This window comes from Providencia sp. PROV_01, assembly GCF_053098325.1.
Genome location: NZ_JBRFKD010000002.1, coordinates 3,379,383 through 3,437,053, shown reverse-complemented (window position 1 = coordinate 3,437,053; position 57,671 = coordinate 3,379,383). Strand labels below are relative to the sequence as shown.

Here is a 57,671-nt window from a genome sequence, read left to right as displayed (position 1 = left end):
TTTATATTGAAAAGGAGAGTTCATAATAGCAAATGATAATGCGGTGCTTTTCTTAATAATGCTGTACATTTTATTTGATTATTTATTGAGAAATTTTATAGCTGTGTATGTTATTTTTCAGCATAACAACATTTATCCTAATTATTTGACTCAGTAATCTGATCTATTTTAAGGCAATTAGGTCAATGTGGTGATAGAACTTAGCGAATTCCTACAGAATAGACGAAATTAAGGAACAATTAGTTAATTTATTGATTTTTTCTTAAACACTTCCTTATACGTATCCCATGCATATTTTTTATATTTATCAATCAATTACTTTTTATTTTTAGCAAGGTCATCATCGGTGATAATGACAGTTAATTAAAATTAATGTGCCGTTGATCATATTTTGGCAACAAAGCCTGTATCTGTGTTGATAATTCGCGTTGCAAAAAATAGGCTAAATACATCGCAAGAGATATAACTCATTGTGAATATTTAGATTTAAATGGAAAGTTAAATCGTATTTCGGCCGAAAAATAAAATTAAAAAATATTAGAGGAATACAAGAATGGTTAATAAAAATGTCAATACTGGCAGGAAATTGCTCGTCTTAAAAATTGCAATAGCAATGCTTCCTATTGGTTATCAACCAATCATGCATGCGGAGCAATTTATTGAAGATTCAAAACTTACAGGTGGCCTTTACTACTGGCAACGCGATCGTTCACGTAAAGATTTAGACCCAAATAGCGATAAATATAAAAAGTATGCGGATAATCTTAAACACTCAACATTTAATGCCAGTCTTGATTTCTCATCCGGTTATTTTCAGGACATCATCGGGCTAGATTTAGCGGGTTTTACCGCTATTGAGTTATCTAATAGTGGGCCAGCTGCACCCAATGAAATCGGCTTTAGTGATGCGAAATCACGTTGGGATGAAAAATGGACTGGAGATCGTAGTGGTGTGACTTTTTATAAGGCTGCTGCAAAATTGAAATATGGCCCTTTCTGGGGTAGAGGTGGCTATATTCAACCTACTGGTCAAACTATACTCGCATCCCACTGGAGCTATATGCCGGGTACATATCGCGGATTAGAGGTAGGCGGGGTGTTTGATTTTGAGCAAAATGGTGAACTTAGCATGTCCTATATGTGGACTGACCGCTATAAAGCACCTTGGTACCGTAGCATGTATGACTTTCGTGAAGCGGATGGTGAAACTGGGATCAGTTATTTACACTCAATTGGCTTTAAATATGACTTTAAAAACAATTTAGTCTTAGAAGGGGCATATGGGCAAGCTAAAAGCTATATGGATCAATATTTTGCCAAGGTTTCCTATGCAGTTCCTGTTGTTGACCGTGACTTACGTATGTCTTATCAATTTTATGGTGCAAAAGATAAGGTTTCAGGCGGTGGAGTTAACGATGTTTATGACGGTTTAGCTTGGTTGCAAGCGATGACACTAGGCTACACTTACGATGAATTTGATTTTAAATTAGAAGGAACCTATGTAAAAGCCAAAGGTAACCAAGGTTATTTCCTACAGCGTATGACCCCCGGTTGGGCAACATCAAATGGTCGCATGGACATTTGGTGGGATGGCCGTTCGGATTGGAATGCTAATAATGAAAAAGCCGTTATGGCCGGTGTTATGTATGATTTAAAAAATTGGGACTTAGCTGGATGGAAGGTTGGAACCTCATATATTTATGGATGGGATGCTAAACCAAGTACTAATAGCCAATATGCTCAGGATGTACGCTTAAAAGAAAGTGCATGGAACTTTGATATTTTATATACCGTACAATCAGGTCGAGCAAAAGATACGCTATTTAAACTGCATTTTACCAAGTATGATAACCATACAGATATTCCGAGCTATGGCGGTGGTTACGGAAATATCTTCCAAGATGAAAAAGATATTAAATTTATGGTGATGATGCCATTCACGGTATTCTAATTAGTAAAATCCTTTAGTAGCAATGACTGCTATAAAGAAACTAAAGCAGTCATTTGCCCTGATAGCTAAAGGCTTACCATATATTTTTAATATTGAATGGAATATTAAGACAAGAATAAACACTTATATTAAGAGTTAAAAATAAGGTGAATTTATTCACCTTATTTTATTTTTGATTACAAGGATGCGTTATTTACACTTTCATTGAGTATAAGGGTATCTTGTTTTAATTTATCTTTTAATACGGTAACTTTTTCTGATTGATGGGGTGGGTTTTTAACTTGTGCTTGGCCAGATAAAATTCCCCCTTTTTTAATTGATAAACTACTGTAATGGATAGTACCGTGGATTTCCCCATTATTTTCAATACAAATAGTATCAGATAAGCATTCACCTTCAATACGACCATTAACCACCAGTTCTTTGCAGGTGATATTTCCCGTAACTTGGCCGTTTAACATAACTTTAACCGTATTTTCTTTTCCTGTTATATTTCCAATGACTTTCCCATAGATATGCACTTGCTCATTAGACGTAATATTTCCTTCAAAAATAACGTCCCTAGAGATAATCGTATTCGATTTTTCTTCACTAATAGTCGGAGTTGACAGTGTTATTTGTTCTTCTATTTTTGTAGTCACTTCAGGCTCATTACTTATAGAAGGGGACGTCGCTGTAGGCGTGGGCTTGTTTTGTCTTTTGGTGAACATTTTACTTACCTTTTTTTGATTGAAGTATACGATCAAGAACAGTATTGATAATACAAACGAAAATAAGGTGATAGACGAATAGCTAAAAAACCACCCTATTAAAGTAAGAAACCAGAAGAAAAAACTTGTATTGAGAAAAAGATAGTTTTTTTTCATCAGTTAATCTCTTACAAATTACTAAAGTACTCAATTAGTTTAGTCAATAAATGTAATTACGCATTTAAATGATGATTTAACGTTATGACTACATTTGGATCATTAACTCTCTAATTTGGAGTTGAAATTATAGTAAGGTAATTAAATAATTTTAAATAGTATGAAGTGTTTGGAATCATCTATGATGTTATTTATATACCACTTTGATATGTAAAGTATTATTCTAGATAACGGAATATATTTATCTCTGAAATAATATAAGGGTTTTGATTTGAATTGCAACTATTATAGTTTTTATAAAAATCTTGCATTGTTGCTAAAATACAGTGATAAATAATTGTGTTTAAGTTACTTACTAGCAATTATCACTAATCGAGTAAAAAAGGGAATATTAATACTTAAAATAAAAAACCCCGATAAAATTGTATTATCAGGGTTTTGGCATTTTTAACCATGATGTTTCATCAACGATGGTTGAATACTATTACTCTTTTGCTTCGTGTGCGTCAGCATTGTCACGGCAATCACCATCTGCGCAATGACCATATAGATATAAACTATGGTTAGATAGTTTAATGCCATGGCGAGCAGCGATATTCTTTTGGCGGGTTTCAATGGATTCGTCAGTAAACTCAATCACTTTTCCACAATCTAAACAGATTAAATGGTCATGGTGATGCTGCTGAGTTAGTTCGAATACAGATTTACCCCCCTCGAAGTTGTGACGGGTTACGATACCGGCATCATCAAACTGGTTTAACACGCGGTATACAGTTGCTAACCCGATCTCTTCACCCATATCGATCAGCTTTTTATAGAGATCTTCCGCACTGACGTGGTGGCACTCAGGCTCTTGAAGTACTTCCAAAATTTTTAATCTTGGAAGAGTGACTTTGAGTCCAGCATTTTTCAATGCTTTATTGTTGTCTGTCATGCGGGTTTGTCCTGTATCTTAAATCATAAATTTAACAATAATGAGACATTTTTAACATCAATACAGTTGTCTTCTAAACTGATTTACAATTATAGGCATGGAAAATAAAAATAGAAACCATGCATTGTCTCATTATTTTGATAATCTCTTGAGAACCTATCCTATTAGGATACCTTATCGGTTATTTTAGACTACGCCACTGGCTTTGGGGTTCATTTTGTGTAAGACAGTGGTGTAATCTATGGGTAAGGGTTCTTTATGTAGTCTATCAGCCTAAAATTTCAGCTAAAGACATTTCTTCAGAGATTTGTTTTACCCATGCATCAACACGTTCATCAGTTAGCTCAGGTTGACGATCTTCATCAATAGCTAAACCAATAAAATGGTTGTCATCTGCCATGCCTTTGGATACTTCAAAGTGATAACCTTCTGTTGGCCAGTGACCAACAATAACAGCACCACGTGGTTCGATAATATCGCGGATCGTACCCATAGCATCACAGAAATATTCAGCGTAGTCTTCTTGGTCTCCACAACCAAATAAGGCGACAAGTTTACCTTCGAAATCAATCTCTTCGAGAGTAGGGAAGAAATCATCCCAGTCACATTGGGCTTCACCATAATACCAAGTTGGAATACCAAGAAGTAGAATGTCAAAAGCTTCAATATCTTCTTTGCTGCATTTCGCGATATCGTGAACTTCTGCTACATCTTTGCCTAATCTTTCTTGGATCATTTTGGCAATATTTTCTGTGTTACCTGTGTCACTTCCGAAGAAAATGCCTATGACTGCCATAAAGTGATTAACCTCTTGTTTTTCTAAGAGAGCTAGAGGTGAAAATTCGCCTTCTATAGCCCGTTTAGAACGAAAATAGATAGAATATTACGCCTTATTTTGGCGAAAAAATGTTGCTAAGTCTGTCAAATTTGTGTGATTTATCAAGATAACGTTACTTGAGTATTGATGTATCAACATGTTCAAGTTGTGACATCAAAATTTCTTCGATCAATTCACTACGGCTTATATTTTTATCTTCAGCTAACTGATTCAATACCGCGACAGCGTCTTCGTTCAGTTTCAATTCAACTCTGCGCAATCCCTTCACTTTATCTCGTTTCAGTTGGTTGCGTTTGTTGATCCTCAGTTGTTCATCCCGTGATAGCGGGCTTGTTTTAGGTCGCCCAGGCCTTCGTTCCTCAGCGAACAAATCTAGTGTCGTTCGATCCGTTTGTTCTTTTGCCATGTCTATAACTGCTAAAAGGGTGTGCCAGTAATTCAGCGCGCCATGATACCCTAGCTAATCCCCTTGTGCTATAGCTTCATCAATGATGATTGGGTTTAATTGATTGTAAAATGAGCGCTTTTGGTAAAAAAGCACCACTTGCTATAAGCGTGATGCTTTTTTATTCGTATTATTGTGTCTGCTGGTGCCATAAATTGGCGTATAAACCATTTGATTTGAGTAAGTTTTCGTGGGTATCCATCTCGTGTACTTCTCCTTGGCAAATCACACATATCCTATCAGCGTGCATAATCGTATTTAGCCGATGAGCAATGCTAATGACGGTTCTTCCTTGAGTAATTAATGGCATATTCTCCATAATGGCGGCTTCTGACTCGTAATCGAGTGCAGAAGTGGCCTCATCGAGAATTAAGATATCGGGTTCGGTGAGTAATGCACGCGCAAGTGCAATCCTTTGACGTTGACCACCTGAAAGATTGGAGCCTTTTTCTGATAAGGGATAATTAAAATTATCAGTCAATGTCATGATAAATTCATAAGCTCCCGCTAATTTTGCTGCGTGAATCACCTGCTCGTCAGTCGCTTGTGGATGACTCAAACGGATATTATCTGCGATAGAACCAACGAATAAGGTACTTTCTTGTAATACGACGCTCATTTTTCGGCGTAATGATACGGTATCTGCGACAGCTAAATCCATGCCATCAACAATAACTTGCCCATGTTGTGGGACATAAAGCCGCTGTAATAATTTCGTTAAGGTACTTTTTCCTGAACCTGAGGGGCCAGTAATACCAATAAATTCACCTGCATTAACCATTAAGGATAAATTATTGAGAACTTCAGGTGTATCAGGTTGATAGCGAAAACGGATATTTTGAAACTCTATTTTTCCGTGAATATTTGATGTATTTGCAATCCCTTTACGTTCATTTTCTACCGGTTCATCAAGAATATCTCCCACTCGGCGTAATGAAATAATGGTATGTTGGAAATCTTGCCAAACCTGGGCAAACCGCAATACGGGCTGCGTAACATGCGCACTTAGCATATTAAATGCCACTAATTCGCCAGGAGAAATTCCACCATTTAATACCTCTTTGACACCGACCCACAAAAGGATCGCAGTCGTTATTTTGCTCACAAATGTCATTAATTGAGAGGCTACTTCACTGCGCATTGAGACTTTAAAGCTTTGAGTTAGCTGTTTGCTAAATATTTTTTTCCAACGTTGATTAAAGTATTTTTCTGTTGCGGTTGTTTTGATGGTTTCAATCCCAGTAATACTTTCGGTGAGAAAAGTGAGACCATTTTCATCCGCTTGATAAGATTTTTCAGTTTGTTGGCGAATAATGGGGCCGAGTATCATCCATAAAACAAAAAATACCCCCATTGAGCCCAATAAAATCCAAGCCATCAAACTACTGTAGGAAAATAAAACTGCGACAAAAAGGATGACAAAGATAAAATCAATAAACAGCATCAGTGTTGAGCCCGTTAAAAATTGCCTTATATGGGCTAATTCACGGATTCTGGCAATAATTTTCCCTGTTGGCCTTAGCTTAAAATAATTTAACGGTAAGGCCATTAAGTGGCGATAAATTTTCCCTGACAACTCAGCACTGATCTGGCTACTACTATGACTAAAAATTTTATTACGAATAAAACCATATATCGGTTCTGCAACAGCAATGGCAAAAATCGCCAATGCAATGACATGTAAATTTGAGAGACTGCGACCAACTAACACTTTGTCGATTAAATTCTGAAACAACAGCGGGCTAATTAAGGCGAAAAGCTGAATAATGGCAGAGAGAATAAAAATATTTCGTAATTTAACATGTTGTCGCAAAACAGAGGGAATAAACCAGCTAAAGCCAAAGGCCTTTTTTTGCTCTGGCTCTAATTGCTCCTTAATGAGTAATACATCATATTCAGTTTCTTGATGTCCAATAGAGTTATGAATAGGTTTTCGTTCCTCATTAGTAGGGTTAATGAGAATTAATTCATTTTCTTGGCTAATAACTTGCCAAAAACCATCTATATAGATTAAAGCGGGTAAAGGTAGCGTTATTAATTGTGTGTATCGTGCAGTAATAAGCTCGGTTTCATACCCCAATGTATGTGCACACTCTCTAATTTCCCACTCTGTAGGAGATATAGTTTGCATACCAATTGCGTGCCTGAGTTGATCTGATGAAACATTGTTTTGGTAATATTTAGCCACCCAAACTAAGGCATCCAAGCCATGATTATTAAACTGTTCCATCGATTATTTTTCTCTCATCGCGTTTGAGGTGTATTCATTAATAGGGCTAAGCAAGTAGTCAATAATACGGCGTTTATCCGTTTTTATTTCTGCCACAATGGATAAACCGGGAGTCAGTTCAATAGATTCACCATCAACGGATAGTTCTTTTTGGTTAAGACCAATTTGCCCTAAGAACACTAATCCAAGCTTTTCATCGAGAGTACTGTCGCGCGATATGGAAATCACTTCACCTTCAATCGTGCCATAACGTGTGTAAGGGAATGCATCTATTTTCACCTCTGCTCTCAACCCTTCATGGATGAACCCAATGTCTTTGTTCAAGATTTTAATTTCAGCTAATTGAACATTATTGTTAGGAACAACAGCCATTAGTTGCTGTGCGGGTTGCAATACAGCTCCTAAAGTGTGTGTAGCAAGCTGTTGAATAGTGCCATCAACGGGGGCTCGTATAATTTCTAATTGATTTCTTTCTTTATTTTTTAATAGTTCTTGCTCAAGAGAAGCTCGTTTAAAGTCAGCTTGTTTGTATTTCTCATCCCACTCTTGGTTTTTTTGGGCTTTTATCCGGTCTATTTTTTCATTTAAGGCATGGTGCTGGCTTTTCAGAATTGAAAGCTCAGATAATTTGGTCACTTTTTCTTTTTTAGCGATTAATAGCTCTCGCTCTTGTTCTAAAAATTCCTTTTGACTGATTAACTGTTTTTCAGTTAACGAATGGTGTGCATCGAGGCGTTTTTTGATATTGACAATAAGGGAGTTGATGGTAAGTAATTCATCTTTTCGGGCTTGTTGATTGACGGTATTCAATTGAATTTCATTATTAAGTTCATTCATTAATGAATCAAATTCTAATTTTTGTGTTTGATAGCTAGCCCGCGTGTTGTTTTGCTCTAGTTCAGTTAATTGATTAAATAGAGGTAACTGCTCAATAGGCTGTTGTGAAATCAATGCTTGATAAATTACTATTTCGGCCAAATGGAAGTTGTGTTGATAATTTAAACTTAGAATATCTTGGTCAACACCTAACACATTGACGGTAATTAAAGGATCGCCTTGTTTTACTGTTTGCCCATCAGTAACATGAATATGTTCTAAACGGCTTAATTCAAACGCTTGAATTAATTGTGTTCGCCCTGAAACAATAAGTTTACCCTGCGTGGTGGCTTGAATATCCAACTTACCAAAAAACGACCAAGTCACAGCAAGAAAAATACCCACACTAATAGAAATAGCGACGTAAAGTGCCAAGTAAGATGGGGGAGTTTTTAATATCGCCAAGTGTGAAGGCAAAAAGCTGTTATAACGGTTTTTGTCTAATCGATGTTTCATTTTACGTCCATGTCTGATTTCAGAGACTGCTGTAGAGTCCACAAGTGTTTATAAAAATTACCTTGTTCAATAAGTTGCTGATGGCTACCTTGCTCAATGATTTCACCATGTTGCATCACAATAATCCGCTGGTGATGGCGAATGGTTGATAAGCGGTGAGCAATTGTGATGACGGTTCTTCCTTTGGCAATGAATTGCATATTTTCTTGAATAACTGCTTGGGATTCGTCGTCTAAAGCGCTAGTCGCCTCATCAAAAATAATTACTCTAGGGTTTGAAAGCAGCGTTCTAGCAATTGCAATGCGTTGGCGTTGGCCGCCAGAAAGAGATGATCCCCCCTCAGCAAGAACAGTGTCGTAGCCTTTGGGTAATTTCAAAATAAATTCATGTGCTCCCGCCATTTTGGCAGCATGAACCACTTCATCCATGGAGGCATTAGGTGAGGTTTGAGCAATATTATGAAAAACAGATTGGCTGAATAAGAAATTCTCTTGCAACACAATACCAATTTGCTGACGAAGAGAGTGTAAGTTAATCGCGGATATGGGAGTGCCATCCACAAATATGGTTCCACTTTCAGGGGTATAAAGCCGTAGTAATAATTTAGCAAGAGTGCTCTTGCCTGACCCTGATGTGCCAACAATGCCAATGGTTTCTCCCGCTGCAATATTTAAATTAAAGTTTTTTAGAACAAACGGCATGTTCGGTTGGTAGCGGAACGAGATATTTTTTAGGTTTAAATGCCCTTGAAGAGGTAATTTATTTTCTTGCTGAGATTGTTCGATGGGTAAGTTGATAATCTGGGAAAGTTTTTCGATAGCGACGCTCGTGCGAATATAGTCTCCCCATAGCTTGGTCAGTTTGATGAGAGGCTGGTTAGCATGGTTAACCATCATATAAAAAGCAATAAGTTGGCCAATTGTCATCTGCAATGCTAAAACTTCAGAGGCACCAACCCACAATACAATCGCACTGGTAATTTTTTCGATAGCCATTACGAGATGCTCGGAACGGGAGCTAATTTGTCCTGCTACAAAGTTAGTTTGGCTCATATCTGAGGTTTGACCATCCCAGCGACGCGTAAAATTCGGTTCGACGGATAAACTTTTGGCGGTTTCTATCCCATTAATACTTTCGGTCAAAAAAGAGGTATTAATGGCGATATTAGTAAACTGTTGCTGTGCGGCAGACTCGATTTTAGGCGTTAGCCACCAAGCCAATAAAAGATAAAAAGGAATAGAGCACAAAAATATTATTGTGAGTGTTGTGGATATTAAATTCATCACGAAAATGAATACAAATAAAAACAACACATCAACACATAGCGTGAAAAAACTACTGGTTAAAAATTCGCGAATAGTTTCGAGCTCTTTTACGCGAGTGACAATCGCGCCTATTTGCCTACTTTTAAAAAAGGGAATAGGCAATCTCAATAAATGATTAACTAGCTTTAAGCCGAGTGTCATATCAATACGGTTAACTGTATGATGATAAATATATTCACGTAACCCTTTTAACGTTACTTCTATTAGTGCAGCAACCATTAACCCAAAGATTAAAACGTCCAAGGTGACTAAGCTATTATGAACGAGCACCTTATCCATAATCACTTGCATAACAATAGGGGAGACTAATGCGAGGATTTGCAATATAAATGAAAAAAATAAAACCCACAAAATAATGGATTTGTATTTCATAAATTCAGCTTGGAACCAAGTGATGTCAAATTGCCCTTGTTTAAGGTTTACCTGTAACCAATGGCCACTCCATTGTTGGTTTAGCTCGTCAATGCTCCATATCTCTGGCGGTTTATTCCCAAATTGCTGAATGAGAACTTGTTCTTGATTGCGGTTAGCTAATAGAAAAGCTACGCCTTTGGTATTATATAAAATTGCTGGGCAAACGATTTTAGCTATATTTTTATCTTTCTGATATTTATTCCTACAGCGAATGTTGTGTTTCGATTTAATAATGTTAATTTTTTCATTATAACCAATAGATTGATTGAGTGTTTGTTCTAGTTCTTTAGGATTTACTTGCCCTGATAACTTAGCAATGACACTAATGAAATATAATGTTGATTTTGATTTTAGACTATCCATTTTCTATATTAATAAATTCCTTAAGTTATTTGAATTTTTAAATCCAAACTTGCATTAATAAAATATGCACTAGATAGTAATAAGGTAGAGTAGAATTTGGATAATACAGGGTTTATAATTCGCTGTGTATTGAAGTTAGTCTTATTGTGTAATTAATAAAGTAATTATATTGAACTACAAATATATTTATAGATATTGAAAAGATATATGTCTTTTCAATATCTATATTTAAATATGATTAATTACTCAGGAATAGATAAAAAGCGATGGATAGCTCTTAATACATGGTCTGGTTTTTCTGCATGAACCCAGTGGCCCGTATCGGCGACAACCCATGCTTTGGCTTGTGGAAATTGTTGCGCTATTTGCTCTTTATATTCCGCTTGCACATAAGGGGAGTTTCCTCCGGGGATTAACAATACGGGTTTATTCCAAGCGGGTACGGTTTCCCAACCAATAATATGTTCATAATTCGCTTTGAGGGCAGGCAAATTAAATTTCCATTCACCTTGTTTAAAAGATTTAAGCAGAAATTGGATAACGCCATCTTCGTTAATATAATTACGCATAATCACGGTAGCTTCTTGGCGAGTTTTCGCATTTTTTTCCGTGACGGCATCAAGAGCCGCAAATATTTTATCATGACGACGGACTTGGTAAGCGACAGGCGCCATATCAATAGCAACGATGCTATCAATAAAATTAGGGGCGATTGCAGTTGCAGCCATGGCTATTTTGCCACCCATTGAGTGACCAATTAAAATAGCATTTTCGTACCCTAAAGATTTTATTAATGTAATAACATCTTGGGCCATTTGCTGGTAACTCATTTGCTCATCACGGAATGAGTCACCGTGATTACGAACATCAATTTGAATCGTATCGAAATATTGTTGTAAATTACGACCTAAAACACCTAAGTTATTGAGGTCACCAAATAACCCATGTATGAGTACTATAGGGCTATTTGAGATTGGATTTTCAGGTTTATGGATAGTATGGTTAAGTAACACAGTCATATTTATTTGATCAATTCGTCAGTGGTACATGTGGTCTTATCATGTCACGGCTCTGAGTAAAATCCAAATGGTCGAATAAACTGCGATCCTGGCCAAGGTAAGTTAATAGTCGATAACTAGGAGGTTTATAGCCAATAAATTTCAGAAAATTGAATTCGCTCACGGAAGTAAAATATTGAAATTAATGGCATGATAACCCACTGAATTATCTTTGAACTTAGAAAAGTGTTTACTTTAAGTTATTGAAATTTTAATTGTTTTGTTTTTTTTAAATCTGTCTTATAATCACACCGCAAATTTTAGTTAAATAAGTACTGGGAAAAAATGAAAACGATAGAAGTTGATGAAGAGCTTTACCGCTATATTGCGAGCCATACACAGCATATCGGTGAAAGTGCATCGGATATTTTGCGCCGTATGTTAAATTTCAAATCCGGGCAGCCAGTACAAGCAAAAGAAATTAGTCAGGAACATGCCGTCATTAAGGCTGAACCTGCGATGAGTACACCCGCTGTTGCATTAAATCCTGTTAGAGTCATTAGAGAGCTTCTGTTATCTGACGCTTATGCAGAAAAAAGTAAAGCGATTGACCGCTTTATGTTGATTTTATCTACCTTATATAGTTTAGATTCAAATCGTTTTGCGAGTGCAACAGAGTTAATGCATGGCCGAACTCGTATTTATTTTGCTGGTGATGAGCAAACATTACTTGCAGCTGGCAAGCAATCTAAGCCGCGTCATATACCAGGAACACCCTATTGGGTGATCACAAATACGAATACTAATCGTAAGCGTAGTATGGTTGATGCAATCATGCAGGAAATGCAATTTCCAGCCAATGTGATTGAAAAAGTTTGTAATACTATTTAAAAACTGACAGGCCACTGGTGTTGATAACAAAGCATCAGTGCTTTGGGAGAAAACAAGTGACAATACATGAACGTGCAGGGCAGCTTCCGTTTCAAAGTGACTTGATCAATGTCGCTCAATTAACCGCTCAATATTATACGCAGCAACCACAACCTGGAAATGCATCTCAGGCTGTTAAGTTTGGAACATCAGGGCATCGCGGTAGCTCATTGCGTAAAAACTTTAATGAAAACCATATACTAGCCATTGCACAAGCAATTGCTGATTTACGCAAAAAGCAAGGCGTAACAGGCCCTTGCTTTGTGGGCAAAGACACCCATGCGTTATCAGAAGCGGCATTTATGACTGTGGTTGAAGTGTTAGCGGCAAATCAGGTTCATGTTATTGTTCAGGAGAATAATGGGTTTACTCCAACTCCAGCTATCTCTCACGCTATCTTAAGTTATAACCAATCACACCAAGATATTGCAGATGGCATTGTGATTACACCATCACATAACCCACCTGAAGATGGCGGTATTAAATACAACCCAGCAAATGGCGGGCCGGCTGATACCGATTTAACCTCTGTGATTGAGAAAAATGCCAACCAATTGCTAGCCAATAACCTCGAAGGTGTAAAACGAGTCAGTTTTGATACAGCAATGACAAGCGAATATGTGACCCAGCAAGACTTAATCATGCCTTATGTCTGTGCATTGGGTGATGTTGTTGATATGCAAGCAATTGCTAAGTCAGGTTTAAAAATTGGTGTTGACCCTCTAGGCGGCTCCGGTATTGAATATTGGAAAAAAATTGCAGAATATTATCAACTCGATATTGAAATCGTAAACGACCAACTCGACCAAACTTTCCGCTTTATGCCACTTGACCATGATGGTGTTATTCGCATGGATTGCTCATCCAGTTGGGCGATGGCGGGTTTGCTTGGGATGAAAGAAAAATTTGATCTTGCGTTTGCCAATGACCCAGATTACGACCGTCATGGCATCGTCACGCCAGATGGTTTAATGAATCCAAATCACTATCTTGCTGTTGCTATTGATTATTTATTTCAACATCGTCCTCAATGGGGTAAAGATGTTGCGGTCGGAAAAACATTGGTCTCGAGCGCCATGATTGACCGTGTGGTTAATGACATCGGTCGTGAACTAGTCGAAGTACCTGTAGGGTTCAAATGGTTTGTTGATGGCTTATTTAGCGGTAAATTAGGTTTTGGTGGCGAAGAAAGCGCTGGAGCATCGTTCTTAAAATTTGATGGCACACCGTGGTCAACGGATAAAGACGGTATCATTCTTTGCCTACTCGCAGCTGAAATTACGGCTGTTACAGGTGAAAATCCTCAACAACGTTATAATAATCTCGCTAAGAAATTCGGCGCGCCGATTTATAACCGTATCCAAGCGAAAGCCACTCACGAAGAAAAAGTAAAGCTAAGTAAATTATCACCTGAAATGGTTGCAGCAGATACATTGGCGGGAGATAAAATTACACAGCGTTTAACCGCTGCGCCAGGTAACAATGCACCAATCGGCGGTTTAAAAATCATGACGGATTATGGCTGGTTTGCAGCAAGGCCATCAGGCACGGAAGAAGCCTATAAAATTTATTGTGAAAGTTTCCGTGGTGAAGAGCATTTACGTCAAATAGAAAAAGAAGCGATTGAAATCGTAAGCAAAGTTATTCGCTAATTTTTAATCCTCAATAAAAGACATATTCAATGAATATCCCGAAATACAGCGCAATGACGTAATTCGGGATATTATCGCTTATTTATTGTTAATTTCTCCATAAAATGATGCTTGTTGAGAGTGTGACAAGATTAACAAAATTCTTTTCCTCATTATCAAAAAATAACCCCTCTTTCTTTTTTGGACTTGCTGACAATAACCGTTGCAGCTAAAGGCTTGGAGTGGTACAACTTTAACTATCTGAGTGAATTTTATTAACCATAATTGAAGATGGATAGGGTGAGGTCAATGAGTCAGGTTTATAATTTCAGTGCAGGTCCAGCTATGCTACCTGTTGAAGTCATGCGTCGTGCTGAACAAGAATTTTGTAATTGGAAGGGGTTAGGCGTTTCTGTGATGGAAGTGAGTCACCGCGGAAAAGACTTTGTCGAAGTGGCAACAGAAGCAGAGCAAAATCTACGTGATTTATTAAACATCCCTGATAACTATAAAGTTTTATTTTGTCACGGCGGGGCACGGGCCCATTTTGCAACGTTACCAATGAATTTATTAGGTGATAAAACGACAGCAGACTATATTGTAAGCGGCTATTGGTCCGAGTCTGCAGCAAAAGAAGCTGAAAAATACTGCTCTCCTAATGTGATTCAAATTACTGAAGAAAAAGACGGTGTAGTGAGTTTAAAACCCATGAAAGAATGGCCATTAAGTGATGATGCAGCTTATGTCCATTATTGCCCAAATGAAACCATAGGCGGTTTAGCTATTCATGAGGAACCTGACTTCCCTGAAGATAAAATTATTGTTGCTGACTATTCCTCTTCTATCTTATCTAAACCGATTGATGTAAGCCGTTATGGTGTAATTTATGCAGGGGCTCAAAAAAATATTGGGCCAGCAGGACTAACTATCGTTATTATCCGAGAAGACCTACTCGGTAAAGCTTCACCTCAGACTCCATCCGTATTTGATTACACGGTATTAGCAAAACATGATTCAATGTTTAATACTCCACCGACTTTCGCTTGGTATCTCGCAGGTATGGTCTTCAAATGGTTAAAAGAGCAAGGCGGTTTGCAAGAAATGGCTAAGCGTAATTATGAAAAATCACAATTACTCTACAATGCAATTGATGATAGCCAGTTCTATATTAACCGTGTTGCAGTTCAAAACCGTTCTTGGATGAATGTACCGTTCCAAATGCAAAATCCAGCCCTTGATGCGAAATTTATTGACGAAGCCAAAGAACAAGGCTTACTTTCGCTGAAAGGCCACAAAGTGGCTGGTGGTATGCGCGCATCAATCTATAATGCGATGCCATTAGCGGGAGTTCAGGCTTTGGTTGATTTTATGGCTGATTTCGAACGTCATAACGCTCAATAACGAGATTTGCCGACTGAAATAGGATGTTCAGTCGGTTATTTGTGCTCTTAGCATTTGACTTAAAAGAAAATAGAGCCAAATTTTATTTACTTGCAAACTTCACTGGAGAAACTGCTTTTTATGCAATCCCTGACATTACAACCTATTCCTTCAATTAACGGCACAATTAATTTGCCAGGGTCAAAAAGTGTCTCAAACCGCGCACTGTTATTAGCAGCGATGGCTAAAGGAACGACCACACTCACTAATTTATTGGACAGTGATGATATTCGCCATATGCTGAATGCATTAACCCAGTTAGGTGTTAGCTACCAACTGTCTGAAGATAAAACACGTTGTCGTGTGGAAGGTTTAGGCGGAAATTTATCTCATCCAGATGAGCTAGAAATATTTTTAGGCAATGCGGGAACGGCAATGCGCCCACTGACTGCAGCACTATCACTAAGCCGTAATAATATTATTTTAACGGGTGAGCCTCGCATGAAAGAGCGCCCAATTGGGCACTTGGTCGATGCATTAATGGAAGGTGGTGCAGAGATTGAATATTTGGAACAAGAAAACTACCCGCCACTACGTTTAAAAGGTGGTTTTATCGGTGGTCAAATTTCAGTCGATGGGTCTGTTTCCAGCCAGTTTTTAACTGCGCTGTTAATGGCGGCTCCACGTGCAGAGCAAGACACAACAATTACAATTATTGGCGAGTTAGTCTCCAAACCTTACATTGATATCACATTAGCATTAATGAAAACGTTCGGTGTTAATGTCGAAAATCATCAATATGAATATTTCGTTATCAAAGGGCAGCAACAATACCAATCACCAGGCGAATATTTAGTGGAAGGTGATGCTTCATCAGCGTCTTATTTCCTCGCTGCGGCCGCCATTAAGGGGGGCGTAGTGCGTGTAACAGGAATTGGGCGCAATAGTTTGCAAGGGGACACTAAATTTGCCAACGTATTAGAAAAAATGGGCGCGACTATTCGTTGGGGTGATGACTACGTTGAATGTGAACGCGGAACATTGACGGGCATTGACATGGATATGAATGCGATTCCTGATGCGGCAATGACTATTGGCACCGTCGCTCTATTTGCTGAAGGCGAAACAGTGATACGTAATATCTATAACTGGCGAGTAAAAGAGACCGACAGGTTATATGCGATGGCGACAGAGCTGAGAAAAGTTGGTGCTGAAGTGGAAGAAGGGCATGATTATATTCGTGTGGTTCCACCGAAAAAATTACAGCATGCTGTAATTGAAACCTATAACGACCATCGTATTGCGATGTGTTTTTCATTAGTTGCGTTATCAGATACGCCAGTAACAATTTTGGATCCGGGCTGCACGGCAAAAACATTTCCTGATTACTTCGAACAGCTGGCACGTTTAAGTCATTAATTTATTGATTAGGTTGATATTACTTTGTTTGATATCAACCTAATTTTTATGGTTCAAATATCAATTTTTTCTTATTTTTTAGCAATCATCAGAACCTGCTTATTTCACAAATCTACTGAATTGGTATAATACTTTCACAGATTTTAATTGCGGGTAGCTCGGCTATTTGCAGAAAAGGAGATTTTTTATGGTGGCGATAGCCCCTGTAATCACCGTTGATGGACCAAGCGGAGCAGGTAAAGGTACACTTTGCCAAGCATTAGCAAACGAATTTGGGTGGCAACTTTTAGACTCAGGCGCAATTTATCGTGTATTAGCGTTAGCTGCGTTACATCACAATGTTGATATCCAATCCGAAGATGCGTTAGTTCCTTTGGCTGCAAATTTAGATGTGAAATTTGTTCCTGAAGACAATGTACTGAAAGTCATTCTGGAAGGGGAAGATGTTTCAAATCAAATTAGAACCGAAACAGTAGGAAATACGGCATCCCAAACAGCAACTTTTCCTCGCGTACGTGAAGCTTTACTTCGACGCCAACGTGCATTTAGAACACTACCTGGGCTTATTGCTGATGGCCGTGATATGGGAACGGTGGTTTTCCCCGATGCACCAGTAAAAATTTTTCTTGATGCCTCAGCTGAAGAACGGGCTCATCGGCGGATGAAGCAGTTGCAAGAGAAAGGTTTTGATGTTAATTTTGAACGTCTTTTGAGCGAAATTGAAGAACGTGATTTTCGTGATCGTAACCGTTCTGTTGCCCCCCTTATTGCCGCGAAAGACGCATTAGTGCTGGATTCCACAAGTATGTCTATTGGGGAAGTTATTGAAAAAGCACACACCTATGCAAAAAAAATTCTACAATTATCGTGATAATAGGCTTTATTTTAGCTTATAATTAGATAATATACGCAGTTATCGCTATGTGATTATATTATTAGCATAGCATCAACCTTGCGACATGGAATGTTGTGGGGTATGTGAAACAACCCCATTTGGCGGGAAGCTAAGTGGACGTTAATTTAAAACTCTTGAAGATCATTAATATGACTGAATCTTTTGCTCAACTCTTTGAAGAATCCCTGCAGAATATTGAAACTCGTCCTGGTTCTATCGTCCGTGGTACTGTTGTTGCCATCGATAAAGACGTAGTCCTTGTTGACGCAGGTCTTAAATCAGAATCTGCTATCCCAGTAGAACAGTTCAAAAATGCTCAGGGTGAGCTAGAAATCCAAGTTGGCGATGAAATCGATGTAGCTCTGGATGCAGTAGAAGATGGTTTCGGTGAAACTATCCTGTCTCGTGAGAAAGCTAAACGTCATGAAGCATGGCTGATGCTGGAAAAAGCTTACGAAGAAGCTGAAACTGTAACTGGTGTTATCAACGGTAAAGTTAAAGGTGGTTTCACTGTTGAACTGAACGGTATTCGTGCGTTCTTACCAGGTTCACTGGTTGATGTACGTCCAGTTCGTGATACTACTCACTTGGAAGGCAAAGAGCTTGAGTTCAAAGTAATCAAGCTGGATCAGAAACGCAACAACGTTGTTGTTTCTCGTCGTGCTGTAATTGAATCTGAAAGCAGCGCTGAGCGCGATCAACTGCTGGAAAATCTGCAAGAAGGCATGGAAGTTAAAGGTATCGTTAAGAACCTTACTGACTACGGTGCATTCGTTGATCTGGGCGGTGTTGACGGCCTGCTGCATATCACTGACATGGCTTGGAAACGTGTTAAACACCCAAGCGAAATCGTCAACGTTGGTGATGAAATCAATGTTAAAGTTCTGAAATTCGACCGTGAGCGCACTCGTGTTTCTCTGGGTCTGAAACAACTGGGCGAAGATCCTTGGGTCGCAATCGCTAAACGTTACCCAGAAGGTACTAAACTGACTGGTCGCGTTACTAACCTGACTGACTATGGCTGCTTCGTAGAAATCGAAGAAGGCGTTGAAGGTCTGGTTCACGTTTCAGAAATGGATTGGACTAACAAAAACATTCACCCATCTAAAGTTGTTAACGTTGGTGATGTTGTTGAAGTTATGGTTCTGGATATCGATGAAGAACGTCGTCGTATCTCACTGGGCCTGAAACAGTGCAAATCTAACCCATGGCAGCAATTTGCTGAGACTCACAACAAAGGCGACCGCGTTGAAGGTAAAATCAAGTCTATCACTGACTTCGGTATCTTCATTGGTCTGGACGGCGGCATCGATGGCCTGGTTCACCTGTCTGACATCTCCTGGAACGTTGCAGGCGAAGAAGCAGTTCGTGAATACAAAAAAGGTGATGAAATCGCAGCTGTTGTTCTGCAAGTCGACGCAGAGCGTGAGCGTATTTCTTTAGGTGTTAAACAGTTAGCTGAAGATCCATTCAATAACTACTTAGCAGCAACTAAGAAAGGCGCAATCGTGACTGGTAAAGTAATCGCAGTTGATGCTAAAGGTGCAACTGTTGAGCTGACACTGGGCGTTGAAGGTTACCTGCGTGCATCAGAAGCTTCACGTGACCGTGTTGAAGATGCAACTCTGGTTCTGAACGTTGGTGATGATGTTGAAGCTAAATACACTGGTGTTGATCGTAAAAACCGTGTAATCAACCTGTCTGTTCGCGCTAAAGACGAAGCTGATGAGAAAGACGCTGTCGCAGCTGTGAACAAACAAGAAGATACAGCATTCGGCAACAATGCTATGGCTGAAGCTTTCAAAGCAGCTAAAGGCGAATAATTAAGTGGGGACAACAGTAGTGTTGTCCCTTTGTAACGGTAGTTTAGGGAGGTACTATGACCAAGTCTGAATTAATTGAAAGACTGGCTAGCCAGCAGTCTCATCTTTCAGCAAAAACCGTTGAGGAAGCTGTAAAGGAAATTCTTGAGCATATGGCGGATACGTTAGCTAACGGTGAACGTATTGAAGTCCGTGGTTTCGGCAGTTTTTCTCTTCACTACCGTGCTCCACGCGTTGGCCGTAACCCGAAAACTGGTGATAAAGTGGAACTAGAAGGTAAATATGTTCCTCATTTTAAACCAGGTAAAGAATTACGTGATCGTGTAAATATTTACGGCCAATAATTAGGCTGTAAATCTTAATTATTACATCAAAACAGTGCTTGTATTCTATACGGCACTGTTTTTTATATCTAACCAACACCAACACCAACACCAACACCAACACCAACACCTCTCTATATTTATAAAAAATATTAAAACCAATTCAAAACCATATTGAGTGGTATATCCATATTTTGCGAAGCTCCTCGCAAACGAATATGTACTTTTTTGTCGGTGAAAAATATATTGGAAAGCGCTACGTAAAATAAAAGAAGGAAACTTTAAAAAAATAATAGAAATAAATAAACTAAAGCGAATAAATGCTATGTAGGGATACAAAAATTGATAGAAAATATCATCTACATAATAAGATGGCTAAACAATCGACTCAAAAAATATAATTCAATCTTTAGTAAAAGTTTATCTGTTTCGATAACAATGGCTTCTATTGCATTGATTTTTGGTACGTTACCACTTTTATTTTTACCTAAAATTATAATGTTGAGTGAATTGTTATTTGTTTTTTTATTTTTTACGTTGATAATAATGTTTTTTGTATTTGGTAAGTTAGGTAAATTTTTAGCATTAATTATTATGTTTTTCCTGTGGGGTAATTGGCATGGAGTTAACATTATTAATCATGTTAATTATCTATCTAACCAAAATAATGATATTGATGTGGTTATTATTGGTACTCCTTTGAATAACAAAGAGCAAAAAATCAAAGTACGTATTGAAAAAATTAACAACCGTATTGTTTTTCCGCCTTTATATGCTACATGGAAAACAAAAGAATCTGTTTGCGCAGGGCAATCTTGGCGAATCAATGGTAAAGTAAGGCCATTGCACAGCTCACTAAATGAAGGTGGATTTAATCTACAACGCTACTATTTAGCTAATAGAATTATAGGAGTTTTGAAAAGCCAAAAAGTAAAACCATTACAAATGAGGTGTTCTGTAAGGCAAAAAATCATTTATAACTACATGGAACTAATTAATCCATTGTCTAATAAAGGAGTTATTTATGGGTTAATGTTTGGTGATAGAAGTTTATTAGCCGCAGATCAAGCCTATTTACTACAGAAAACGGGCTTAACACATTTAATGGCCATATCAGGTTTGCATATTGGCTTAGCTTACTTGTTTGGCATTTTTATTACTCGAGGAATTCAATATTTTTTACCAATAAAATATATCAATGAAATACTACCAACAGTAATAGGTTTGGGGTTAGCTGTTTTTTATGCGTGGATCTCGGGGTTTGCTATCCCTGCGACTCGAGCATTATTTGCCTTACTATTATGGATATATATTAAAAATAAACCAGCAAGGTATTTTGTTTGGCAATGGGCTCTTTGGAGTATAGCGGGAATATTATTATTTGATCCATTGGCGATTTTGTCAGATAGTTTTTGGTTGTCTAGTTTCGCTGTTCTAGCCATTCTTTATTGGTTATCGATATTTCCACTACCATATCATTTAGCTAAAGGTGTTCAGGGAAAAATTATAGGATTAATACACTTACAAATTGGCTTACTAGTATTACTTATTCCAATGCAACTTATCATATTTAATGGTATTAACATAATGGGTTTAGTGGCTAACCTTTGGTTTGTCCCGCTCGTTTCCTGGTGTGTTGTTCCTGCTATTTTTGTCGTATTTTTAGTGCCAATAGAAGTAGTTCAGCAGTCGCTTTTATATGTGATAGATAGCGTTATAGCCTTAGGACTAAAACCATTACCTTATTTAAGTACTTTTTGGTCAGAATTCATCAATGTCCCCTATTATTTATTCTTAATATGTTGGCTAAGTATCATTGTCGTTTTATTTAAGTGGTATAAGCGTTATTTCGGGCTTGTTAGTTGTGTGGTTATTTTGATTTTCTTAGAAAGGGGAAGTGGTAAACAATTCAAAGAAGGCTGGAGAATGACGGTATTAGATATCGGACACGGTTTGGCAGTTGTGATAGAACAAAATAATGTGGCATTACTCTATGATACAGGTAATGCATGGAAAGGGGATAGCAATGCACAGCGTCAAATTATTCCTTTCCTTAAATATCATGATATAACCCCAATTGGAGTAATTTTAAGCCATAATCATTTAGATCACACTGGAGGGGCTAATTATTTAATCCAGCAATATCCATGGCTAAGTGTAAGAAGTAGTTTTGGGCCACAAAAAACTTCGGCATACAGGAAAAAAAATAATAAACTTAATAAGATAAAAAATATGGCTCACCTTCCATGTTTTAAAGGTCAAAAATGGCGGTGGGGAATATTAACTTTTGAAGTATTATGGCCTGAAAAGTTAGCGCCAATATCGCATAACAATGATTCTTGTGTCATTCAATTAACGGATGGCTACCATAAAATTTTATTAACAGGGGATATCGAAAAACAAGGGGAGAAATCACTTGTTGAAATGTACAAAAATCGATTACGTTCGACTCTTCTTTTCGCTCCACATCATGGAAGCAGCACTTCATCAACAGATTTATTGTTAAGAAATGTTCAACCTTCAATGGTGGTAGTATCATCAGCAAGGTATAGTGCATGGAAAATTCCATCTCCAAAAGTCTATTTTAGATATAAAAATAGTAACATTAAATGGTTAAATACAGCAGAAGATGGGCAGTTAACTTTATGGTTTAAAAAGGAAAAAATTCAGATTTCGCGTTATCGCTATGAAATTCAGCCCCGCTGGTATCATCTGTGGTTTGGCTTACCGCTATTTCCCGAGTAGAATAGTGCGCTTACATTAAGTCTGGTAATTAAAAGTATGAATGATAAAGACCTTTCGACAAAACAAACTTTTCGTCGCTTGTGGCCAATAATAGCGCCTTTTAAAGCGGGTTTAATCGTTGCAGCAATAGCACTTATCATAAACGCAGCAGGTGACGCGTTTATGATTTCTTTATTAAAACCTTTATTGGATGAAGGCTTTGATAAGGCAGATAATGACGTTTTAAAATGGCTTCCGCTCGCGGTGTTAGGATTAATGGTTGTTCGTGGTGGGTCTAGCTTTGTTTCAACCTATTGTGTTTCGTGGGTTGCAGGTAAAGTCGTGATGAACATGCGCCGTAAATTATTTGGTCATATGATGGGAATGCCGGTTAGTTTTTTTGACCAGCAATCGACAGGAACACTGTTATCTAGGATTACCTATGACTCAGAACAAGTTGCATCCTCTTCTTCTGGGGCATTAATTACAATTATTCGGGAAAGTGCTTATATCATCGGGTTGTTTGCGATGATGTTTTATTATAGCTGGCAACTCTCCCTTATTTTAATCGTGATCGCCCCCGTTGTATCAATCACTATTCGTATTGTCTCCAAACGTTTTCGTAAGATCAGTAAAAATATGCAAACGGGTATGGGGCATGTGACGGCTAGTGCTGAACAAATGTTAAAAGGCCATAAAGAAGTTTTAATTTTTGGTGGGCAGAAAGTTGAGACTGAACGTTTTAATAAAGTCAGTAACAATATGCGCCGCCAAAATATGAAAATGGTAACCGCTTCAGCAATTTCAGACCCTATTGTTCAGTTAATTGCATCATTTGCATTAGCATTTGTTCTATATGCTGCGAGTTTTCCTGAAATTCGTGATGAATTAACATCGGGTACAATTGCTGTTGTATTCTCATCAATGTTTGCATTGATGCGTCCGTTAAAATCATTAACGAATGTTAACTCTCAATTCCAACGTGGTATGGCGGCTTGCCAAACTTTATTTGCTATCTTAGATTCTGAACAAGAGAAAGATAACGGAACCAAAGTACTTAAAGAAGTTAAAGGTGATATTAAATTTGAGCATGTCACCTTTACCTATGCAACCAAAGAGCATCCTGCGTTAGACGATGTTTCGTTTACTTTGCCAGCAGGAAAATCAGTTGCTCTAGTTGGGCGATCAGGCTCAGGTAAATCCACAATTGCAAATTTGATTACTCGTTTTTATGACATTGATGAAGGGTCTATTCAAATTGATGGCCATGACATCCGCGAATACACATTGTCTTCATTACGTAGCCAAGTCGCGTTGGTTTCTCAGCATGTTTATCTATTTAACGATACGATAGCGAATAATATTGCTTATGCAACAGATGGTAGCTACAGTCGTGAGCAAATAGAGAAAGCTGCAGAAATGGCCTATGCAATGGATTTCATTGCTAAACTTGAAAAAGGTCTAGATACCGTTATTGGCGAAAATGGTGTGATGCTTTCTGGCGGACAACGTCAAAGAATAGCGATTGCTCGAGCACTTCTACGTGACGCTCCAATTCTTATTCTTGATGAGGCGACGTCTGCACTAGATACAGAGTCTGAACGTGCTATTCAAGCGGCCCTCGACGAGTTACAGAAAAATAGAACATCTTTGGTCATTGCCCACCGGTTATCGACGATAGAAAATGCGGATGAAATATTAGTTGTACAAGATGGACGAATCATTGAACGTGGTAACCATGCATCGCTATTAGCTCAAGATGGTGCATATTCACAATTACATAGTATTCAATTTAAACAATGATAGAACGTATTTGGTCTGGTAAATCATGGCTGTATCTCTTATTACTGCCGTTATCTTTCCTTTATGGGTTAGTAACGGTAATTAGAGATATGGTTTATAAAATCGGGCTAAAACGTTCATGGAAAGCCCCAATTCCAGTAGTAGTGGTTGGAAACCTGACAGCGGGGGGAAATGGTAAAACCCCTGTTGTTATCTGGTTAGTGGAATCACTTACTAAAGAAGGCTACCGTGTAGGGGTTGTTTCTCGAGGTTATGGTGGTAAATCTGAAAAGTACCCGCTGATACTCGATGAAACAACGACAACTGAAGTTGCAGGAGATGAGCCCGTATTAATTTTTCATCGTACTAAATCTCCTGTAGCGGTTGCCCCCAAGCGTAGTGATGCAGTTAAAGCCTTATTAGAGAAATTTCCATTAGATGTGATTATTACTGATGATGGGTTGCAACATTATGCTTTGCAACGTGACTACGAAATTGTCGTTATTGATGGTCAACGTCGGTTTGGTAATGGTTGGTGGTTACCTGCAGGGCCTATGCGCGAAAGGGCTGGGCGTTTGAAAAGTGTTAATGCTGTTGTTGTTAACGGCGGTGAAGCTCAAGAAAATGAAGCCTTAATGGCCCTTGAAGGTGATGTTGCTTGTAACCTTGTTAGTGGGGAAAAACGAGCGGTTACACAATTACCTGCGGTTATCGCAATGGCAGGCATTGGTCATCCACCTCGTTTTTTTACCTCATTAGAAAACAAAGGGGTAGACGTCATTAACACTCATGCTTTTGCTGACCACCAGTCATATGAATTAAAACAGCTTTCACGGTTAGTTAAAAATGAACAAAACTTATTAATGACTGAAAAGGATGCGGTGAAATGCCGTGCTTTTGCTCAGCCTAATTGGTGGTTCCTGCCAGTCCAAGCACAATTACAGACAACTGATGCTGAAAAAATCTTAAGCGGAATAAAAAAACTTATCACAAATAACAAAAAAACTTGTCTATAACGTTTCTCTGTGATAATAATATCGCCAATGTGATATAGATCCACTTATTATGTATCTAGATGCAATACATTGATAATTGGATTTTATACTAGCTTAAATTTCACGCTCCGTTCTTTAGTTAGTCTTCATATCCTCGCACAATCTACACTGTAAAGTCGTTGTCACTACGTTTTGTCATCATAATGTCAAAATAGACTGTTAACTTCGCAGTAGATTTGCGGTGTCTGAAATCTACATATATGAGCGTTATAAAATATGCACAATGATTTGTGCGCATGAATTGGTAAAGTTTAATTACTCTTTGATGTATTAATAGATCGGCAATTTATAAATGGGAAGCAAGAAAGAGTAATGATACAAAGATAAAAAAAATATTGTTCTCAGAACAAAAGGAGTTTTAATATGAATTTTCAATTACATATGGGTCGAGTTAAATGGTTTGACGCAAAAGAAGGTTATGGTTTTATTTCCCCATTCAATGGTGGTGATGATGTGTTTGTGACAACAAAGTCAATTGCTAATAAAAAAATCAAATCATTATTCGAAGGTCAAAACGTTGAGTTCTCTGTTACTCGTAATTCGGATGGCGTAACGGCAGCTGACGTTATTGCTTATTAAATAATAAACAGAACAATTTCTCCTGCTTATCCTCTCATCTCCTGCAGGAGATCTTATTCAGGAAGATTAAAGTTAACGGTGATATCTGCATGTGATATCCTGACTCCAAGTGAGTTAAAATCCATTCGGGAGAAAACATGGATCACCGTTTACTTGAAATCGTTGCCTGTCCTGTATGCCACGGCAAATTGAGTTATAACAAAGAAAACCTTGAACTTATCTGTAAGTTTGATCATCTAGCCTATCCCATTCGTGATGGCATTCCTGTATTGCTAGAAAATGAAGCGCGCCCTGTTTCATTAGATGAAGGCCAGTAATCATCATGTTTACGGTTATTATTCCTGCTCGTTATGCGTCAACACGTCTACCTGGTAAACCTTTGGCCGATATCCATGGCAAACCGATGGTTGTTCGAGTGATGGAGCAAGCTATTAAATCGGGGGCGAGTCGAGTGATAGTTGCGACAGATCACTCTGATGTTGCTAAAGCGGTGATTGAAGCAGGTGGTGAAGCTTGTATGACGGATCCAGATCATCAATCTGGAACTGAAAGATTGGCTGAAGTTATTGATACTTACGCTTTCTCTGACAATGAAATCATCGTGAATGTACAAGGTGATGAACCTTTAATTCCACCTGAGATTATTAGCCAAGTTGCTCATAACCTTCGGGGGAGCAAAGCTGAAATGGGGACACTAGCTGTGCCTATTTATGATGCCCATGAAGCATTTAACCCAAATGCTGTGAAGGTTGTTATTGATCACGAAGGTTATGCATTGTATTTTTCTCGGGCAACGATTCCTTGGGATAGAGACAACTTTGCGAAAAGCCAAGACACGATAGGTGATACCTTTTTACGTCATATTGGTATATACGCCTATCGTGCAGGGTTTATTCGCCGTTATATTAAGTGGGAAGCAAGTCCATTAGAAAAAATCGAAATGTTAGAGCAACTTAGGGTGCTTTGGTATGGAGAGAAAATTCATGTGGATGTTGCGAAAACTACGCCAGGCGCTGGTGTTGATACCCCTGAAGATCTTGAACTAGTTAGAAAGCAATTTATTCCGTAGTCAGCATTTTCCTGATAGCGGGAATGGCCAATATGCGATTTAGCTAAATGAAAGGTGTAATCTCAATAGATTACACCTTTTTTGTTACTATTCAGCGGTAACAACTTCAGGCGTGGCAAGTTGCTCTTCTAACGTTTGTGTATTATTGGGTTTTAAATGCCACCAAAGCGTACCAAGAAATTCATACCAAGCACGTTCACTATGACCGAAGTAATACGAGGAAGGGATATATTTCTCCCATGGATTGATTTCACTCGTGATAACTAACTGATTTGCAGGGGCTGGGAAAGGGTTCATTCCCCGTTGAGTAAACATAGTCATCGCTCGAGGTAAATGGTTAGCAGAAGTTACTAATAAAAAAGGCGATTTCCCAATAATTTTTTCAACTTCATAAGCTTCTTCTTGTGTATCTTTGGGTTCAGTGAGTGGGATCGTATCCTGTGCAGGAACCCCCAAGGATTGAGCGACTTGTGCGGCAACTTCGGCACTGCTGATAGGGCTACTTGCTTTACCACCAGTGAAAATGAGTTTACTGCCGGGGTGGTTAAGATAAAGGCGGACGCCTTCAGTCACTCTAGGTAAGCTATTATTCAATAGGTTAGAACTTGGACTCCAATCAGGGTTATATGTAAAACCGCCTCCGAGTACAACAATGTAACGTACCTCTTGAGGTGGAGTTTCAGTGATAAGTTCATAGCGTTTATTAAATTGCTTTTCTGCAGGAGCAAGCAAAGTATCTGAAATAGGCTGTAACCCTAATAGGGTTATTAAAACTAAACTTAGTGTAGCAAATGCTTTCCCACAACGTTGCCAGCGCGTGAACCAAAGCAAAAGTAACCCGATAAACCCGACGATGAGCAATAATGGTAATGGCATCAATAGCGAACCAATATATTTTTTTAAGAGAAATAACATAACTAAGCCTATTCTTAAGGGTTATCGAACAATCGTTGTGGTGGTGTTTACAGAAAAAAAACGCAATAAAGCAGCTAAATTGGCGTAAAAATAACAAATTAGTGTTTAATAGCACTAAATTGAAATTTGCTGAGTACAATAAAGTACTATGCAAAAATATAGCGATTATCTGTTATAATTCCTGCTTTAACTGTCGCTTCGCATTGTATGTGATAAGTGCAATACAATGTGAGAATATTTCTGGTTAGCATTAATTTTCCCAGTATCAGGGTGTAATCAACCATTTTACGTTTTTTCGCGACAAATTGGCGCATAAACCGCTTTAAATAATAGATGATAGGCAACCGGATAGCACATGGCAGACCGCAACTTTGATGATATTGTCGATAAATTTGCAAAAAATATCTACGGAACGACAAAAGGAAAAATACGAGAAGCGGTAGTTTGGCAAGATTTAACTCAATTATTGTGCAGCCAATTTGAAGGGAAAACCCTAAAAATACTTGATGCAGGCGGGGGAGAAGGGCATTTTTCACGCAAACTAGCCGAAATGGGACATCAAGTGATACTTTGCGATTTATCCGAAGAGATGTTGGAGCGCGCCGGTGAACTCGCCAAGGAACAAGGCATAAGCGATAACATGCGTTTTATTCATTGTGCAGCGCAAGACATAGCTCAGTATATTGATGAACCGGTTGACCTTGTTTTATTTCATGCAGTACTTGAATGGATTAGCGATCAAAAATATGCAATTGAACAACTGGTAGATATAATTAGACCTGAAGGCGTATTTTCTGTCATGTTCTATAATGCAAATGGCTTGGTGATGCGTAACGCAATTTTGGGAAATTTTCATCTTGCAACGCCACATATTCAACGTCGTCGTAAACGCTCGTTATCACCACAAAAACCGCTTTTTCCTCATCAAGTTGATGCTTGGTTGGGTGAGTGTAATATGCAAATTATCGGTAAAAGTGGTGTCAGGGTATTCCATGACTATTTACAAAGTCGGCAGTTACAGCAGAAAGATTTTCCGGCATTGTTGGCATTAGAACAGCAGTATTGCCGTGAAGAACCCTATATTAGCATGGGGCGTTATATTCATGTCATGGCACGCAAACAAATACAAAAGGACGATTTATGAGTGATTTTTCCCAGACCGTCCCTGAACTTGTGTCTTGGGCACGAAAAAATGATTTTTCGATTTCACTTCCCGCTGAACGTTTAGCATTTTTGCTCGCGGTAGCGGTATTAAACAGTGAAAGAGTCAATGGTGAAATGAGTGAAGGGGAGCTGATTGATGCCTTTCGTGAGGTTTGCAAAGGGTTTGAACAGACGACTGAATCTTTGGCGGTAAGAGCCAATAATGCTATCAATGATATGGTTCGCCAGAAGATATTTAACCGTTTTGCTAGTGACATTGTTGAAGGTAATGCAATTTACCGCCTAACCCCTTTGGGGATTGGTATCAGCGATTATTATATTCGTCAGCGAGAGTTCTCAACATTAAGACTTTCCATGCAGCTTTCTATTGTTGCTGGAGAACTACAACGTGCCGCTGAGGCTGCTGAGGAAGGGGGCGATGAATTTTATTGGCATCGTTATGTGTTTGCTCCACTAAAATATTCAGTTGCTGAAATTTTTGACAGTATTGATTTATCGCAACGCATTATGGATGAACAACAAAATTCAGTAAAAGAAGATATTGCGGCATTATTAAATCAAGACTGGCAGGCAGCTATCGCTAACTGTGAGCAATTACTCTCAGAAACATCAGGTACATTGCGTGAGTTGCAAGACACATTGGAAGCTGCAGGGGATAAACTGCAAGCGAATTTATTACGTATTCAAGAAGCCAATATGAATGCGCCAGCGTTCTCGGATTTAGTGGATAGGCTGGTTTTTGACCTGCAAAATAAATTAGATCGTATCGTTAGCTGGGGTCAACAATCTATCGATTTATGGATTGGTTATGATCGTCATGTTCATAAGTTTATCCGTACGGCCATCGATATGGACAAAAATAGAATTTTTTCTCAGCGGTTACGTCAATCTGTTCAGCATTACCTTGATAGCCCTTGGGCACTCACTTACGCCAATGCGGATCGATTATTCGATATGCGTGATGAAGAGCTTGCGTTGCATGATGAAGAAGTCATGGGTGAATTACCCCCAGAGCTTGAATTTGAAGAGTTTAGTGAATTAAATGACAAGCTTGCAGAGCTAATGGAAATTGAGTTAGCCATTTATAAAACAGAGCAGCGGCCACTCGATGTGGGCCGTGTGTTGCATGACTACTTACTGCAATACCCACAAAAACGTCATTTTGATGTTGCTCGAATTATTATCGACCAAGCTGTTAAATTAGGTATCGCAGAGGCTGATTTGGCGGGATTACCGGCAGAATGGCAAGCTATTAATGATCACGGAGCCAAGGTACAGGCACATGTCATCGACAAATATTGAACAATTTATGCCAGTTAAGCTGGCTCAAGCATTAGCTAACCCGATTTTTCCAGAGCTAGACAGCCAATTGCGTTCAGGTCGCCATATTAGTGTTGATGACCTTGATAACCACGCATTTTTAATGGATTTTCAGGAAGCATTAGAACAATTTTATGCACGGTATAACGTAGAGCTAATTCGCGCCCCTGAAGGTTTCTTTTATTTACGTCCGCGCTCAACAACCTTAATACCTCGCTCCGTGTTATCTGAATTAGATATGATGGTTGGAAAAATTCTTTGTTATCTCTATCTCAGCCCTGAACGCTTGAGTAACCAAGGTATTTTTACCTCACAAGAGTTATTTGAAGAATTGTTATCATTAGCGGATGAAAGCAAATTACTTAAATTTGTTAATCAACGTTCGACAGGTTCTGACCTAGATAAACAAAAATTGCAGGAAAAATTAAGAACATCGCTCAATCGCTTACGCCGTTTGGGAATGGTGCATTTTCTGCAAAATGATTCAAGTAAATTTATTATTAGCGAATCTGTATTTCGTTTTGGTGCCGATGTACGCAGTGGTGATAACCCACAAGATGCACAGTTAAGGATGATCCGTGATGGTGAAGCTATCTCTCTTGACGGTGAATTATCACTAAAAGATGGTGATGAAGAGGATGGCGAAGAGAGTCAAGAACCGGCAGAAAGTGATGAGGATGAAGAATAATGATTGAACGCGGAAAATTTCGCTCACTGACGCTGGTGAATTGGAACGGTTTTTTTGCCCGAACCTTTGACCTTGATGAATTAGTGACCACGTTATCGGGTGGTAATGGTGCGGGTAAATCAACCACAATGGCGGCGTTTATTACCGCAATGATCCCCGATTTAACCTTACTTCACTTCCGTAACACAACGGAAGCCGGTGCGACATCTGGTTCGCGGGATAAAGGCTTACACGGGAAATTACGCCCAGGTGTCTGCTACGCTATTTTGGATGTATTAAACTCGAAGCATCAGCGTGTCATGGTGGGTGTGCGTTTACAGCAAGTCGCTGGGCGCGATAAGAAAGTTGATATTAAGCCATTTATGGTACAAGGCATTCCATTGGCGACAGTTCCAACGGAAATATTGACGGAAGTTATCGATGGGCGACAAGCCAAAGTCATTCCACTCAATGAACTAAAAGAACGTCTTGAGGAACAGGAAGGCGTTTTATTTAAGCAGTTTAGCTCAATTACCGATTACCATTCGACCCTGTTTGAATTAGGGGTTTTACCTAAACGTTTACGCTCCGCGAGTGATCGAAGCAAATATTATCGACTGATTGAAGCGTCACTATATGGCGGTATTTCTAGCGCAATCACCCGCTCATTACGTGATTATTTATTGCCAGAAAACAGTGGGGTACGTAAAGCATTCCAAGATATGGAAGCGGCTTTGCGTGAAAACCGTTTAACATTAGAAGCCATTCGTGTCACTCAATCAGACCGCGACTTATTCAAACATTTAATTAGCCAGGCGACTGATTATGTTTCTGCGGATTATATGCGCCATTCCAATGAAAGACGCATTCACCTTGATGCAGCACTAGCTGCGCGCAATGAGCTATTAGCCAGCCGTAAACAATTGCGAATTGAACAAGTCCGCAGTGTCGAAATGGCGCGTGAGTTGAATGAGCAGAATGGGGCTTCTACAGAATTAGAAGCGGACTACCAAGCAGCCAGTGACCATTTAAATTTAGTGCAAGCCGCGCTGCGTCAACAAGAAAAAATCGATCGCTATCAAGCAGACATCGAAGAACTGACTTATCGTCTTGAAGAACAAAGTGAAGTTGTTGCTGAGGCGACTGAAACTCAAGAAGAATATGAAGCACGAGCTGAAGCCGCTGAAATTGAAGTTGACGAACTAAAAAATCAACTCGCCGATTACCAACAAGCTTTGGATGTGCAACAAACACGCGCTATTCAGTACCAACAAGCGTTGCATGCTTTAACGCGTGCTCGTGAATTGTGTCAACTTCCTGAATTATCCATTGATAATGCAGATGAATGGTTAGATACCTTCGAAGCGCGTGAGCAACAAGCAACTCAAACGTTATTAGCGCTTGAGCAAAAAATAAGTGTAGCGGATGCTGCTCATAGCCAATTTGAACAAGCCTATCAATTAGTTAAAAATATGATAGGGGAAGTTAGCCGCAGTGATGCATACCAACAAGCGCGTACATTATTACGTGATTGGTCATCTCAACAGCATTTAGCGGAGCGAGTGCAACCGTTACGTATGCAACTCTCTGAATTACAACAGCGTTTGAATAGCCAGCAAAATGCAGAACGTATGTTGGCGGAATTTTGTAAACGTCATGGGCAAAGCTATGAGCCAGATGAGCTTGACGCATTAATGGCTGAACTGGAAGCACAACAAGAGGAACTTAGTGTTGGTGTGAATGAGAGTGGCGAAAGGCGGATGCAAATGCGCCAAGAATTGGAACAAATTCGCCTGCGTATTAGCCAACTTTCATCTAAAGCTCCCGCATGGATTATGGCTCAAGAAGCACTAACACAGCTTAATGAGCAATCTCATGAAACGTTTGAGTCAAGTACTGCAGTGACTGAATTTATGCAGCAACTCCTCGAACAAGAAAGGGAAATAACGGTTGAACGAGATGAAGTTGCTGCGCAACGTAAAGATCTCGAAAAGCAAATTGAGCGGCTAAGCCAGCCAAGCGGTGCGGAAGATGGCCGCATGTTAGCGTTGGCAGAGCGCTTTAATGGTGTTTTGTTATCTGAAATTTATGATGATATTACCATTGAAGATGCGGCTTATTTTTCTGCATTATATGGCCCTGCTCGTCATGGTATTGTGGTTCAAGACTTATCTGTGGTCCGTAGCCAGCTCGAAACATTACAAGATTGCCCTGATGATGTTTATTTTATCGAAGGGGATCCTCAATCGTTCGATGACAGCGTTTTTGATGCACAAGAATTTGAAAGTGCGGTATTAGTCCGTTCGTCTGAGCGTCAATGGCGTTACTCTCGTTATCCTGAATTGCCTTTGTTTGGTCGTGCTGCTCGTGAAAGTCATTTAGAGTCATTAACTGCTGAGCGTGATGAGCTGGCTGAGCGTTACGCGAACCTGTCATTTGACGTACAGAAAATTCAGCGTTCACACCAAGCATTCAGTCGGTTTATTGGTCAACATATTTCGGTGGCCTTTGAAGATGATCCTGAAGCTGAAATTCGTACGCTTAATCAGAAACGTTCGGAAATTGAACGTGCTTTGGTACAGTTTGAAGAGCAAACTCAGCAACAACGTCAACAATTTGCACAAGGCAAAGAAAGCCTTGCGGCTCTTAATCGCTTATTACCTCAGATGGGGTTATTACTCGATGAAACATTGGTGGACAGAGTCGAAGAGATAAGCGAAGAGCTAACGGAAGCGGAAGAAGCCGCGCATTTTCTGAATAAGCATGGTCATGCGTTAGAAAAATTAGAACCGATTGTGACCGTGTTGCTCAGTGACCCTGAACAACATGAGCAATTACGTAAAGATTATGAGGCAGCAAAACACAGCCAACAAAATGCTAAACAACAAGCTTTTGCATTAGTCGAAGTCGTTCAGCGCCGTGCTCACTTTAGTTACAGTGATTCAACGGGGATGGTGAATGAAAATGCGGACTTGAATGAAAAACTACGTCAACGTTTAGAGCAGGCGGAAACTGAACGTACACGTGCTCGTGAACAATTGCGTCAGCACCAAGCACAAAGTGCACAGTTCCATCAAGTCCTCGCTTCGTTACGCAGTTCTTTCGATACCAAACAAGAGATGTTGAAAGAACTCGAAGTTGAAATGCAAGAGATTGGCGTAAAAGCAGATCCTGATGCTCAAGAACGTGCTCGCATTCGACGCGATGAATTGCACCAGCGGGTCATGGAAAATCGTAGTCGTATTAACCAGTTAGAAAAACAGCTGACATTATGTGAAGCTGAAATGGATAACTTACAGAAGCGTCTTCGTAAGTTAGAAAAAGACTACTATATGCTGCGTGAGCAGGTCGTGACGGCAAAAGCAGGTTGGTGTGCGGTCATGCGCTTGGTGAAAGACAATGGCGTTGAGCGTCGTCTACATCGCCGTGAGCTGGCCTATACTGACGGTGATAGCTTACGTTCGATGTCGGATAAAGCCTTGGGTGCGCTGCGTTTAGCGGTTGCGGATAACGAACATTTACGCGATGTATTGCGTTTATCTGAAGATCCAAAACACCCAGATCGGAAGATAAAATTCTTTATCGCGGTATACCAACACCTACGTGAACGTATTCGCCAAGATATTATTCGTACAGATGACCCGATTGATGCAATCGAGCAAATGGAGATTGAACTGGCGCGTTTAACAGAAGAGCTAACAGCGCGTGAGCAAAAATTGGCGATCAGTTCAAAAAGTGTGGCGAATATTATTCGCAAAACCATTCAGCGCGAGCAGAATCGTATTCGTATGCTAAACCAAGGGCTGCAAGCGGTGGCGTTTGGCCAGGTTAAAGGGGTTCGCCTCAATGTGAATATTCGTGAAAGCCATGCATTGTTACTTAGTGTGCTTTCTGAAGAAAGTGAAATGCATCAAGACTTGTTCACCAGCCAACGGTTAACATTCTCTGAAGCGATGGCGAAATTGTATCAACGCCTTAACCCACAAGTGGATGTTGGGCAGCGGTTGCCACAAACGATAGGTGAAGAACTACTTGATTACCGTAATTACCTAGAGTTAGACGTCGAGGTGAACAGAGGTTCAGATGGCTGGCTAAAAGCGGAAAGTGGTGCGTTATCAACGGGTGAAGCGATTGGTACTGGGATGTCGATCTTAGTGATGGTCGTACAGAGCTGGGAAGAAGAGTCTCGTCGTTTACGTGCGAAAGATATTATTCCTTGTCGTTTATTATTCTTAGATGAAGCTGCGCGATTAGATGCTAAATCTATTGCGACGTTATTTGAGCTGTGCGATAGGCTTGAAATGCAATTGATTATTGCCGCACCAGAAAATATTAGCCCAGAGAAAGGCACGACGTATAAATTAGTTCGTAAAGTGATTGGCACACATGAGCATGTGCATGTTGTTGGCCTAAAGGGATTCGGGCAAGAAAATCCGAATGTACAAGCACCCTCATTGCAATAATAGTCTTTGTGAATAAAATGAAAGCCGGTATTTAGGAATGAATATCGGTTTTTTTATATTTAACAAATAGCATAAAAGCAGTTTCACAGGATTATTAATTAATTTGAATAAAACCCGATTTTTAAAATATATTATCCCATGATAAAAACCACTTTTTTTATATGGAATTAAGTGGCAAAGAAAGTATTAGTTAAAGCTTTTAATTAAAATAAATTTCATCTATGTTTAAGGCACCAATAAATGTTTGAATTTATCTATGATGAAAATAATTCTTTTTCTCACTAATTGTTAACGTAACTGCATATAATCTGAAAAAAGGAAAATTAGTCTATTCCTATAACATTACTGCTAAAATCAAATACAATAAAATTGTAATTATAATAAAAATATTGTTATCCATGTAGTAAATTAAGGTGGATGTATGGCGAAGAGAAGAGTGCGAGCTCTGCAAGTCTCAGTAATATGCGGGTTGATGGCGTTACAATTTCCTGCATTTTCAAACGAAGAAAATACGCAGCAAAGTGTTTCTGAAGTTCAAACGATAGCTTCAGTTACACCAACAGAAAGTTTAGCCAAAATAACACAGTCGCTTCCTACGGATGTGAAACCCATTTTTTCTACGCAATTAGCAAAACTATATGCTGAAAGGCAAATGCAGCTATTGTGGCAAGATGAAACAGCAATTAGCCAATTTCAACAGCAATTGGCAGAATTATCTCTTGCTGGCGTTCAGCCGCAATTCGGGGAATGGTTGGCGATATTGGAAAATAACCAATTAAATGAGTTGGGCCGTGACGCTATTTTGTCTGATGCCATGCTTGGCTATTTACAGTATTTATCTTCGATAGAAGCGAGTGGGCAGTATTGGTTATACACGAATCGGCCATATAAAATTATTGCGCCCACGACGGCTCAAATGAAACCATGGCTAGATGCAGTTGAGTCTAATAACCTAAGTAGTTGGGTAAAATCGCAGGCGCCAAATCATCCAATGTATGTGCCAATGCGCAAGGAAATGTTGAAATTATTGGCGATGCCTGAAGATAATTTGGAAATTGTGGGAACGAAAACATTAAAGCCAGGGCAGTCTAGCGATGATGTGGTTATGTTACGTCAAATCTTACAACGTGAAGGGTTACTTGAAGGTGGAAGTGTAACCGAAGAAATTGAACCTCCTGAGACAATGGCTCAAGTCGCAGAACAGGCGGTTGAACAAACAGTCGAATCATCAGAAACACCAGCGAGCGCTGTGTCGAAAGTCTATGACCAAGAACTCGTCGAGGCTGTAAAAAAATTCCAATTACAATATGGTTTAGAAGCAGATGGTGTGGTTGGAAAAGGTACGCGTGTTTGGCTAAATATGCAGCCTAAGCAGAAAGCGGGTTTAATGGCACTTAATATTCAGCGCTTGCGTATTATTCCTGCAAGTAGTGGTACCGGAATTTTAGTCAATATTCCTGGCTATTCTTTAGATTTCTATTTAAATGATGAAGTGATTTTAGATTCAAAAGTGATTGTTGGTCGTGCTGATCGCAAAACACCGATCATGAGTAGTGCACTAAATAACGTGGTTATTAATCCGCCTTGGAGCGTGCCAACCAGTATGGCTCGTAAAGATATCGCACCAAAAGGAAAGCAAGATCCAAGTTATTTTAGCCGTAAAGGGTATACAGTGTATTCAGGTTGGGGCTCCGATTCGTACGAAATTGATCCTTATGCGATAGATTGGGAAAATATCACCCCAGCGAATTTCCCATATCGCATTCGACAAGCCCCTGGCCCTACCAATTCATTAGGGCGCTACAAGTTTAATATGCCGAGTTCAGATGCGATTTATTTACACGATACACCAAACCATAGTTTATTTAATCGTAATGCACGTGCAATAAGCTCTGGATGTGTGCGAGTGAATAAAGCAAGCGAATTAGCCAGTATTTTGTTAGGTGATGCTGGTTGGGAACAAAAACGAATTGATGGTGCATTGAAAGAAGGCGCAACACGGTATGTGAATATACCCGATAGGATCCCAGTTTTTCTGTACTATCAAACTGCTTGGGTAGATAAAGACCAGCAACCACAATATCGAGCCGATATTTATCAGTATGATAATTCTATTAATAATGCAGATAAATATTTGCCAATTTTGAAAAAGATTTTACACTAATTGTTTATTTAAAAGGGGAGTTTTTCTCCCCTTAGATATTTAAATTAACTGTCTGAATATTCTTTGCTGTACATTTCCATTCAGCAAAATTCCACTAAAATCCGTTTTTATCCTGTTTATTCTATTGTTTTATGGCTATTCAGCCATTACCATTTTATTCACCTTTGAAAAAGGCAGCATAATTTGTGTTTTAAATTGCATGTTTCGAGCGGTTTGAGTGACAAAACTCTCTTTTTGACGAAAATTGCAATAAAATTTCTGTGAAGTATGCATATCTTTACATTATTATACATTAAAGCTAGGCATGATTTGCTAGACTCAATAGATTGCCAAAATTTTATCGATTAATACTGAATTTATTAGAGTCTGAGCTATCACCTATGGATATAATTGATCAATCCCGCAGAAAATGGTTAGGTATTGGGGCCGCAACGATTGGCCTTAGTTTATTACCAAGCCATGTATTTGCTGCAATGACGACCCCTCGACCACGTATTTTACGTTTTCAAAATATTAATACAGGCGAATCGTTAAAAACTGAATTTTTTGATGGGCGCCGCTACAATAAGTCTGAACTAGCACGTTTAAATCATTTTTTCCGTGACTATCGTTGTGACAAAGTGAAAACCATCGACCCCAAACTGTTTGATCAAATCTATTTATTACAAATGATGATGGGAACAAATAAACCTGTGCAGCTTATTTCTGGTTATCGTTCTCTAGAGACTAATAATAAATTACGCAGTAAAAGCTCTGGTGTGGCGAAAAAAAGCTACCACACACGCGGGCAGGCAATGGATTTCCATATTGAAGGTTTACAGTTGAGCAATATCCGTAAAGCCGCATTGAAAATGAAAGCGGGTGGCGTTGGTTATTATCCTCGAAGCAATTTTATACATATCGATACAGGACCAGCAAGAACGTGGTAATCTGTGCATAGGTGACATAGATTACGGAGTAATTGCTCGATGAAATATACTATTATCCCAGTAACACCGTTTATGCAAAACTGCCAAGTTATTTGGGATGAAAATACGTTAGATGCAGTTGTTGTTGATCCCGGAGGAGAAGCGGAAAAATTAATTTCTACTATTGAAAACCTTGGGTTGAAGTTAACTAAAATTCTGTTAACTCATGGCCATTCTGATCATATCGGTGCATCAGCTATCCTCTCTAAGCACTTTTCAGTGCCTATTTATGGCCCACAAAAAGAAGACGCTTTTTGGATTGAAAACCTCGCAGAGCAAAATGCGATGTTTTACATTGGCGAATGCCCTGATTTTACGCCAGATTACTGGTTAGAAGAAGGGGATAAAGTAACTTGTGGCAATATCACATTTGATGTGTTGCATTGTCCCGGTCATACCCCTGGTCATATTATTTTTGTGAATCACGCTGATAAATTAATTTCAATGGGTGATGTATTGTTTAAAGGGGGAGTCGGGCGAAGTGATTTTCCTCGCGGTAACCACCAAGACTTAATCTCCTCTATTAAAAATAAAGTATTACCTCTTGGTGATGATTTTCAATTTATACCAGGTCACGGGCCGATGTCTAATCTCGGTTTTGAACGAAAAACAAACCCTTTCTTGCAAGATGAACAACCAGTTTGGTAATTAAAAACTATTTATATTATCCATTGATGCCTCATTATTGAGGCATTTTTATTTTTATGAGTGTAGTTAAATTTACTCCTAATTTTATATTACTTATGGAATGAAAGTATTGGTTTTGCTATTTTTCTATTTTAAATAATAATTATGGATAATTACTAGATGAAAGAAAATGACCAAACTATTAATTTCATGCAATATAATTTATATAATTATATTAATGCTCCTAAAAACAAAACATTTTTTATCAATATGATGACTGAGTATGGTATCAATCATAGTCAATCACCAGGTTATTGTTATGGGTTGACAAATGAGTTTTTAATCTATGAAATAAACAATAAAGGTGCTGATTACATTCAGCAATTGAATTATTTATATGATATTATTAATTTTGATAGCGAGGGTTTATCTGCAATAGATAAAGTAAAGTATGATGCTTTGAAAATGCACGCCCAAGTTTTATTGAATGACTATATTTATGGTTTTATTAAAATTCAGGGAATTCATAATAACTCATTAAGGAATAAAACTTATTTTGATAGCCTAGCCTATGATGAAATTAATAATAGAGTTTTTCGTGATTATCTTAATGATATAATTGATAAAAATTTTAATAAAGCAGTAAATGAAAATAAAAAAGATAAAGTGTATTATCAGTATCTTTATGAATCTCAAAAAATAAAACTTAAAGAATATATCAATGCACTATATGTAGGAGAAGATTTCTTTAATACAAAGGAAGGAGAGATTATTAGTTCTGACCCTATATTTTTAAAATTAAAAGATAGATTTATTCGGGGTGGGGAGGTATTAGGAAATAAATACTCCGTCTCTGATGCAAATTTTTTTATTGATTCGATATCTGAAAGTGTTAATAGAGATAATTATTTAAAGTTAGAATTAATAAATAAAAAACGAGGTGTTCAAGGAAATAATATACATCAGAATTATTCATTCAATACATTAAAGGGAACGACAGTCAAGAGGTTTAAGGACGTCGTTATTGGCCATACAGCTAAAAATAAAACACCACTCTATTATCAATTGATTTTAGGTAACCACGTAGTTGTTGTTAGCGCAAAGTATAACAATAAAAATAAATCATGGGAATATAAATTCTTTGACCCTAATTATGGTGTTGCGATGATTAACAAACAGGTTGATTTTTTTTCTTATTTAGATAGTCATATTAAGAAAATTGCTAAAGAAAGCAAAATACCTATTTTTGAGAATGATTATAATATAGCTGTTAGTGAGTTTGTAAAAAATGGAAATAGTGGGATTGATTTTAAAAAAATAAATAATACCAGTTTAAAAATAACTGAAAATGTACTTTTAGCTGAGAGGGGAATCACTTATCAGAAGAAGGGGAGTAAGTGTAAAATAATATATAAAGAATTTAATCCGGAAAATTGTTTATTAAAAATTAAGGTTGTCACAGGGAGCACAGAGTTTATAGCATATACGGATATTTTAGATGGACAAGACCTTTATACACGGATAATTAATAATCCTGAAACTATAGCAAAAATTAAAAAAGATGTTTTTATCTCTCAAGATGGATATAAAATATATTCGATAAATAAAAATTTCGACATCAAGACCTTTGAAAATATCAATAAAAGCCATAATAACCAAAACATTGCAAGGGATTATATTCGTACCAACTTGCATTTAAAACCGTTATCCAGTAATGAACCTAAGGCTATTACAGGGATCCCAGAAAATCATCAACGAGCCATTACGCAAGTTGCTAATGACTATAATGTTATTATAGGTATGCGACCTATTGATTATAAATCGACAAGTTTAATCGCTTCTGGCTTATATGGCAGTAAAGGGCTCATGATTAAAGGTAAAAGTTCAGATTGGGGGCCTCATAGTGGCTTTATTCCTATTTTGCAGCAGTTTGCTAAAAAATCAGGCCGGGATGAGCAAGAAAAATATAATGGTTATATAACGCAGTCTATTGAGCAAGGGCATGCAAAGCCGGTAATACTTGAAGTAACTCATGAGCGTATGAATGAGCTACTTAAATATGGGGCTGTGACTTCATTGGAGGATATAGGCAGGGGGGACCATATAAGAAGAACAACTGCCAAAGTGGATAATGTACCACATAGTTTTATTCTGAATAATATAACACGAGGAGAAACTAAGTTATGGCAAGTCTTTTATCAGTCTGGTCATAAAACAGCTCCTTTCCTGGTAGTCGGTGACCCTAAAACAGGGAAAGCTATGACAGCAGATTATGATCTCTTTAGTGTTATCTATCCAGTTTCTGAGCTAGAGCATTACGTTAAAGTGTCAGAAATGCCTTCATGGCAAGAGTGGAAAGCGAGTGTTAACTATGATGAACTCACAAATGAACAGAAAAAGCTTTATCACAATGAAGCTGAATATAATAAAAGAGAGGGGAAAGATAATGGTATTACGAATGCAAAAATCAAGGAGATTAATCAAGAGTTAAATAAAAAATTAGAGCGCCCCATTGGATTAGAGTTAGTACATCATGGGGCTGATGATGCCAATCCTGGAAGTGTGATGAAAGATAACTTTCCGATTACTTTTTTCTTACCGGATAAATTAAAAGGAAAAAATAAATTATCAGGAACACGTCAGTCGATAGGTACATATTTCCAAATGAATTCATCGGGTGCGGTTATTATTAATGATGTTGAAAGCCTTTCAAATTTTCAACAGTTATTAATCAATGAGGGATATCGTGCTCCTCTTAATGCTAACTGGCGTGAAGGGGAATATGCTGAATACTTTAATCCAAAAAGAAAAATATCGGATAGCTATATTAATGCAAGTAGAGAGATACAGCGTAAGAAAAGTATTCCTATCGCTGTGCGAAATTTTATTGAAGGTAAAGAAACTCAAAGTGGATACATTGATAATATTGAAAATAATTTCGGTAAACCGTTTGCCAAATTAGAGTGGCAGCCACACCACCAGCTAACTGTATTACTAGAAAAAATAGCGTTAAAAGAAATTTCTATTCAAGATATCAATAAGACAGATCACGCTTATTTATTGACGTATTTTTCAGATGGAAATGGAAATATAGATATTAAAAAATTAAAAATTGCAGTATCAGACCCGTTAGTTAACCGAAAACTAAATGAATATCTAAGTCAAAACGCTGAAACGAATATATTATCACTAGAGTTGCTCTTAGAACCCTCAATATCAAGTAGTTATCAACAACAAGCGAGTGATATTCAGGCATTATTGATCGCGATAAAAAATGATTTATCAATATTAAATCACTTAAGTGAGCGTTCGCAGAATATATTAATGAAACTATTTCCTGCTGGGGATAGAATAGATAAAGGTAAAATTTTAGAGTTAGTGACTGATAATCATAAACTGATTTCATTTAACAATAGGTTAAATGAGTTTAGTGAACTATCTTCAGCTAATTTTATTGGGGAAAATGCACCATTCAAAAAATATTCTTTTACAGAAGCGTTTTATTTTTATGAACAGAGCCAAGCACAGCGATTGGCACAATTTAACCAACAATTAATGTATGGTAATAAGGTTGAGTTACTGAACCATGGGGTTATTCGTTCTGGCTCTCAAAACCGAGATATGGATCAAACGTTGGGGGGGACATACGCGATTGAATTTTATTTAGCAGACGGTCATTTAGCACGAGACTTTATTGAACGTAAATCGCAAATAGAGCAAGCTATAGTGAAAAATACATCGACATCAGCAGAAAGATCACTGTTGAAAAAGATGGAACAGTATAGCCAATATATTAATATTGAAGTTCACAAAAATGGAATATCAATAGCGGATCAACCGATAGGAAATCTGTTTTCAGCAGTTACAGATACGAATAACGTAATAATATTCTTAAAGGGGAAATCGGTAACTTACACCGTCACTCATGTGCAACGTAATGGAGGTTATGAAATCAGCTTATTTGATCCTCAAGGGATTCAGTTAAGTGTAAAAAACAGATCTTCTCAGCAAGCTCAGCAGCAATTCCAACGGAAAATTAAGCATTATTTTAGTGAAAACCTCCAACTTTCTAATGGCGAATTTAGAGCAGACTTCCAGTTTATTGACTTGGATTCGACAGGTTTTAAAACCGTATTGTCTTCTATGCGTAACCAACGACAAACAATTATTGACCAAGCTGAATTTACACTACCAAAAAACCGCTGGGTCACGCTCAATGGTGAAAAAATTGCTTTTGCCAAATTACAACAACTTGGTGCAACTATTAAAGGAAAACCGATTTCTCTAGGCGACCTAAAATCCATTGATTTACATAATAAAATCCGTTTTTCTCCTGATAAACTAGCGATGTATTTCACACTGATGGAAGGTGGAAAAGAAGATCTCGCTTTCATTAAAGTGTTCCATGAGCAATTAAAATCAGCAGATATCCATCAGCTAGTCGAGCGCCAAGTTAATTTTGCTGAATCGGGGGTATTGAAAAGACAGTTTAAATATTTAGCGAATAATGTTGATGCTCAACAGGAGACTATAGCGCCTTCCACTTTAGCTAAGGTTCGTCAAGCAGGTCATAAGCTTCCTCAATTTCAGCGCATAGCCAATCGTGCTGGTCAACTAATGGGCGCAACCGGTGCTATCCAAAGCCTGATCAGCGCGTATGCAATTTTGGACAAATTAGATAACCCAGATCTTAGTGACGAAGAAATTAAAGAGCTAGAAAAACAGTTTTATTTACTTGCTGCGTCTGCTCTATTTAATTATGGCGATATGATAGTGCAACCAATGCTATTAAATATCGCATCAGGTAAGGGTGCGACTTCGTTAGTCCGCGCGAGGATCGCCACGGGGACGGTGGTGATTTTCAATTTGGTGGGGATGGGAATTGATATCTATCAAGCTTACGACAGCTTATCTAAACTGGACAGTGTAACAGACCCTAAACAGCGCCAAGACCTTATTGTGAATGCTTCTTTCTCTATTGCGAGTGCGGTGATCAATGGGGTCACCGTTATTGGTATCTTAGTGGGGTCTTCTACAATTCCAGTCGCTGGGCTAGTTATTGGTGGGATCTTACTGGTAGGAGGCTGGATTTATAGCGGCGTTCGTGCGGTTGAAAACATCAAACAAGTTATTGATATTGATTGGGATCGTGAATTAGAAGAAGGGATCCGCGGTGCTTTAGGCTTAGACCCAACCTTACGTAGCCAGCAAGAGATGAATATACAGCATTATATTAATGCGTTCAAAGAGCAAGATTGGCATATGGATCTAGCTTTATTTGAAAATAATATTCTACAGGCAGGATTTGCTCATCACCTCAGTATTATTGAAAAGCCGACTTATGAAAATGAGCCGAAATATTATTTAGTTGATAATTATGGTAATTATTTCTACGGTAAGCTGGGAAATCTATATATGGGGGCAGGGGATACTTCTGTGCGGTTTGTACGTAAAGGGGCTCCCACATTTACGGCTGATGAGATTGATTTTATTTTAAAAAATAAAATTGTCGGAACCACCGCGTGGTTTAAAAATTTAAAGGTTTTATATGAAAAAATGGGCTGGTCTATTCGCCATAATTTTCGCTTTCAATCAAAAGAGAAAGCGGTATTTGACCTTAAAAATATCGGAAGTATCGCCACTCACGAGCGTTACTCTTTAAATTCTGCTTATAAGAGCCCGTTATTTGAGGCATTTAAAGCACGACATCAAATTTTAGATAATGAATTATCATTACCCCTGCAATATCAGTTAATAAATTCTAACCCGGAACAAATTAGTTTTTATTCGAAAAAAACGGAGTTTGGCGTCTTAGGGCAACATATGCTCAGAGAAAACGAACGTGCTTTTAGTGAGCATATAGTGAATAACAGCCAGCGGACAGCGTTATATATTGAAAATACTAATAGCGAAGGAACCAGCTGGAATACAGCGAATGGTAATGATGTTGTCATTGGTAAAAAAGTACAAAAAAATGCCTTTCAGGTGTTATCAGGTGAGAAATACTTTGCGGGAGGAGATGAGAGCGATCTATTTTTTATCCGAGATAGCTGTTTAGCCTCGTTAACATCGCGAGAAGATAACAAGCCGACTAAGTACCTTGACGGTCAAGGAGGGCAGGATATCGTCATTATTGATAACCTACCCGATGGCTACCGAGTGTCTGTAGACTTAAACGAAAATAGGCTGCATTACCAAAGAGGAGGGGATCATCCTTTTATTCCCGTTGCGCATTTGCAAAATATGGAAAATGTGATGGTCAGGGGGAATAGCAATGATCATTTACAGGGGAATGACACTGCAAACATACTGGATGGTGGACTAGGTAAGGATATCTTAGAGGGTAAAGAAGGGGATGATAAACTCATTTTAACGCAAGGAATTGCAGCTGGTGGTGATGGAAATGACAACTATCACATTCGCCGCTATGAGTGGCTTGAACATGTTGATGACTTGTACCTTACAGAGCGTTATTTCGACAGGAAAGAGAAAGCAGTTAAAACGCGAAAGTCTCTTAACCCTAGCTATACAGAAGGTAGCCATCAGTTTCAGGCAAAGGTGGTTATTAAAGAATCTAATTATTTACAAAGCAGAGTCACTTTAGAATATTTTCTAGATGAAATAAAGCATGTTCAAATAGACGGCAACAACTTGGTTTTAACACTCAAACAGCCAAAAAGTAGTATAGATGGACATTTTTTTCAACATGTGGAAAGTGAAGTCACCATTGTCCTCGAAAATGTGCAAGACGCGGCTTTGAAGGCACCACATCATGGATATCAGCTACAAACTCTTGATGGTTGGGTGATGACAACAGTGAAAGATGAAAAACATCCTAACCAGTATTTCAGCTTAACTTATGTACAAGAAAGTGATCAACTCCCCTCTACAAACGGAAAATCCGTCAAAATAGATGAATCTGCGGGGGTTATAACGATAAACCAATCTCGTCATTATAAAAAGCCTACATGGGGATGGTTTATTCCAATAGGCTATGCTGAGCAGTTAACCTACCGTGGAAACAGCGAAAATAATGTATTACCCCTGATAAAATTAGGTAGCCATATTGAAGTTAGCCATGGAATAGATACCTATCAAATTGTGCAAGGCAAAGAAGAGTATGGTGAGGTTGAGTTTGATTTCTCTAAAGTAAATGACAGTTTTACAGATAAAGACAGCCTGTGCCTATTGTTACCTACAGAGAATGGTTATTCACTCTATAAGGATGATGGGCAGCTATACAGCGTAGATAAATTTGGGCAAAAAAAATTGGCTATTAAATTTAGCAACGTAGGTAATAAGATCTCTAATGCTGTTTTAATCCAAGATAAGCATAGCAACTTATTTAAAGTCAATTTACAGGCAAACCGCTTATCACCAGTAAACCCAGTTAAAGAAAGCAGCACGAGCGACGATGAAATTATATTACCGATAGGGTATCTATCTGAAAAGCATGTCATTGATGGGCAAAGTGGTGACGACACTATTATTAATAAAGGATTAGAAAGTTATGTCCTGTTGGGGGGAGATGGCGATGATAATCTTAAAGCTAGTGCTGGAAATAATATTTTATATGGTGGTGCGGGGGATAACTCTATTAGTGGTGGGTCTGGGGATGATTTGCTGCTATCAAGTCAGGGAAACGATGAACTATTGGGAGGCGTAGGGGATGACCACTATATCATCGATGGTAACCAGCCGAGTAAGGTATATATTAAAGACCAGATTGGGAATAACCATATTCATTTAATCAATTTTAAACATCAGCCAACTGAAAAGAGTGATACAGAATACCAGTTTTATGAATCATCAGCTGGCAAGCTTGTCAAAATTAAGGTTTCTATCGATGATGGTGAGGGTAAATTCAATATTCACCACTATGAGCGGCTGGATGAAAAATTTAACTGCTCCACGAGCCACGGGATGACCCCGCTCGTTAATTATCTCTCTGAAAAACTCCATAAAGCCAAACAGTCAGGGGAGTTTACCACTTGGAAACCCATTGATGAGCTTACAAGCACATTAAATGGCGTGGTAGCCAATGACGGAGCGAGACCTTTAAACCTAACATTGAAAGATGATGGGATTGTATTACAACAGGATTGCACGAGAAATAATTGGCTTATTGATACCTTAGCCGGCAATGATAATGTTATGGATATGTCTCAACAAGGGCGTATTATTAAGGGGGGTAGTGGTAACGATAAGCTGATTACCCTAGGCGGTGAAAATGTACTGTATGGCGGGCAAGGTAATGATGTACTACTGGCACAAGGGATGCATCAAGACGTGCTAATCTCTTTAAATGGAGAAGATCAATTAACGGGAACTCAAGGTGATGACCTCTATATTATCAGCGGTCATGGAAAAGGTGATGTGAAGATCACGGATGTTGAGGGACGCAATCAAGTGGTTCTAATTGATTTTAATACTGAAGAAGTTAGTTATAAACAATTGTCTGCTAAGGTTGCAGAAACAACATATCGCTCAAAGAGTGGAAGGCAAGTGACGCTATCTCATAACAACCATGTTGGGTCAATGCATAGTGTCATGCAGGTGCGTCATTTCAATAATTACAAGGAATTATCGAAACAACATATAGAGCAAACCATTGATCGCTTGGTTCAGTTACTCGTTGAAGAGCGCATTGATTATGAGCGAAATCTCGACCTTAGTATCACGAATGATAATTACCAGAAGAATTGGGGAGCGGTACAAATAACGGAGCGCTTCCTTAGCCATCTTAAATAGTTTTTTATAAAAAATGCCAGTCAGTAACGTAACTGACTGGCATGATATTAAAAACGCTGTTTTATCGTTTTCAATGCTTAATTTTTAATGCATCCGAATAATTACAGCACTTTCACGATAGCGTCACATAAAGGAACCATGTTTTCCAGTGTTAAGCCTGCCACGTTAATACGGCCAGAGCTTACCGCATAGATACCAAATTCGCTACGTAGACGCTCTACCTGCTCTTTTGTTAGGCCACTGAAGGAGAACATACCATTTTGGTTGATAATGAAGCTAAAGTCTTGTTTAGCGCCTTTTTCTTCCAATGTTTTCACTAACAATTGGCGCATGCGTTTAATACGTTCACGCATTGCGGTTAACTCTTGGATCCACTCAGCTTTTAACACGTCATCAGAAAGGATGGTTGTTACCACTGCGGCGCCGTGTGCTGGTGGGTTTGAGTAGTTTGCACGAATAACGGCTTTCGCTTGGCTGAATGCGCGCTCTGCGTTGTCACTGTCTTTAGCGATGATGGTACAAGCGCCGACACGCTCATTGTATAAACCGAAGTTTTTAGAGAATGAGCTCGCCACAATCATTTCAGGGTTGTTTTTAGTGAAAATGCGCAGGCCTTCGGCATCTTCATCTAAGCCTTTTGCAAAACCTTGGTAAGCAAAGTCAAAAACCGGTAATAAGCCTTTTTCTGCACATAATGCGGCGAGTTTTGTCCATTGCTCAGCGGTTGGATCAATACCCGTTGGGTTATGGCAGCAGCCGTGTAAAACAATCACATCCCCCGCTACCGCAGATGATAAGCTGTTAAGCATGCCGTCAAAATCCATACCGTGGTTGGCTGCGTCATAGTAGTTGTAAGTTAAAACTTCTAAGCCAGCTGCCTCAAAGATGTTTTTGTGATTAGGCCAAGTTGGGTTGCTGATCCAAACACGTTTTGCATTGGTTTGCTTGGCAATAAAGTCAGCGGCGATACGCAGTGCGCCTGTACCACCAGGAGCTTGCGCTGTACGTGCACGTTTTGAGGTGACAATTTCATGTTGTGCACCGAATAACAGTTCTTGTGTTACACGGCCAAATTCTGGCATTCCGCTAATCGCAAGATAGTTTTTGGTGTTTTCGTTATCCAGCAGGTATTTTTCTGCTTTTTTAACGGTATCAAGCACAGGGGTTTTCCCTGATTCGTCTTTATAGACGCCAATACCTAAGTTGATTTTATTATCGCGGGGATCAGCACGGAAACTATCAGCAAGACCTAAGATTGGGTCAGCAGGGGCAGAAGTAATTTTTTCAAACATGTTGTCGATTCCAAAGCTCTGTAGTGGTACCCACACAGTTCCTAAGGTATGAAGGCATAAGTGAGAATGCGGTTGGCTATCCTTGCTTGTAATCTGCCCAGACCATACGAAACTCGCGGGTGTAGCTGAAAACGGGTTTAGTCGAACGAGTCGAGTTCTCAGGGTAACGTGATAAAGGCTTTTTGCCAACCGTTTTACCAAAAATTGGCGAGATCTTGTGAACTAGGTAGGAATTGCATGTAATCTGACCATAAATATCTATAAAGATGGTGAATCAGTCTGTCTTATTGATAATTCTGGTGTTTTCGTGGAGGAGGAATTTATGCTAGAGATGAAAATGAGAAATAAAAAAGCAGCGCCGAAGCGCTGCTTACAAAAACATGTTACCGTTTTCTAACTTATCAGTTAACTGATAATTAGAATTGGTAAACTAAACCTAAACCAACAACGTTATCAGTCATCAGACCGTATTCTTTGCTGAAGTCGTTGTCTTTCAACAAGTTGATTTTGTAATCAACAACTGCAGACATGTTTTTGTTGAAGTAGTAGTAAGAACCTACAGAGATATATTTAACGATATCGCCATTCTTACCGTTTACATTTTTAGCTTTAGATTGGTTATAACCTAAAGATGGTTTTAAACCGAAATCGAACAGGTACTGAGCTACTAACTCAACGTTTTCAGTTTTGTTAGCGATAGTATCATTTTTACCGAAGTAAGTAGTGTTCAGCGCTTGGCCGTACATAGCTGCTAAGTAGACGTTATTAGCGTCGAATTTACCGCCCACGTTCCATACTTGAGCACGGTCACCAGTTGCACTATTAACTGTTGTGCTGCCATTAACTTTACCAGATTGTTGAGCAGGTGTACGTGAAGAGTTAGCATAGCTACCACCCAGTGTTACGCCCCAACCTAAGTCATAAGCTGCAGATAAACCGTAGCCGTCACCGTTATTTTCGTGAACTTTTTTACCGCCAGACTTGTTATTGTCGCCGTTTTTACCTTGGTATTGCAGAGCGAAGCTCAGGCCATCAACATAACCGAATGCGTTGTTGTTACGGTAAGTTAACAGGTTACGGTTACGGCTAGTCATGAAGGTATCTGACTGGGCCATGGTGTCGCCGCCCCATAAAGGCATAACGTCGGTCCATGCGTTCGTGTCATAGTTAACACCGTAGTTACGGCCATAATCAACTGAACCGAAATCAGCAAATTTTAAACCAGCATACGCTAAACGGTTTTTGTTTTCGTTGTTAGTTTCAGTTTTGTTAGTCTTAGTTTCCCACTCGAAACGACCAAAACCAGTCAGTTGATCAGTGATTTGTGTATCACCTTTCAGACCTAAACGAACACGTGAATCGTCGCCATCTTGGCCGCTGTCGCCTTTAGCAAAGTAGTGACGAACGTCAACTTTACCGTAAACGTCTAATTTGTTGCCGTCTTTGTTGTATACTTCAGCTGCGTTTGCTGCACCAGCAGCTAACAGAGCTGGGATAACCATTGCAAGAATATTGCGTTTCATCATTATTATTACCCTCATTGGTGTTATTCGGACACCTGCCACTGCCAAAAATAATTCGCAAAAAATAATTGGAACTATTTGTGAGAGATTAGTGTCGTCTATGTCGGCGACCAGTGTTCCATTGCTAAATAAAATTATCTACCCTCAAAGTGCTACAAAATCAAAGATTCTGAAACAAATGGTAACTAGATGTTTCAAAATGTAAAAAATAGAGTGATAAATAACCACTCATCGTACCAGTTTAAAAAATATTACAAAAATTAGGGAACTTTTTCAAAAGACAAATTGAGTTTTTTTTGAGCAGTTTAGCGAGTGTAAAGTGGTTATTTATCACTAGTAAAAAGAGAATAGCGAGATTAAAAAGCAGATTATTCTTAGCACCAGCAGATTGCTGGCTGTTTACGGAGAATAATAAGGTGATAACGTAAAAATTGTGATCTGGTTATCATATGGCTGCAATTCGATGTAACGAGATGAGATAGTTGTACAGCGAAAGTATATTAGGGCTGAAAAGTAACGGGCCAACATCAGCTGGCCCGTAAATTAGGGTGTTAATACAGAAAAGCCGTTATTAGAACGCTGCATTTCTTGGGGTACGTGGGAATGGAATTACTTCACGCACGTTACCGACACCAGTGACATAGGCCACTAAACGCTCAAAACCAAGGCCGAAACCTGAGTGAGGAACGGTGCCATAACGGCGCAGATCACGGTACCACCAGTAATCTTCTTTATTCATGCCCATTTCTTCAAGGCGGGCATCGAGCATATCAAGACGTTCTTCACGCTGTGATCCACCAATGATTTCGCCAATACCCGGTGCTAATACATCCATCGCAGCAACGGTTTTGCCATCTTCATTGAGGCGCATATAGAACGCTTTGATGTCTTTCGGGTAGTTTTTCACAACCACAGGGGCTTTAAAGTGTTGCTCAGCAAGGTAACGCTCATGCTCAGACGACATATCGACACCCCAATAAACTGGGTTTTCGAATTTTTGACCACAAGTTTCTAGGATTTTAATGGCATCCGTATAATCAACTTGTGCAAAGTCTGAGTTAACAAAGCTTTCTAAGCGGTTGATAACGTCTTTATCGACACGTTGTGCAAAGAATTCTAAGTCATCACGGCGTTCTTCAAGAGCGGCTTTGAAGGCGAATTTCAGCATTTTTTCTGCAAGGCCTGCGACATCGTCTAAAGAAGCAAAAGCAACTTCAGGTTCGACCATCCAGAATTCAGCTAAGTGACGGCTAGTATTTGAGTTTTCAGCACGGAAGGTTGGGCCGAAAGTGTAGACTTTGCTAATTGCTGTTGCGTAGGCTTCACCGTTCAGTTGGCCTGAAACAGTCAAGAAAGCTTCGCGGCCAAAGAAATCTTCGCTAAAGTCAACTTCACCTTTGTCATTACGTGGCAGGTTGTTGTAATCCAGCGTGGAAACACGGAACATTTCACCCGCGCCTTCGGTGTCTGACGCAGTGATCACTGGAGTTGAAACCCAGAAGTAGCCTTGTTCATCAAAGAAACGGTGGATAGCTTGCGCTAAAGTGTGGCGCACGCGCGCAACGGCACCAATTAAGTTAGTGCGCGGGCGCAAGTGGGCTGCTTCACGTAAGAACTCAACGCTGTGGCGTTTTGCTGCCATTGGGTAGGTGTCAGGGTCTTCAACCCAACCAACAACTTTAACAGCGGTAGCTTCAAGTTCAAATGATTGACCTTGGCCTGGGGATTCTTTTACGGTACCCGTAACTTCAACCGAACAACCCGTTGTGAGATGCAGGACTTCGTCATTATAATTAGGTAAATTATTATTAATGATAGCCTGTAACGGATTAAAGCAAGAACCGTCATAAACGGCGAGGAAAGAAAAACCAGCATTTGAATCTCTCCTTGTACGTACCCAGCCTTGAACGGTGACTTCTGTGCCTACCGCCACTCGGCCTTGCAGTACGTCGACTACAGGCGCTACTATCATATAATTCACTCTCTTCTATATAATGGTTAATCTTATGCATCTGCAACCCGTCATACTTCGAGCTGTAGGTGTGTTGGCTTCACAAACTGACCCTAGTCACATACTTATGTATGCTCCTAGGGCTCAATTTGCTAGCCGCCTTCCTACAACTCGAATTATTTAGGGTGTATTCCAACTTTCGTAATAGGAATATTCAACACCGAGTTCAAAGGCACAACAACATTGTTATTATGCGAATGGCGGATGAAGCAGATTAATAAGGCTTCTTCAATATTAAACCCATTTTTCAGGGGCCAAAGCTCTATGTTACTTGCCATTTGTTAGGAAACAAGTAAAAAATCGCGATAAAACATTTCTGTTGAAGCGAAGCATGGTTATTGAGCTTAAAAGCTATAGTAATAGTAAGTGAATAAAAGAAAAAGGGGGTTTTGAAGCTCTGGGCAAGAAAAGTGCAAATTCTTACTCAGAGCTAGGGAAAAGCGACTTAATTAGCTGGCTTTTTCCATTTTAGGTAGGTCAAACGCTTTTCTGAGTTGGTTGACGAACTCATCATCTTCACAAATGGTTTTGCCTGGGCTATCTGAGAGCTTAGCGACAGGCTTACCATTGCACTCGACGAGCTTAATCACAATATTCAACGGGGTTACATGTGGAATATTGCAGGTTAGACGAGTACCGATACCAAAAACAAGGTTAATCCGCTGATGAAAATAACGATATAACTCAAGTGCTTTTTGTAAGTCTAAGCTGTCAGAGAACACTAACGTTTTGCTCATCGGGTCAATACCCAATTTTTGGTAATGAGCGATGGCTTTTTCACCCCATTCGATTGGGTCCCCTGAGTCATGACGCAACCCTTGGTAGCGGTTTGCAAAGTTAGCATCAAAATCACGCAAAAAGGCATCCATGGTGATACAGTCAGTTAATGCCACACCTAGGTGATTAGGGTATTCATCAAGCCAGCTCTGCAATGCCTCACGTTGGCTATTTGCTAACTCAGGGCTGATTTGTTGATGGGCTTGGAACCATTCATGGGCTTGTGTGCCAACAGGGGATAAATCTAATTCGTGTGCAAGTTTGTAATTGCTCGTCCCAACAAGATAAGGAAACTCTTGTTTAAGCATTGAAACAATGGCGGATTGTACGTCGTAGGAGAAACGGCGGCGCGTGCCAAAGTCCATGAGCTTAAAGTTAGACAAATCAAGTTGGTGTTCATCGGCTTGTTGATAGAAAACATTTAGCAGCTTTTTGAGTTGCTGAACAGCATCATCAGGATGAATGTTTGGGTGCCTATCTTTTTGGATGATTTCACTGACCAATGCAAGGAGCGGTACCTCCCACATAATCACTTCACGCCAAGGCCCACTGATGCGGATCGCTAACTGACCTTCATTTGTGGTACTGACAACGACTTGTTCTGGGTTAAAGCGGAATGACTTTAACCACATAAGATAGTCTTCTTGGAAGAAAGGTAAGCGGCGGAGAAAATTCAGCTCATCATCAGAAAGTGACAATTTAGCCATTAACTGAATTTGTTGCCTAATTTCATCGGCGTAAGCACCTAAGATCTCACTGCTACGACAGCGGAACTCAGCGACAACCGGTACCTGGTGGTAACGGTGGAAAACGGCCTGCTGCATATGAAGCTTGTAAGCATCGGTATCAAGCAGTGATGTAATAATTGGTGTAGCGTCTAAATTCATGGCACGCAGACATCCTCGCGGAGCTTATTTTTACCACTAATGCTATTCATTTTTACTCTTGTTTTCCAAAAAGTCACAATGAGATAAAAGCAGCAATAGTCGTTAGCTAAATCGTTAAAGTTGCAAAAGTATACCCACTTTAGCAAAAGATAGAAGTGTTATTCTATCTCTTGTTTTCAAGGAGCACGGCAACCTAAATTCGCGTATTGCCTTTCTGTATTACTATGAAATCAAATAAATACGTTTTATGTATATTCTGCCCATAGAAACAGACAAAAGCATTAATCACGAAAAGATACTAACACGCCATAAAATATTTAATAGTGCTATAGCACCAACAAACAAACGAATTTTTAACAAAGTTAAGTAGGGTGAGACATACAAAGCTAACATAGCCATAAAAATAGATAACATTTTTTGATGAAAATGTTTCTCAAATCCATTCACATTATTGTGGCTTATAGTATTGTATAAGTATTAAAGCAGTACGATATTGAATATAACGAATTAAAAGGTTACTTATGACCCAGTTAAGACAAGCGAAATATCGTCAGGATTATCAAGCACCTGATTACACAATTACAGAAATTGACCTCGATTTTAATCTTGACCCAGTGAAGACAGTGGTTACCGCAGTAAGCAAGGTAAAACGCCTTAATCCGCAATCTTCAACGCTTGAACTCAATGGCGAAGATTTATCGTTAGTCAGCCTCGAAGTCGATGGCAAAGCATGGCAGGACTATAAAGAATCTGAAGGTAAATTGATTATTGAGTCATTACCTGAATCATTCACACTACGGATTGTGAATGAAATTAGTCCTGAAAAAAATACAGCGCTAGAAGGGCTATATGTTTCAGGTGAGGCGCTATGCACGCAATGTGAAGCGGAAGGTTTTCGCCATATTACCTATTACCAAGACCGACCAGATGTGCTGGCTCGTTATACCACCACAATTACAGCAGATAAATCACGTTATCCTTATTTACTGTCAAATGGTAACCGTATCGCAGAAGGTGAGTTAGAAGATGGTCGCCATTGGGTTAAGTGGGAAGACCCATTCCCGAAACCAAGTTATTTATTTGCCTTAGTAGCAGGCGATTTTGACGTTTTAAAAGACAGCTTTGTGACTCGTAGTGGCCGTGAAGTTGCGTTAGAACTTTTTGTCGATAAAGGCAATTTAGACCGTGCTCCTTGGGCAATGCAGTCCCTGAAAAATGCCATGAAATGGGATGAAGAACGCTTTGGTTTAGAGTATGACCTTGATATCTATATGATTGTTGCCGTTGATTTCTTCAACATGGGAGCAATGGAAAATAAAGGGCTGAATGTCTTTAACTCTAAATATGTTTTAGCTAAAAGCGAAACCGCGACGGATAAAGATTATTTGAATATCGAATCTGTGATTGGACATGAATATTTCCATAATTGGACAGGAAACCGCATTACTTGTCGTGACTGGTTTCAATTAAGCCTAAAAGAAGGGTTAACCGTTTTTCGCGATCAAGAATTTAGCTCTGATTTAGGCTCCCGCTCAGTTAACCGTATTAACAATGTCAAAGTGATGCGTTCAGCCCAGTTTGCTGAGGATGCAAGCCCAATGGCGCACCCGATCCGTCCTGACAAAGTCATTGAAATGAACAATTTCTATACCTTAACGGTGTATGAAAAAGGTTCTGAAGTTATTCGCATGATCCATACACTGCTCGGTGAGGAAATGTTCCAAGCGGGAATACAACTTTATGTTCATCGCCATGATGGCAGTGCGGCAACCTGTGACGATTTTGTGCAGGCGATGGAAGATGCATCAAATGTTGATTTATCACTATTTCGTCGTTGGTATAGCCAATCAGGGACACCAGTTTTAACTGTACGTGATGAATATTCACCAGAAAAACAGCAATATACCCTACATGTTAGCCAAATGACGCCACCTACAGCAGATCAAGCTGAAAAGAAACCATTGCATATCCCATTGGATATTGAGCTCTATGATGAGCAAGGTGGCATTATTACGCTAAAACGTGATGGCAGTGTTGTAAATTCAGTGCTAAACATTACGCAAGAAACTCAAACGTTTGTATTTGATGAGGTGACAAGACGTCCAGTTCCATCCTTATTACGTGAGTTTTCAGCCCCTGTAAAATTAGATTACAACTACACGGATGAGCAATTAGCTTTCTTGATGCAGCATGCAAGCAATGAATTTGCTCGTTGGGATGCCGCGCAGCAACTAATTAATAATTATGTAAAAATTAACGTGGCTCATTATCAAAACGGCGAGGCATTAGTTTTGCCTGAGTCGGTGGTTGATGCTTTCCGTGGGGTATTATTAAGTGATTCGATTGATCCTGCGTTAGTCGCATTGATATTAACATTACCTTCCGAAAATGAGCTTGCCGAATTATTTACGGTTATCGACCCTGTCGCAATCCATGAAGTGGTGAACTTTATCCATCATCAATTAGCGGTAGAAATGCATGATGAACTTCTCTCTGTTTATCGTTCCATTAATATTGATGGCTATCGTGTTGATCACCAAGATATTGCTAAACGCTCATTGCGTAACATTTGCCTGCAATACTTAGCCGCGGGTGACGATAGCGAGCTGGCGAACAAATTAGTGCTGGAACAATACCAATCAGCCGATAACATGACGGATTCGCTGGCTGCATTGACCGCAGCAAATGAATCACAGTTAGCTTGTAAAGAGCAGTTAATGGCAGACTTTGATGAGCGTTGGCACCATGACGGGTTAGTTATGGATAAGTGGTTTACATTACAAGGCGCAAATCCAGCGAAAGAAGCCCTTACCAATGTACGTGAATTATTGAATCA

At 39.0% G+C, this 57,671-nt stretch carries 36 protein-coding genes (1 of these 36 only partly in view); 23 read left to right on the top strand and 13 right to left on the bottom strand.

The window, feature by feature from the left end; translation table 11 throughout:
• Positions 1-553: 553 nt before the first annotated feature.
• Entirely contained in the window at positions 554-1,951 is a 1,398-nt protein-coding gene (chiP, locus tag ACU696_RS16785) for a chitoporin ChiP (protein WP_109911038.1), read from the top strand.
• A gap of 176 nt (positions 1,952-2,127) precedes the next feature.
• On the opposite strand, the gene ACU696_RS16780 is transcribed toward chiP, so the two are convergent.
• The 8 genes from ACU696_RS16780 to ybfF form a co-directional block, all read right to left on the bottom strand.
• Positions 2,128-2,661 (bottom strand): bactofilin family protein, encoded by a 534-nt coding sequence (locus ACU696_RS16780; protein WP_004909525.1) that lies wholly within the window; start codon positions 2,659-2,661, stop codon positions 2,128-2,130.
• A gap of 640 nt (positions 2,662-3,301) precedes the next feature.
• Positions 3,302-3,751: a ferric iron uptake transcriptional regulator gene (gene fur / locus ACU696_RS16775; protein WP_004256285.1), complete on the bottom strand. Its 450-nt coding sequence runs from the start codon at positions 3,749-3,751 to the stop codon at positions 3,302-3,304.
• 268 nt (positions 3,752-4,019) lie between these two features.
• Entirely contained in the window at positions 4,020-4,547 is a 528-nt protein-coding gene (gene fldA / locus ACU696_RS16770; RefSeq protein ID WP_004256261.1) for a flavodoxin FldA, read from the bottom strand.
• A gap of 154 nt (positions 4,548-4,701) precedes the next feature.
• Positions 4,702-4,995, bottom strand: a complete 294-nt coding sequence (gene ybfE, locus ACU696_RS16765; RefSeq protein ID WP_004909532.1) for a LexA regulated protein — start codon at positions 4,993-4,995, stop codon at positions 4,702-4,704.
• Positions 4,996-5,164: 169 nt separating this feature from the next.
• Complete coding sequence (locus ACU696_RS16760; protein WP_109911040.1) at positions 5,165-7,264, bottom strand: type I secretion system permease/ATPase; 2,100 nt, start codon at positions 7,262-7,264, stop codon at positions 5,165-5,167.
• A gap of 3 nt (positions 7,265-7,267) precedes the next feature.
• A complete protein-coding gene (locus ACU696_RS16755; RefSeq protein WP_004909537.1) occupies positions 7,268-8,596 on the bottom strand; it encodes an HlyD family type I secretion periplasmic adaptor subunit in 1,329 nt (442 codons plus the stop codon).
• On the bottom strand, positions 8,593-10,698 hold the full coding sequence (locus ACU696_RS16750; protein WP_209101232.1) for a peptidase domain-containing ABC transporter: 2,106 nt from the start codon (positions 10,696-10,698) through the stop codon (positions 8,593-8,595). The genes ACU696_RS16755 and ACU696_RS16750 overlap by 4 nt, the downstream gene beginning before the upstream one ends.
• A gap of 242 nt (positions 10,699-10,940) precedes the next feature.
• Positions 10,941-11,717: an esterase gene (gene ybfF, locus ACU696_RS16745; RefSeq protein WP_209101237.1), complete on the bottom strand. Its 777-nt coding sequence runs from the start codon at positions 11,715-11,717 to the stop codon at positions 10,941-10,943.
• Positions 11,718-12,041: 324 nt separating this feature from the next.
• Here ybfF and seqA point away from each other — a divergent pair, with 324 nt between their 5' ends.
• From seqA to kdsB, 13 genes are all read left to right on the top strand, one after another.
• Positions 12,042-12,587: a replication initiation negative regulator SeqA gene (gene seqA / locus ACU696_RS16740; RefSeq protein WP_109911042.1), complete on the top strand. Its 546-nt coding sequence runs from the start codon at positions 12,042-12,044 to the stop codon at positions 12,585-12,587.
• Between the two features lie 56 nt (positions 12,588-12,643).
• The gene (gene pgm, locus ACU696_RS16735; protein ID WP_109911043.1) at positions 12,644-14,278 is read left to right on the top strand and encodes a phosphoglucomutase (alpha-D-glucose-1,6-bisphosphate-dependent); all 1,635 of its coding nucleotides are present in this window, start codon (positions 12,644-12,646) and stop codon (positions 14,276-14,278) included.
• 288 nt (positions 14,279-14,566) lie between these two features.
• Complete coding sequence (serC, locus tag ACU696_RS16730) at positions 14,567-15,658, top strand: 3-phosphoserine/phosphohydroxythreonine transaminase (RefSeq protein ID WP_164528985.1); 1,092 nt, start codon at positions 14,567-14,569, stop codon at positions 15,656-15,658.
• Positions 15,659-15,778: 120 nt separating this feature from the next.
• A complete protein-coding gene (gene aroA / locus ACU696_RS16725; RefSeq protein WP_164528984.1) occupies positions 15,779-17,056 on the top strand; it encodes a 3-phosphoshikimate 1-carboxyvinyltransferase in 1,278 nt (425 codons plus the stop codon).
• A gap of 187 nt (positions 17,057-17,243) precedes the next feature.
• The gene (gene cmk / locus ACU696_RS16720; protein ID WP_209101245.1) at positions 17,244-17,927 is read left to right on the top strand and encodes a (d)CMP kinase; all 684 of its coding nucleotides are present in this window, start codon (positions 17,244-17,246) and stop codon (positions 17,925-17,927) included.
• 173 nt (positions 17,928-18,100) lie between these two features.
• The gene (gene rpsA, locus ACU696_RS16715; RefSeq protein WP_004909559.1) at positions 18,101-19,774 is read left to right on the top strand and encodes a 30S ribosomal protein S1; all 1,674 of its coding nucleotides are present in this window, start codon (positions 18,101-18,103) and stop codon (positions 19,772-19,774) included.
• Positions 19,775-19,830: 56 nt separating this feature from the next.
• On the top strand, positions 19,831-20,118 hold the full coding sequence (gene ihfB, locus ACU696_RS16710) for an integration host factor subunit beta (RefSeq protein WP_004256221.1): 288 nt from the start codon (positions 19,831-19,833) through the stop codon (positions 20,116-20,118).
• A 321-nt stretch (positions 20,119-20,439) separates the two neighbouring features.
• Positions 20,440-22,842 (top strand): DNA internalization-related competence protein ComEC/Rec2, encoded by a 2,403-nt coding sequence (locus ACU696_RS16705; protein ID WP_245211112.1) that lies wholly within the window; start codon positions 20,440-20,442, stop codon positions 22,840-22,842.
• Between the two features lie 36 nt (positions 22,843-22,878).
• The gene (gene msbA / locus ACU696_RS16700) at positions 22,879-24,624 is read left to right on the top strand and encodes a lipid A ABC transporter ATP-binding protein/permease MsbA (RefSeq protein WP_123382110.1); all 1,746 of its coding nucleotides are present in this window, start codon (positions 22,879-22,881) and stop codon (positions 24,622-24,624) included.
• Positions 24,621-25,619, top strand: coding sequence for a tetraacyldisaccharide 4'-kinase (gene lpxK / locus ACU696_RS16695; protein ID WP_004909572.1), 999 nt, complete (start codon positions 24,621-24,623; stop codon positions 25,617-25,619). The genes msbA and lpxK overlap by 4 nt, the downstream gene beginning before the upstream one ends.
• A gap of 402 nt (positions 25,620-26,021) precedes the next feature.
• Positions 26,022-26,237, top strand: a complete 216-nt coding sequence (locus tag ACU696_RS16690; RefSeq protein ID WP_004909576.1) for a cold-shock protein — start codon at positions 26,022-26,024, stop codon at positions 26,235-26,237.
• Between the two features lie 137 nt (positions 26,238-26,374).
• A complete protein-coding gene (locus ACU696_RS16685; RefSeq protein WP_004256203.1) occupies positions 26,375-26,554 on the top strand; it encodes a Trm112 family protein in 180 nt (59 codons plus the stop codon).
• A 5-nt stretch (positions 26,555-26,559) separates the two neighbouring features.
• Positions 26,560-27,306 carry a 3-deoxy-manno-octulosonate cytidylyltransferase gene (kdsB, locus tag ACU696_RS16680; RefSeq protein ID WP_117162082.1) on the top strand — a complete coding sequence of 249 codons (747 nt, stop codon included), beginning with the start codon at positions 26,560-26,562 and terminating at the stop codon, positions 27,304-27,306.
• An 87-nt stretch (positions 27,307-27,393) separates the two neighbouring features.
• On the opposite strand, the gene elyC is transcribed toward kdsB, so the two are convergent.
• On the bottom strand, positions 27,394-28,221 hold the full coding sequence (gene elyC, locus ACU696_RS16675) for an envelope biogenesis factor ElyC (RefSeq protein ID WP_117162081.1): 828 nt from the start codon (positions 28,219-28,221) through the stop codon (positions 27,394-27,396).
• 355 nt (positions 28,222-28,576) lie between these two features.
• On the opposite strand from elyC, the gene cmoM reads away from it, so the two are divergent.
• The 8 genes from cmoM to ACU696_RS16635 all read left to right on the top strand — a co-directional run bounded on the left by cmoM (position 28,577) and on the right by ACU696_RS16635 (position 48,345).
• Positions 28,577-29,365, top strand: a complete 789-nt coding sequence (gene cmoM, locus ACU696_RS16670; protein WP_004909582.1) for a tRNA uridine 5-oxyacetic acid(34) methyltransferase CmoM — start codon at positions 28,577-28,579, stop codon at positions 29,363-29,365.
• Entirely contained in the window at positions 29,362-30,687 is a 1,326-nt protein-coding gene (gene mukF, locus ACU696_RS16665; RefSeq protein WP_109911049.1) for a chromosome partition protein MukF, read from the top strand. The genes cmoM and mukF overlap by 4 nt, the downstream gene beginning before the upstream one ends.
• Positions 30,668-31,393 carry a chromosome partition protein MukE gene (gene mukE / locus ACU696_RS16660; protein ID WP_004909591.1) on the top strand — a complete coding sequence of 242 codons (726 nt, stop codon included), beginning with the start codon at positions 30,668-30,670 and terminating at the stop codon, positions 31,391-31,393. The genes mukF and mukE overlap by 20 nt, the downstream gene beginning before the upstream one ends.
• The gene (gene mukB, locus ACU696_RS16655) at positions 31,393-35,835 is read left to right on the top strand and encodes a chromosome partition protein MukB (RefSeq protein WP_196723969.1); all 4,443 of its coding nucleotides are present in this window, start codon (positions 31,393-31,395) and stop codon (positions 35,833-35,835) included. Before mukE ends, mukB begins: the two co-directional genes overlap by 1 nt.
• Before the next feature lie 421 nt (positions 35,836-36,256).
• On the top strand, positions 36,257-37,999 hold the full coding sequence (gene ldtD, locus ACU696_RS16650) for a L,D-transpeptidase (protein ID WP_164528979.1): 1,743 nt from the start codon (positions 36,257-36,259) through the stop codon (positions 37,997-37,999).
• 380 nt (positions 38,000-38,379) lie between these two features.
• On the top strand, positions 38,380-38,928 hold the full coding sequence (locus ACU696_RS16645) for a YcbK family protein (RefSeq protein WP_004256173.1): 549 nt from the start codon (positions 38,380-38,382) through the stop codon (positions 38,926-38,928).
• Between the two features lie 39 nt (positions 38,929-38,967).
• Positions 38,968-39,615 (top strand): MBL fold metallo-hydrolase, encoded by a 648-nt coding sequence (locus ACU696_RS16640; RefSeq protein ID WP_164528978.1) that lies wholly within the window; start codon positions 38,968-38,970, stop codon positions 39,613-39,615.
• Positions 39,616-39,774: 159 nt separating this feature from the next.
• Positions 39,775-48,345: an anthrax toxin-like adenylyl cyclase domain-containing protein gene (locus ACU696_RS16635; protein ID WP_209101248.1), complete on the top strand. Its 8,571-nt coding sequence runs from the start codon at positions 39,775-39,777 to the stop codon at positions 48,343-48,345.
• Positions 48,346-48,446: 101 nt separating this feature from the next.
• Here ACU696_RS16635 and ACU696_RS16630 read toward each other — a convergent pair whose 3' ends face one another.
• The 4 genes from ACU696_RS16630 to pncB all read right to left on the bottom strand — a co-directional run bounded on the left by ACU696_RS16630 (position 48,447) and on the right by pncB (position 54,835).
• On the bottom strand, positions 48,447-49,637 hold the full coding sequence (locus tag ACU696_RS16630; RefSeq protein ID WP_109911054.1) for an amino acid aminotransferase: 1,191 nt from the start codon (positions 49,635-49,637) through the stop codon (positions 48,447-48,449).
• A 416-nt stretch (positions 49,638-50,053) separates the two neighbouring features.
• Positions 50,054-51,160, bottom strand: coding sequence for a porin (locus tag ACU696_RS16625; protein ID WP_164565714.1), 1,107 nt, complete (start codon positions 51,158-51,160; stop codon positions 50,054-50,056).
• Between the two features lie 571 nt (positions 51,161-51,731).
• Entirely contained in the window at positions 51,732-53,132 is a 1,401-nt protein-coding gene (gene asnS, locus ACU696_RS16620) for an asparagine--tRNA ligase (RefSeq protein ID WP_004909613.1), read from the bottom strand.
• Positions 53,133-53,620: 488 nt separating this feature from the next.
• Positions 53,621-54,835, bottom strand: coding sequence for a nicotinate phosphoribosyltransferase (gene pncB / locus ACU696_RS16615; RefSeq protein WP_004909615.1), 1,215 nt, complete (start codon positions 54,833-54,835; stop codon positions 53,621-53,623).
• A 521-nt stretch (positions 54,836-55,356) separates the two neighbouring features.
• Here pncB and pepN point away from each other — a divergent pair.
• Positions 55,357-57,671 carry the 5' portion of an aminopeptidase N gene (gene pepN / locus ACU696_RS16610; RefSeq protein WP_110731831.1) on the top strand. Its footprint extends 304 nt past the window's final position, so only the first 2,315 of its 2,619 coding nucleotides appear in the window; its start codon is at positions 55,357-55,359; the stop codon falls past the right edge of the window.

Excerpts from the sequence above, each read along its gene's own strand:
- aroA (WP_164528984.1), top strand. The coding sequence starts at position 15,779 with ATGCAATCCCTGACATTACAACCTATTCCTTCAATTAACGGCACAATT.
- cmk (WP_209101245.1), top strand. The coding sequence starts at position 17,244 with ATGGTGGCGATAGCCCCTGTAATCACCGTTGATGGACCAAGCGGAGCA.
- elyC (WP_117162081.1), bottom strand. The coding sequence starts at position 28,221 with ATGTTATTTCTCTTAAAAAAATATATTGGTTCGCTATTGATGCCATTA.
- ldtD (WP_164528979.1), top strand. The coding sequence starts at position 36,257 with ATGGCGAAGAGAAGAGTGCGAGCTCTGCAAGTCTCAGTAATATGCGGG.
- lpxK (WP_004909572.1), top strand. The coding sequence starts at position 24,621 with ATGATAGAACGTATTTGGTCTGGTAAATCATGGCTGTATCTCTTATTA.
- ACU696_RS16755 (WP_004909537.1), bottom strand. The coding sequence starts at position 8,596 with ATGAAACATCGATTAGACAAAAACCGTTATAACAGCTTTTTGCCTTCA.
- serC (WP_164528985.1), top strand. The coding sequence starts at position 14,567 with ATGAGTCAGGTTTATAATTTCAGTGCAGGTCCAGCTATGCTACCTGTT.
- asnS (WP_004909613.1), bottom strand. The coding sequence starts at position 53,132 with ATGATAGTAGCGCCTGTAGTCGACGTACTGCAAGGCCGAGTGGCGGTA.
- cmoM (WP_004909582.1), top strand. The coding sequence starts at position 28,577 with ATGGCAGACCGCAACTTTGATGATATTGTCGATAAATTTGCAAAAAAT.
- ACU696_RS16635 (WP_209101248.1), top strand. The coding sequence starts at position 39,775 with ATGAAAGAAAATGACCAAACTATTAATTTCATGCAATATAATTTATAT.
- ACU696_RS16645 (WP_004256173.1), top strand. The coding sequence starts at position 38,380 with ATGGATATAATTGATCAATCCCGCAGAAAATGGTTAGGTATTGGGGCC.
- kdsB (WP_117162082.1), top strand. The coding sequence starts at position 26,560 with ATGTTTACGGTTATTATTCCTGCTCGTTATGCGTCAACACGTCTACCT.
- ACU696_RS16630 (WP_109911054.1), bottom strand. The coding sequence starts at position 49,637 with ATGTTTGAAAAAATTACTTCTGCCCCTGCTGACCCAATCTTAGGTCTT.
- ACU696_RS16750 (WP_209101232.1), bottom strand. The coding sequence starts at position 10,698 with ATGGATAGTCTAAAATCAAAATCAACATTATATTTCATTAGTGTCATT.
- ACU696_RS16685 (WP_004256203.1), top strand. The coding sequence starts at position 26,375 with ATGGATCACCGTTTACTTGAAATCGTTGCCTGTCCTGTATGCCACGGC.
- ACU696_RS16640 (WP_164528978.1), top strand. The coding sequence starts at position 38,968 with ATGAAATATACTATTATCCCAGTAACACCGTTTATGCAAAACTGCCAA.
- ybfF (WP_209101237.1), bottom strand. The coding sequence starts at position 11,717 with ATGACTGTGTTACTTAACCATACTATCCATAAACCTGAAAATCCAATC.
- msbA (WP_123382110.1), top strand. The coding sequence starts at position 22,879 with ATGAATGATAAAGACCTTTCGACAAAACAAACTTTTCGTCGCTTGTGG.
- ACU696_RS16690 (WP_004909576.1), top strand. The coding sequence starts at position 26,022 with ATGAATTTTCAATTACATATGGGTCGAGTTAAATGGTTTGACGCAAAA.
- chiP (WP_109911038.1), top strand. The coding sequence starts at position 554 with ATGGTTAATAAAAATGTCAATACTGGCAGGAAATTGCTCGTCTTAAAA.
- ACU696_RS16625 (WP_164565714.1), bottom strand. The coding sequence starts at position 51,160 with ATGAAACGCAATATTCTTGCAATGGTTATCCCAGCTCTGTTAGCTGCT.
- fldA (WP_004256261.1), bottom strand. The coding sequence starts at position 4,547 with ATGGCAGTCATAGGCATTTTCTTCGGAAGTGACACAGGTAACACAGAA.
- mukF (WP_109911049.1), top strand. The coding sequence starts at position 29,362 with ATGAGTGATTTTTCCCAGACCGTCCCTGAACTTGTGTCTTGGGCACGA.
- mukE (WP_004909591.1), top strand. The coding sequence starts at position 30,668 with ATGTCATCGACAAATATTGAACAATTTATGCCAGTTAAGCTGGCTCAA.
- seqA (WP_109911042.1), top strand. The coding sequence starts at position 12,042 with ATGAAAACGATAGAAGTTGATGAAGAGCTTTACCGCTATATTGCGAGC.
- fur (WP_004256285.1), bottom strand. The coding sequence starts at position 3,751 with ATGACAGACAACAATAAAGCATTGAAAAATGCTGGACTCAAAGTCACT.
- ybfE (WP_004909532.1), bottom strand. The coding sequence starts at position 4,995 with ATGGCAAAAGAACAAACGGATCGAACGACACTAGATTTGTTCGCTGAG.
- ihfB (WP_004256221.1), top strand. The coding sequence starts at position 19,831 with ATGACCAAGTCTGAATTAATTGAAAGACTGGCTAGCCAGCAGTCTCAT.
- ACU696_RS16780 (WP_004909525.1), bottom strand. The coding sequence starts at position 2,661 with ATGTTCACCAAAAGACAAAACAAGCCCACGCCTACAGCGACGTCCCCT.
- mukB (WP_196723969.1), top strand. The coding sequence starts at position 31,393 with ATGATTGAACGCGGAAAATTTCGCTCACTGACGCTGGTGAATTGGAAC.
- ACU696_RS16760 (WP_109911040.1), bottom strand. The coding sequence starts at position 7,264 with ATGGAACAGTTTAATAATCATGGCTTGGATGCCTTAGTTTGGGTGGCT.
- rpsA (WP_004909559.1), top strand. The coding sequence starts at position 18,101 with ATGACTGAATCTTTTGCTCAACTCTTTGAAGAATCCCTGCAGAATATT.
- pncB (WP_004909615.1), bottom strand. The coding sequence starts at position 54,835 with ATGAATTTAGACGCTACACCAATTATTACATCACTGCTTGATACCGAT.